54 protein-coding genes (2 of these 54 only partly in view) are annotated in these 55,888 nt (G+C 65.8%); 23 read left to right on the top strand and 31 right to left on the bottom strand.

All coding sequences use genetic code 11. The features are described 5' to 3' along the window. A protein-coding gene (budA, locus tag ACX9NE_RS18465; protein ID WP_459363968.1) for an acetolactate decarboxylase crosses the window boundary here: on the top strand, positions 1 to 541 show its 3' portion. 227 nt of this gene lie to the left of the window's left edge; the window shows 541 of its 768 coding nt (coding positions 228–768); its start codon lies beyond the left edge, outside the window; the stop codon is at positions 539 to 541. Here the strand turns inward: budA and ACX9NE_RS18460 are convergent. Continuing rightward, positions 538 to 1,800, bottom strand: a complete 1,263-nt coding sequence (locus tag ACX9NE_RS18460; RefSeq protein ID WP_459363967.1) for a cytochrome P450 — start codon at positions 1,798 to 1,800, stop codon at positions 538 to 540. The genes budA and ACX9NE_RS18460 overlap by 4 nt on opposite strands. Then, positions 1,797 to 2,339, bottom strand: coding sequence for a TetR/AcrR family transcriptional regulator (locus ACX9NE_RS18455; protein WP_459363966.1), 543 nt, complete (start codon positions 2,337 to 2,339; stop codon positions 1,797 to 1,799). Before ACX9NE_RS18455 ends, ACX9NE_RS18460 begins: the two co-directional genes overlap by 4 nt. Positions 2,340 to 2,385: 46 nt before the next feature. On the opposite strand from ACX9NE_RS18455, the gene ACX9NE_RS18450 reads away from it, so the two are divergent. Both ACX9NE_RS18450 and ACX9NE_RS18445 read left to right on the top strand, forming a co-directional pair. Then, complete coding sequence (locus tag ACX9NE_RS18450) at positions 2,386 to 3,276, top strand: LLM class F420-dependent oxidoreductase (RefSeq protein WP_459363965.1); 891 nt, start codon at positions 2,386 to 2,388, stop codon at positions 3,274 to 3,276. Beyond that, positions 3,273 to 3,995: a hypothetical protein gene (locus ACX9NE_RS18445; RefSeq protein WP_459363964.1), complete on the top strand. Its 723-nt coding sequence runs from the start codon at positions 3,273 to 3,275 to the stop codon at positions 3,993 to 3,995. Before ACX9NE_RS18450 ends, ACX9NE_RS18445 begins: the two co-directional genes overlap by 4 nt. Here ACX9NE_RS18445 and ACX9NE_RS18440 read toward each other — a convergent pair. Further along, positions 3,992 to 4,459 (bottom strand): hypothetical protein, encoded by a 468-nt coding sequence (locus ACX9NE_RS18440; protein WP_459363963.1) that lies wholly within the window; start codon positions 4,457 to 4,459, stop codon positions 3,992 to 3,994. The genes ACX9NE_RS18445 and ACX9NE_RS18440 overlap by 4 nt on opposite strands. 22 nt (positions 4,460 to 4,481) lie before the next feature. Between ACX9NE_RS18440 and ACX9NE_RS18435 the strand changes: the two genes are divergently transcribed. Then, positions 4,482 to 5,303: a sulfurtransferase gene (locus ACX9NE_RS18435; RefSeq protein ID WP_459363962.1), complete on the top strand. Its 822-nt coding sequence runs from the start codon at positions 4,482 to 4,484 to the stop codon at positions 5,301 to 5,303. Positions 5,304 to 5,312: 9 nt separating this feature from the next. Here the strand turns inward: ACX9NE_RS18435 and ACX9NE_RS18430 are convergent, their stop codons facing one another. The 3 genes from ACX9NE_RS18430 to ACX9NE_RS18420 form a co-directional block, all read right to left on the bottom strand. Further along, positions 5,313 to 6,326, bottom strand: coding sequence for a 5'-methylthioadenosine/S-adenosylhomocysteine nucleosidase family protein (locus tag ACX9NE_RS18430; protein ID WP_459363961.1), 1,014 nt, complete (start codon positions 6,324 to 6,326; stop codon positions 5,313 to 5,315). Between the two features lie 131 nt (positions 6,327 to 6,457). After that, positions 6,458 to 6,979, bottom strand: a complete 522-nt coding sequence (locus ACX9NE_RS18425) for a hypothetical protein (protein ID WP_459363960.1) — start codon at positions 6,977 to 6,979, stop codon at positions 6,458 to 6,460. A 14-nt stretch (positions 6,980 to 6,993) separates the two neighbouring features. Continuing rightward, a complete protein-coding gene (locus tag ACX9NE_RS18420) occupies positions 6,994 to 7,398 on the bottom strand; it encodes a hypothetical protein (protein WP_459363959.1) in 405 nt (134 codons plus the stop codon). 52 nt (positions 7,399 to 7,450) lie between these two features. On the opposite strand from ACX9NE_RS18420, the gene ACX9NE_RS18415 reads away from it, so the two are divergent. Both ACX9NE_RS18415 and ACX9NE_RS18410 read left to right on the top strand, forming a co-directional pair. Next, positions 7,451 to 8,749 (top strand): M23 family metallopeptidase, encoded by a 1,299-nt coding sequence (locus ACX9NE_RS18415; RefSeq protein WP_459363958.1) that lies wholly within the window; start codon positions 7,451 to 7,453, stop codon positions 8,747 to 8,749. Positions 8,750 to 8,765: 16 nt separating this feature from the next. After that, on the top strand, positions 8,766 to 9,749 hold the full coding sequence (locus tag ACX9NE_RS18410; protein WP_459363957.1) for an alpha/beta fold hydrolase: 984 nt from the start codon (positions 8,766 to 8,768) through the stop codon (positions 9,747 to 9,749). A 247-nt stretch (positions 9,750 to 9,996) separates the two neighbouring features. Here ACX9NE_RS18410 and efeO read toward each other — a convergent pair whose 3' ends face one another. The 3 genes from efeO to ACX9NE_RS18395 are packed head-to-tail and all read right to left on the bottom strand — an operon-like array spanning position 9,997 to position 13,468. After that, complete coding sequence (efeO, locus tag ACX9NE_RS18405) at positions 9,997 to 11,190, bottom strand: iron uptake system protein EfeO (protein ID WP_459363956.1); 1,194 nt, start codon at positions 11,188 to 11,190, stop codon at positions 9,997 to 9,999. 58 nt (positions 11,191 to 11,248) lie between these two features. Then, a complete protein-coding gene (locus ACX9NE_RS18400) occupies positions 11,249 to 12,445 on the bottom strand; it encodes a cytochrome P450 (RefSeq protein WP_459363955.1) in 1,197 nt (398 codons plus the stop codon). A 3-nt stretch (positions 12,446 to 12,448) separates the two neighbouring features. Beyond that, positions 12,449 to 13,468, bottom strand: a complete 1,020-nt coding sequence (locus ACX9NE_RS18395) for an LLM class flavin-dependent oxidoreductase (RefSeq protein ID WP_459363954.1) — start codon at positions 13,466 to 13,468, stop codon at positions 12,449 to 12,451. A 143-nt stretch (positions 13,469 to 13,611) separates the two neighbouring features. Here ACX9NE_RS18395 and ACX9NE_RS18390 point away from each other — a divergent pair, with 143 nt between their 5' ends. Next, the gene (locus tag ACX9NE_RS18390; protein ID WP_459363953.1) at positions 13,612 to 14,457 is read left to right on the top strand and encodes an SDR family oxidoreductase; all 846 of its coding nucleotides are present in this window, start codon (positions 13,612 to 13,614) and stop codon (positions 14,455 to 14,457) included. A 126-nt stretch (positions 14,458 to 14,583) separates the two neighbouring features. On the opposite strand, the gene ACX9NE_RS18385 is transcribed toward ACX9NE_RS18390, so the two are convergent. After that, positions 14,584 to 15,471, bottom strand: a complete 888-nt coding sequence (locus ACX9NE_RS18385; RefSeq protein WP_459363952.1) for a hypothetical protein — start codon at positions 15,469 to 15,471, stop codon at positions 14,584 to 14,586. Positions 15,472 to 15,650: 179 nt separating this feature from the next. On the opposite strand from ACX9NE_RS18385, the gene ACX9NE_RS18380 reads away from it, so the two are divergent. Both ACX9NE_RS18380 and ACX9NE_RS18375 read left to right on the top strand, forming a co-directional pair. Next, positions 15,651 to 16,859 (top strand): MalY/PatB family protein, encoded by a 1,209-nt coding sequence (locus ACX9NE_RS18380; protein ID WP_459363951.1) that lies wholly within the window; start codon positions 15,651 to 15,653, stop codon positions 16,857 to 16,859. A 134-nt stretch (positions 16,860 to 16,993) separates the two neighbouring features. Beyond that, on the top strand, positions 16,994 to 17,392 hold the full coding sequence (locus ACX9NE_RS18375; protein WP_459363975.1) for a DUF417 family protein: 399 nt from the start codon (positions 16,994 to 16,996) through the stop codon (positions 17,390 to 17,392). Between the two features lie 5 nt (positions 17,393 to 17,397). On the opposite strand, the gene ACX9NE_RS18370 is transcribed toward ACX9NE_RS18375, so the two are convergent. Next, positions 17,398 to 17,922: a PadR family transcriptional regulator gene (locus tag ACX9NE_RS18370; RefSeq protein ID WP_459363950.1), complete on the bottom strand. Its 525-nt coding sequence runs from the start codon at positions 17,920 to 17,922 to the stop codon at positions 17,398 to 17,400. 95 nt (positions 17,923 to 18,017) lie between these two features. Here ACX9NE_RS18370 and ACX9NE_RS18365 point away from each other — a divergent pair, with 95 nt between their 5' ends. Continuing rightward, the gene (locus tag ACX9NE_RS18365; protein WP_459363949.1) at positions 18,018 to 18,875 is read left to right on the top strand and encodes a DUF3159 domain-containing protein; all 858 of its coding nucleotides are present in this window, start codon (positions 18,018 to 18,020) and stop codon (positions 18,873 to 18,875) included. Here the strand turns inward: ACX9NE_RS18365 and ACX9NE_RS18360 are convergent. From ACX9NE_RS18360 to ACX9NE_RS18340, 5 genes are all read right to left on the bottom strand, one after another. Beyond that, positions 18,847 to 20,016: a pyridoxal phosphate-dependent aminotransferase gene (locus ACX9NE_RS18360; protein ID WP_459363948.1), complete on the bottom strand. Its 1,170-nt coding sequence runs from the start codon at positions 20,014 to 20,016 to the stop codon at positions 18,847 to 18,849. The two genes, ACX9NE_RS18365 and ACX9NE_RS18360, sit on opposite strands and share 29 nt — an antisense overlap. Further along, positions 19,958 to 21,379, bottom strand: coding sequence for an MFS transporter (locus ACX9NE_RS18355; RefSeq protein ID WP_459363947.1), 1,422 nt, complete (start codon positions 21,377 to 21,379; stop codon positions 19,958 to 19,960). The genes ACX9NE_RS18360 and ACX9NE_RS18355 overlap by 59 nt, the downstream gene beginning before the upstream one ends. Then, the gene (locus ACX9NE_RS18350; protein ID WP_459363946.1) at positions 21,376 to 22,620 is read right to left on the bottom strand and encodes a hypothetical protein; all 1,245 of its coding nucleotides are present in this window, start codon (positions 22,618 to 22,620) and stop codon (positions 21,376 to 21,378) included. The genes ACX9NE_RS18355 and ACX9NE_RS18350 overlap by 4 nt, the downstream gene beginning before the upstream one ends. Before the next feature lie 157 nt (positions 22,621 to 22,777). Beyond that, entirely contained in the window at positions 22,778 to 23,509 is a 732-nt protein-coding gene (locus tag ACX9NE_RS18345) for a 3'(2'),5'-bisphosphate nucleotidase CysQ (protein WP_459363945.1), read from the bottom strand. Between the two features lie 196 nt (positions 23,510 to 23,705). After that, positions 23,706 to 24,890, bottom strand: a complete 1,185-nt coding sequence (locus tag ACX9NE_RS18340; protein ID WP_459363944.1) for an acyl-CoA dehydrogenase family protein — start codon at positions 24,888 to 24,890, stop codon at positions 23,706 to 23,708. A 107-nt stretch (positions 24,891 to 24,997) separates the two neighbouring features. Here ACX9NE_RS18340 and ACX9NE_RS18335 point away from each other — a divergent pair, with 107 nt between their 5' ends. Continuing rightward, positions 24,998 to 26,146 (top strand): serine/threonine-protein kinase, encoded by a 1,149-nt coding sequence (locus ACX9NE_RS18335; protein ID WP_459363943.1) that lies wholly within the window; start codon positions 24,998 to 25,000, stop codon positions 26,144 to 26,146. Here ACX9NE_RS18335 and ACX9NE_RS18330 read toward each other — a convergent pair whose 3' ends face one another. Both ACX9NE_RS18330 and ACX9NE_RS18325 read right to left on the bottom strand, forming a co-directional pair. Then, positions 26,147 to 26,932: an SDR family NAD(P)-dependent oxidoreductase gene (locus tag ACX9NE_RS18330; RefSeq protein ID WP_459363942.1), complete on the bottom strand. Its 786-nt coding sequence runs from the start codon at positions 26,930 to 26,932 to the stop codon at positions 26,147 to 26,149. 121 nt (positions 26,933 to 27,053) lie between these two features. Further along, entirely contained in the window at positions 27,054 to 27,494 is a 441-nt protein-coding gene (locus ACX9NE_RS18325; RefSeq protein ID WP_459363941.1) for an SRPBCC family protein, read from the bottom strand. Between the two features lie 112 nt (positions 27,495 to 27,606). Between ACX9NE_RS18325 and ACX9NE_RS18320 the strand changes: the two genes are divergently transcribed. Next, entirely contained in the window at positions 27,607 to 27,999 is a 393-nt protein-coding gene (locus ACX9NE_RS18320) for a DoxX family protein (RefSeq protein WP_459363940.1), read from the top strand. A gap of 178 nt (positions 28,000 to 28,177) precedes the next feature. After that, positions 28,178 to 28,846 (top strand): YoaK family protein, encoded by a 669-nt coding sequence (locus ACX9NE_RS18315; RefSeq protein WP_459363939.1) that lies wholly within the window; start codon positions 28,178 to 28,180, stop codon positions 28,844 to 28,846. Here ACX9NE_RS18315 and ACX9NE_RS18310 read toward each other — a convergent pair. Continuing rightward, positions 28,843 to 29,208 (bottom strand): bleomycin resistance protein, encoded by a 366-nt coding sequence (locus tag ACX9NE_RS18310; RefSeq protein WP_459363938.1) that lies wholly within the window; start codon positions 29,206 to 29,208, stop codon positions 28,843 to 28,845. The two genes, ACX9NE_RS18315 and ACX9NE_RS18310, sit on opposite strands and share 4 nt — an antisense overlap. A 149-nt stretch (positions 29,209 to 29,357) precedes the next feature. Between ACX9NE_RS18310 and ACX9NE_RS18305 the strand changes: the two genes are divergently transcribed. The 3 genes from ACX9NE_RS18305 (at position 29,358) to ACX9NE_RS18295 (ending at position 33,245) form a co-directional block, all read left to right on the top strand. Further along, the gene (locus ACX9NE_RS18305; RefSeq protein ID WP_459363937.1) at positions 29,358 to 30,413 is read left to right on the top strand and encodes a cupin domain-containing protein; all 1,056 of its coding nucleotides are present in this window, start codon (positions 29,358 to 29,360) and stop codon (positions 30,411 to 30,413) included. A 115-nt stretch (positions 30,414 to 30,528) separates the two neighbouring features. After that, positions 30,529 to 32,454 carry a methyltransferase domain-containing protein gene (locus ACX9NE_RS18300; protein ID WP_459363936.1) on the top strand — a complete coding sequence of 642 codons (1,926 nt, stop codon included), beginning with the start codon at positions 30,529 to 30,531 and terminating at the stop codon, positions 32,452 to 32,454. Further along, a complete protein-coding gene (locus tag ACX9NE_RS18295; protein ID WP_459363935.1) occupies positions 32,454 to 33,245 on the top strand; it encodes a glutamate racemase in 792 nt (263 codons plus the stop codon). Before ACX9NE_RS18300 ends, ACX9NE_RS18295 begins: the two co-directional genes overlap by 1 nt. Here ACX9NE_RS18295 and ACX9NE_RS18290 read toward each other — a convergent pair. The 6 genes from ACX9NE_RS18290 to ACX9NE_RS18265 all read right to left on the bottom strand — a co-directional run bounded on the left by ACX9NE_RS18290 (position 33,242) and on the right by ACX9NE_RS18265 (position 38,876). Beyond that, entirely contained in the window at positions 33,242 to 34,117 is an 876-nt protein-coding gene (locus ACX9NE_RS18290; RefSeq protein WP_459363934.1) for a universal stress protein, read from the bottom strand. The two genes, ACX9NE_RS18295 and ACX9NE_RS18290, sit on opposite strands and share 4 nt — an antisense overlap. 110 nt (positions 34,118 to 34,227) lie before the next feature. Continuing rightward, entirely contained in the window at positions 34,228 to 35,118 is an 891-nt protein-coding gene (locus ACX9NE_RS18285; protein ID WP_459363933.1) for a 3-oxoacyl-[acyl-carrier-protein] synthase III C-terminal domain-containing protein, read from the bottom strand. Beyond that, positions 35,102 to 36,205, bottom strand: coding sequence for a 3-oxoacyl-ACP synthase III family protein (locus ACX9NE_RS18280; protein WP_459363932.1), 1,104 nt, complete (start codon positions 36,203 to 36,205; stop codon positions 35,102 to 35,104). Before ACX9NE_RS18280 ends, ACX9NE_RS18285 begins: the two co-directional genes overlap by 17 nt. Next, positions 36,202 to 36,417 carry a hypothetical protein gene (locus ACX9NE_RS18275; RefSeq protein WP_459363931.1) on the bottom strand — a complete coding sequence of 72 codons (216 nt, stop codon included), beginning with the start codon at positions 36,415 to 36,417 and terminating at the stop codon, positions 36,202 to 36,204. Before ACX9NE_RS18275 ends, ACX9NE_RS18280 begins: the two co-directional genes overlap by 4 nt. Further along, entirely contained in the window at positions 36,414 to 37,883 is a 1,470-nt protein-coding gene (locus tag ACX9NE_RS18270; protein WP_459363930.1) for a bifunctional aminoglycoside phosphotransferase/ATP-binding protein, read from the bottom strand. Before ACX9NE_RS18270 ends, ACX9NE_RS18275 begins: the two co-directional genes overlap by 4 nt. A gap of 96 nt (positions 37,884 to 37,979) precedes the next feature. Further along, positions 37,980 to 38,876, bottom strand: coding sequence for a universal stress protein (locus ACX9NE_RS18265; RefSeq protein ID WP_459363929.1), 897 nt, complete (start codon positions 38,874 to 38,876; stop codon positions 37,980 to 37,982). 142 nt (positions 38,877 to 39,018) lie between these two features. Here ACX9NE_RS18265 and otsB point away from each other — a divergent pair, with 142 nt between their 5' ends. Beyond that, on the top strand, positions 39,019 to 42,690 hold the full coding sequence (otsB, locus tag ACX9NE_RS18260) for a trehalose-phosphatase (protein ID WP_459363928.1): 3,672 nt from the start codon (positions 39,019 to 39,021) through the stop codon (positions 42,688 to 42,690). A gap of 27 nt (positions 42,691 to 42,717) precedes the next feature. On the opposite strand, the gene ACX9NE_RS18255 is transcribed toward otsB, so the two are convergent. The 4 genes from ACX9NE_RS18255 to ACX9NE_RS18240 all read right to left on the bottom strand — a co-directional run bounded on the left by ACX9NE_RS18255 (position 42,718) and on the right by ACX9NE_RS18240 (position 47,759). Continuing rightward, positions 42,718 to 43,500 (bottom strand): universal stress protein, encoded by a 783-nt coding sequence (locus ACX9NE_RS18255; RefSeq protein WP_459363927.1) that lies wholly within the window; start codon positions 43,498 to 43,500, stop codon positions 42,718 to 42,720. A 52-nt stretch (positions 43,501 to 43,552) separates the two neighbouring features. Next, a complete protein-coding gene (locus ACX9NE_RS18250) occupies positions 43,553 to 44,572 on the bottom strand; it encodes a 1-phosphofructokinase family hexose kinase (RefSeq protein ID WP_459363926.1) in 1,020 nt (339 codons plus the stop codon). 38 nt (positions 44,573 to 44,610) lie between these two features. Then, a complete protein-coding gene (locus ACX9NE_RS18245; RefSeq protein WP_459363925.1) occupies positions 44,611 to 46,641 on the bottom strand; it encodes an erythromycin esterase family protein in 2,031 nt (676 codons plus the stop codon). Positions 46,642 to 46,775: 134 nt separating this feature from the next. Next, positions 46,776 to 47,759 carry an Acg family FMN-binding oxidoreductase gene (locus tag ACX9NE_RS18240; protein WP_459363924.1) on the bottom strand — a complete coding sequence of 328 codons (984 nt, stop codon included), beginning with the start codon at positions 47,757 to 47,759 and terminating at the stop codon, positions 46,776 to 46,778. A gap of 236 nt (positions 47,760 to 47,995) precedes the next feature. Here ACX9NE_RS18240 and acsA point away from each other — a divergent pair, with 236 nt between their 5' ends. The 5 genes from acsA to ACX9NE_RS18215 are packed head-to-tail and all read left to right on the top strand — an operon-like array spanning position 47,996 to position 53,218. Further along, complete coding sequence (acsA, locus tag ACX9NE_RS18235) at positions 47,996 to 49,795, top strand: acetate--CoA ligase (protein WP_459363923.1); 1,800 nt, start codon at positions 47,996 to 47,998, stop codon at positions 49,793 to 49,795. After that, positions 49,792 to 50,766 carry a pyruvate dehydrogenase (acetyl-transferring) E1 component subunit alpha gene (pdhA, locus tag ACX9NE_RS18230; RefSeq protein ID WP_459363922.1) on the top strand — a complete coding sequence of 325 codons (975 nt, stop codon included), beginning with the start codon at positions 49,792 to 49,794 and terminating at the stop codon, positions 50,764 to 50,766. The genes acsA and pdhA overlap by 4 nt, the downstream gene beginning before the upstream one ends. Next, a complete protein-coding gene (locus ACX9NE_RS18225; RefSeq protein ID WP_459363921.1) occupies positions 50,763 to 51,740 on the top strand; it encodes an alpha-ketoacid dehydrogenase subunit beta in 978 nt (325 codons plus the stop codon). The genes pdhA and ACX9NE_RS18225 overlap by 4 nt, the downstream gene beginning before the upstream one ends. Next, positions 51,737 to 52,963, top strand: coding sequence for a dihydrolipoamide acetyltransferase family protein (locus tag ACX9NE_RS18220; RefSeq protein ID WP_459363920.1), 1,227 nt, complete (start codon positions 51,737 to 51,739; stop codon positions 52,961 to 52,963). The genes ACX9NE_RS18225 and ACX9NE_RS18220 overlap by 4 nt, the downstream gene beginning before the upstream one ends. Before the next feature lie 3 nt (positions 52,964 to 52,966). Further along, positions 52,967 to 53,218, top strand: a complete 252-nt coding sequence (locus ACX9NE_RS18215; RefSeq protein WP_459363919.1) for a phosphopantetheine-binding protein — start codon at positions 52,967 to 52,969, stop codon at positions 53,216 to 53,218. 3 nt (positions 53,219 to 53,221) lie between these two features. Here ACX9NE_RS18215 and ACX9NE_RS18210 read toward each other — a convergent pair whose 3' ends face one another. Next, positions 53,222 to 54,634, bottom strand: coding sequence for a bifunctional lysylphosphatidylglycerol flippase/synthetase MprF (locus tag ACX9NE_RS18210; protein ID WP_459363918.1), 1,413 nt, complete (start codon positions 54,632 to 54,634; stop codon positions 53,222 to 53,224). Between the two features lie 191 nt (positions 54,635 to 54,825). On the opposite strand from ACX9NE_RS18210, the gene ACX9NE_RS18205 reads away from it, so the two are divergent. After that, a complete protein-coding gene (locus ACX9NE_RS18205) occupies positions 54,826 to 55,290 on the top strand; it encodes a hypothetical protein (RefSeq protein ID WP_459363917.1) in 465 nt (154 codons plus the stop codon). A gap of 8 nt (positions 55,291 to 55,298) precedes the next feature. On the opposite strand, the gene ACX9NE_RS18200 is transcribed toward ACX9NE_RS18205, so the two are convergent. Next, positions 55,299 to 55,888, bottom strand: the 3' portion of a protein-coding gene (locus tag ACX9NE_RS18200; protein ID WP_459363916.1) for a heavy metal translocating P-type ATPase. 1,756 nt of this gene lie beyond the right edge of the window; the window shows 590 of its 2,346 coding nt (coding positions 1,757–2,346); its start codon lies off the right edge, out of view; it ends in the stop codon at positions 55,299 to 55,301.

The following is a 55,888-nucleotide window of genomic DNA, read 5'->3' as shown; positions in this document are numbered from 1 at the left end:
CTCCGACGGCACCGCAACGCGAGCAGCACCGACCGACCGCACCCCCTTCGCAGCGGTCACCCATTTCCGCCGCGACTTTCAGATCGCGATCGTGGAACGTACCGACCGCGCCGGGGTAATCGCTGCCATCGACCAGCGGATCGTCAGCAGCAATCTCATCTACGCCATCCGGGTCACCGGTGACTTCGCGGAGCTACACACCCGCACCGTAATGGAGCAGGAACAGCCCTATCCCCCGTTGACCCGGGCGACCGAAGGACAGGCCGAGACCCGGTTCAGCGACGTGTCGGGCACCTTGGTCGGGTTCCGCACACCCGACTTCGAACAAGGCATTTCCGTCGCGGGTTATCACCTGCACTTCCTCGACGACGAGCGCGCCGCCGGCGGTCACGTCCTGGACTTCACCCTGCGGCGCGGCGACGCCGCCGTCAGCGGGGCCTCGCAACTACACCTGAGCCTGCCCACTTCGGGGGCATTCCTGCAGGCGCGGTTGTCCGCCGATGATATGGGTGAACAGATCGCGAAGACCGAGGGAGACTAGTCCGTACTACACGGAAGTCGCTTGATCCCATGGAAAAACGACGACCGCAACCGGTCCGGTTCGCCGGTGACCGTCAAGCCGGGCACGTTCGGGTAAAGCTCTTCGAGCATCACCCGCAACTCCAGGCGGGCGAGTTGCGCGCCGAGGCAGAAATGCACGCCGCCGCCACCGAACGCCGCGTGCCCGGCCCCTGAACCGGAGACGACGCGGGTGACGTCGAATTCACCGGGCCGGTCGAACACGTCCTCGTCCCGGTTGGCCGACAGGTAATGCATCAGCACCCAGTCACCGGCGGGAATGCGCTGTCCGCGGATCTCGACGTCCCGGGTGACGGTACGCCGGAAGTGCATGACCGGTGTGGCCCAGCGCAGCAGTTCCTCCACCGCCGGTTTGACCGCGTCGGGGTTGCGCGCCAGCAGCGCCTGCTGTTCGGGGTGCTGGGACAGCGCCAAGATGCCGTGGCTCAGAGTGTTTCGGGTGGTCTCGTTTCCCGCGATGGCCAGCAGCAGGAAAAATTCGTTGAGCTGGTCGCGGTTGAGCTTTTCGCCGTCGACCTCGGCGGCCAGAAGAGCCGAGAGGATGTCGTCGGTGAGGCCTTGCGTGCGCCGGTGTTTGACGAGTTGGCCACAGTAGCGGAACATCTCCGCGGCTGCCTGCCCGAGCGCCTCCGGGGTGGGGGCGTAGTCGGGGTCTTCGATGCCGAGCGTGCCGATCGCGTTGCTCCACCGGAACACCTCCATGCGGTCCTCGGCGGGCACCCCGAGCACGTCAGCGATCACCTGCAGCGACATCTCCGCGGAGATGTCGGGCACCGCATCGAACTCGCCCTTGGCTTTGATGTCGTCGACGATGTTGCGGGCGACCTGCCGCATGTGCGGCTCCAAGCGCAGCACGTTGCGGGCTGTGAAGCCCTGGTTGATCAGCTTGCGGTAGTGCACGTGCCGCGGCGGGTCGATGCCCGGCAGCATCGCCGAGGTCGGCGCGGCCTCCACCTCGACCAGGGTGTTGCCCCTGCTGCTGGTGAACGTGTTGGTGTCGCGGCTGACCAGACGGATGTCCGCGTGCCTGGTCAGCAGCCACGCTTGGGGCAGTCCGGACATCTGCACCGGATGAACCGGCGCGTCCGCGCGCAAGCGGGCCATCGCGCCGAACGGGGCACCGGCGACGAAGGTGTCGGGGTTCAGCACTGCCGCGGCATCGCGGTCGGCTTGTGTGTCCTGGTTTTCGACCACCAGCGACCCCAGCTTCGGAACGGTCATGACTGCCCTCCGGAAGTCTTGACACCGGCGATGATCACGTCGAGGCCGGCACGGAATCGCTTGATGGACTGAGGCTTGCCCCGGACCTCGTCCAGACTGACCGACCCTAGTAGGTAGGTGTACAGCACGCTGTGCGCCGCGGCGACAACGGCTTTGGGCACGCCAGACTCGGCCAGCAGCGCTCGGCTGAGCCGGTCCAGCCGGCGGGCCCGCTCGCCGCCGCCGCGAGTCTGCAGGATGCCGGCCACTCCGGGTACCCCGAGCATCACCTCACGGGCGCCACAGTACAACTCGGCAAGCCGCACGTCCCACGGACCGGTCTGCGGGACCGGGATGTCGGCCAGCACCGACTCCGCGAGCAGATCCAGCGCGGCCTGTTTCCCGGGTACGTGGTAATAGACCGACGGCACCGCGGCGCCTAGCTCGGCGGCGAGTTCGCGCATCGTCACCTGTTGCACCCCGACACGGCGCGCCAGCGTGTGCAGGGACGTCACCACCTGCTCCCGGTCGAGCCCGCCGTAGGCGCGTCGCGCGGTCATTCGAGTCATGTTCGAATCGATTCGAGCACTGTTAGAATCTAGCGCGATGAGTGCCGCGGCCGCAAAGTTGTCTCCGAAGTTGTCTCCGAAGTTGTCAATAGCCACACCCGTGGTCACGATGCTTCCCGGGATGAGTGCCGAGTGGGAGATCGACGCGTCGATCGAGGACCTCGCGCAGGTCGCCGAAACGGCGGATCGCCTCGGTTACCACCATCTGACCTGCAGCGAACACATCGCGGTGTCCGCCAAGGAGCGGGCCCGACGCGGCACGCGGTACTGGGATCCGCTGGCCACTTTCGGCTATCTGGCGGCCCGCACCCAGCGAATCCGGTTGGCCACCAACGTCTTGGTGCTCGGCTATCACCACCCATTGGAGATCGCCAAGCGCTACGGCACGCTGGACAAGGTCAGCAACGGCCGGCTCATCCTGGGCGTGGGAGTCGGTTCTCTCAAAGAGGAGTTCGAGCTGATCGGTGCTCCATTCGAGGATCGCGGGGCGCGCGGCGACGATGCGTTGCGCGCGCTGCGCGCGGCATTGTCGGTCGCCGAGCCCGCCTACCACGGTGAGTTCTACACGTTCGGCGGTATGGTCGTGGACCCGTGCGCGGTGCAGCCGCGCGTACCACTGTGGATCGGGGGGCGCTCGCTGCGGTCGTTGCGACGGGCGGTCACCCTGGCCGACGGCTGGGCGCCGTTCAACGTGAGCCTCCCGCAGGCGCGAGAATGGCTGGGCCGCTTCGATATCGCCCCCGGATTCGAGGTGGTGCTGGGGCCGGCACACCGGCTGGATCCGCTCGGGGAACCCGATCAGACGCGGGAACTGATCGCCGAGACCGTCGCGCACGGCGCCACCATCGTCAGCGCCGGCTTCCGGCACCGCTCATTGCAGCACTACCTGGAGAACCTGCAGGCCCTCGCGGAGCTGAGCAACGGATGAACCGCGTGCGGGCAGGGGTTTTCAGCTTCACCGCCGCGGCGCCGGCCGACGACGGATACCTGCGCTGGCATCTGCTGGACCACATGCCCGAGCAGTACCAGCTGCCGGGCATCGTGCACGGGCTGCGCTGGATCGCCGACGGCGACTACCCCGCGCACCGCCTCGCGGCACACGGGCCGCTGGGCGACATCTGCAACGTCGTACACTATCTCGTCGGCGAACCGGTCGCGGACACGCTGCACGACTTCGTCGAACTCGGCCGCGTGCTGCGGGAGAACGGACGCATGCCGGCCATGCGGCCGCTGCTACAGATCTCCGGACTGTTCCTGCTGCAATGGGATTCGGCGCCTCAGGTGCTGGTGTCGGCCGACGTGGTGCCGTTCCGCCCACACCGCGGGGTGCTGCTGATCGTCGAGGAGCCCACCGGCGAGCGGCCCGACCGCTGGCTGCAGTGGCAGCGGGCCGAGCACTATCCGGCGCTGCTCGCCCGTCCCGGCACGGCCGGGGCGTGGACGTTCGGCTCAGTTGCCACGCCGGCGCCGCGTGGGTGGCGCACCGAGCCGCACTACGTCACCGTGGTCTATCTGGACGACGAGCCACTGGCCGTGAGCGCGGCGTTGGCGCCCGTGGTCGAGGAACGGTGGCGGTCGGGAGACGTGCGTCCGGTGTTCGCCGGGCCGCTGCGAAGCATGATCGGCTGGGAGGCCTGGCCGGACTAGAGGTCAGCGGCCTCCCAGGTACCTTGCGGGTAGGGCGGCACCCTGCCCGCGTAGACGCCGTCGGTGAACGTACACAGTGTGTCGGAAATCGTTCCCGCATCCGCCAATACGGTGGGCCGGCTACCGGAGACCACGCGGGCGACCACGGCCTGCCAGAAATAGCCGATGCCGCCGTGCTCATACCACACGAACCAGTCGCTGCCACGATTGCCGGCACGGATCAGTCGCCGGAACGGCAGTGTGGGGTCGTTGACCGAATCAGTGCTGTTGAAGGGTGCACCGGCGTCGGCGACGGGCGGCAACAGGTTGCGTAACTCGGGCGGCAGCTGGGAGAAGTGCTGCACTTCCTGAACCGGCGTGGCAAGCGCGCACCTCGTGTTGGGCACCGCCGCAGCACACGGTGCTGTCACCAGGGCGACGACCAGCGCACCCGCGGGGCAGTACGGGAGCAACCTTCGCGCCATCTGTCGAGGATAGGGTGAAGCGGTGACTGCGCGCGACCACGTTCTGATCACCGCCGCCCAGCTCGCCGACCTCCTCGGTTTCGGCGACCCGGTGGCCATCCTCGACGTGCGCTGGCAACTCGACACTCCCGACGGCCGCAGGGCCTACCTGGACGGCCACATCCCCGGCGCGGTGTATGTGTCGCTGGAGGACGACCTCAGCGATCACACGGTGACCGGGCGGGGCCGCCATCCGCTGCCCACGGGAGGCAGCCTGCGGGAAGCGTTGCAGCGCTGGGGAGTTCGCCGCGACGACCAGGTCGTGGTGTACGACGACTGGAATCGGGCCGGTTCGGCGCGGGCATGGTGGGTGTTGACCGCCGCAGGGTTGCCTAACGTGCGCATTCTGGACGGCGGGCTGGCGGCGTGGCGCGCCTCGGGCGGTGAGCTGCAGGCCGGCGCGGTGGATCCGCAGCCCGGGAATGTGACCGTGCGGCATGACGATTTGTATGCGGGCGCACAACCGACGCTGACCGCAGAGCAGACCGGCAGCCTGACGTTGTTCGATGCCCGTGCACCCGAGCGCTACCGCGGTGAGGTCGAGCCCCTCGACCCGGTCGCCGGGCACATTCCGGGCGCCAAGAACCTGCCGTTCGGGACACTGTTGAACGGCGACGGGACGTTCCTGGTGGATGATCACCGGTTGCCCCAGGGCGACGTCGGCACCTATTGCGGATCGGGTGTGACCGCCGCCGTGGTGGTCGCTGCGTTCGCGGCCGCGGGTCGGCCGGCGGCGTTGTACCCGGGCTCGTGGTCGGAGTGGTGTTCGGATCCGTCGCGACCGGTCGCCCGCGGCCAGGAGTAGTCGGCGGTCTCACGGACCCGCCCAACTCGCCATGAACGCCTCCACCACACGCGCCGCGTTCTCCGCCGCAATCTGCTTGTAGAAGAAGAACTGAAACGGAAAGCCGGGCAGGCCCAACGGGTCGCCCGGACCGTCTGAGATCCCACGGATACCCAGGAACGGCACCCCGTGCGCGGTCGCGACGGCCAGCGATGCGGCCGTCTCCTGGTCCACCGCGTCGTAGCCCGGGTTCTCGCCCGTCTGGATGTTGAGGTTGCTGAGCAGTCCCTTGGCGATAAACGGCCCGATCGCCTGAAAAAAGTTGCCGGTGTACAACAACGACCGCCCGGGTGGGCTGCAAGGTTGGCAGCCGAACACGTCGCCGGAGTTGGGGACACACGGGAAAGCCTGGCCGTTGTTGGAGTCGTGACTGTACCCGTTGCCGCCGACGAACAGTTGCGGCTGGCGCCCCAGATCGTTCAGCTTGACGGTAGGGACGTGGCGGCACAGGCAGATCGGGTTGCCCAGATTGTTGACGCTGCTGAGCTGGACGCTCAGCGTCTGTGCCACCGCCAGCATGCCGGAATCGACCGGCTGGAAGGTGGCCCCGTTGTCAAGCGTCCACTGGGCCGGCACCGCTACGTCGCCGATGCTGGTCCGGCCGGCTCCGCCGGCGACACCTGAAAATAGCACTGCGCCAATCGAAGTGCCTGAGGCGCAGCTGAAGCGATTCAACGCAGCCTCGGTGACCGCAGTCGCGTTTACCAAGCCGATACGGGTCATCGCCACCAACACCTTCTTGCCGGCGATCGAACCTCGGTAGTAGTACTGCCTGTCATATACCCCCACGGGGTTGGGCTCTAGCAAAGTGTGGGCCAGCACCGCGTCGGACTCGGCCGGAAACGCGGACAACACCAGCGTCCGTTGCTCACAACCAGGGGTCACCACGCTCGCAAACCCGCCGGGGTCTGCCGTCGCCAGACCGCCTCCCACACAGAAGGCAACCGCCACGACCAGAGCAGCGCGGAACCGTTTGACCACCATCCCCCTATCTCGCGGGCGCGACGAAAGCGATCAACGAATGATTTTCGCGCGACGCGGCCGAGAGTTGGAGATTCGTTACCGTTCTTTTTGAGTACCGATTTCAGGCCGTGACGCGATTGCGACTTCACTCGTCACAGCCGCTCGATCACCAGTTGCGCGAAAGGTTTATCCGCGGAAGCCGTTTCGAGGCTGATCCCATCGACCCTGTCGCCGTTCTGGTGCCCGAAGTAGTACCGCGTCGTCCGCTCCACCTTGAGGACACCGTCGATGATGCTCGGCGAGGAATACAGCGGATCCTGCACGGAAGCCAGGATCTCCACCGCGTTCTTGTCGACGTTGAACACGAATGCGTTGCCGGGCGCCGAGTACCCGGCCGGCTGCGGCGCCGGGCTGAACCCGAACGTTGTCAAGGACCAACCGTCGACGCGGTAGGTGCCCGGTTCGAGAGTGAAGTGACCGGTTGCCTTGTCGTACTTGATGTACCCGTGCGCGTCCAGATTCACGTCGGTGAACATCCGCACGTTCGGCCCGGGTTTCATCGGGATGTTGCTCAATCCCCGTTCGGTGAATGCGCCCCACAATCGCGGCGACGAGGCATTGCCGCAACCGGTCAGCACCAAGAGAAGAGCGACGAATGGCAGTACGCGTTTCACCTGCACCTCCTGATCTACAACAGCGGCCGAAGCTCGATCGCGGACGTCGGTTTCTCCGCCATCCAGTACGCGATGGCCATCGCGGTCTCACTGGTCAGAAAACCGATGCCTTCGTAGACCACCTCGCCGACTGCCACCGGAAGGCGCGGATTCTCCCGGCGGTGCCGCCACGTGAGTCGATACGGCTCTCCTGCGCGCTGGATCTGCAGATCCAGGTCGCCGGTCAATCTCCCTGCGGCGTCGAAGTATTGAACGCGGTAATGGCCGATGAAGGCGTCGGAGCCACCGGACGGCTTACCGCCGGCCCGTCCGGAGCCGATCGATCGGGAACCCGCCGTCAGGTAGCGGGCGGTGATCACGCCGGGTTCGTCGGCCCTGATCCGATACTCGGCAAGCCCGATGACCCGCGTGTTGAACATGCCCAGCATGGTAAGCAGCCGTTGTGCCGGGCGGGAATACTATGCTCACCCGATGGCGAAGCGACGCAGGGCGGCGGTCCTCGGATTCGTACTCGTCCTTGCGGCGTGCAACGCGGCGCCCAAGCAACCGGCCGCGACCAGCACCCCCGCCCCAGCAGATCCGCTCGCGGGCATCACCGTCCCCGACGCGTTCACGCCGTTGACGGTCGCCGCGATCAGCCGGCCGACCTTCCCCTTCCCTGGCGACGACGACAAATATCACCTGGCGTTCGACATGCAGGTCACCAACTCCAGCACAGAGCCCGCCACGCTGACTGTTGTCGACGTGGTCGACGGACAGGACCCCAAGAAGGTGCTGGCCTCGTTCTCCGGCAATCAGCTCGTCGATCCCGCGTGCAACTACGGCAACTGCAATCGGCTGCGGGTGCTTCCCGCCGCGCCTGCGCCGGACTTCACCATCGCCCCGGCGACCTCGCGCTCGTTGCTCATCGACTTCCGCCAAGACAGCCTTTCCGACCTCCCTAAAGCGGTCATGCTCCGTTTCCACGGCAACGGTGTGGCCAACCCGGCGTCGAAAGAGCCGGGTCCCTTCGACACCCTGGGCGCGCCGTTCAACATCTCGGCCGGCACGCCGCGCGTCATCGCGGCGCCGCTGCGCGGCAACAACTGGGTGGCCTTTAACGGCTGCTGCGACCCCGGGTGGGCGCACCGTGATGCGATCCTTCCGCTGAACATGAAGCTCAACAACAGCCAGCGCTTCGCGATCGACTGGATGCGCATGAACGACCAGGGCAACTTCTACGCCGGCGACCAGACCAAGAACGAGAGCTTCATCGACTACGGATCTGCGATCTACGCAGTGGCCGACGGCACCATCGTCTCCACCCTCGACAACGTCGAAGCCAACGTGCCGGGTGTCCTGCCGGCCTCCGACCCCGTCCTGGCCGCCAAGCTGACCGTGGACAACGTCGACGGCAACCACATCATCATGGACATCGGCGACGGCGCATACGCCATGTATGCGCACCTGATTCAAGGCTCGCTGCTGGTCAAACCCGGCGACCGGGTCAAGAAGGGCCAGCAGATAGCCAAGCTGGGCAACACCGGCAACTCCAACGCACCACACCTGCACTTCCAGCTGATGCGGGGGCCGTCGCTGTTCGAGGCCGACGGCCTGCCGTATGTGCTGGAAGGTTTCAGCTACCAGGGCCAGGTCAATGCCGCCCGGGTGTGGAACGCCGACAACTATCTCAGCGGCTCATACTTCGGCCCGGACATGCTCCCGGCCCCTCAACTCAAGAGCAGTCGGTTGCCGCTCCTGCTGGCCGTCGTGACTTTTCCGCAAACCTAACCGAAAGGCCGATGCCGTGGACATCTTCGCCGAGTGGAACAACGGTGGTACCGAATTGAGTTGGCGTTCAACCACCGAAGCCAACGGCGGGCAGCCGGTCTCGGTGTTCTTGCGGAGGTACGGCACACCCGGAAAGCCCGCTCTGGTCTGCGTCCACGGGTTCCCGACGTCCAGCATCGACTACTATCCCTTGGCGCGAGAACTCAAAGACGAGTTCGAGATCTTCGCACTGGACTTCCCCGGCTACGGCGTGTCGGACAAACCGCCGGAGCCCTACGTCTACTCGTTGTACGACGACGCTCGTCTGCTCGTGCACGCGATCACGCAGGTGTGGAGACTGACTGACTACCGGATGATCACTCACGACCGTGGCTGCAGCGTCGGCATGATCGCAATCGGTCTGCTTGCCGAAAAGTCTTCGTTACCTGCCGATCTCATCATCACCAACGGAAACATCTATCTTCCGTTGTCCAACCTCACCGCATTCCAGACCGCGCTGCTCAATGACGAGACCGGGCGGGCCACCGCCGCGGAGACGACACCGGAACTGCTGGCCGTTGGCCTCGGGTTCACCACTTTCATGCCGCGCCGCACCCTCGATAATCCTGAGATCGCAGCTCTGGCACAGTGTTTCGCATTCAATGACGGAATTCGGGTACTGCCGGACACGATTCAGTATCTGCACGAGCGCGCGGCTGATGAAAAGAGTTGGCTGGAAGGGATTTCCAAACTGAAGCTCGACACCACACTGGTCTGGGGCCTGCACGACACCGTCGCCCCGCTGCGGGTGGCAAACCATGTCTGGCAGACGTATCTGCGCCACATGCCGGGGCGCAGCCGATACTGGGTGGTCCCGGGCGCCGACCACTATCTGCAGTGTGACGCACCGGCGGAGCTGGCTCAGATCGTGCGCCTGACGGCCCAGGGCGACGGCCTTGCGTTGCAGCTGCAGACTCTGGGCGATCGGCCCGAGGGCGCAGTTCTGGTGGATCAGTCTTGAAAAGCCATTGGAGCGAGGCGCACCCGCTCCGTTCGATTTCGATGACGCGGTCAGAAAGGCCACGGCGTTGCATCTCGCGCAGGAAGTCAGACAGCGGTGACGCGAAGAAGGTGTAGTGGTCGGTTCGACCAGCCCGGCCACCGTGATGTCCCCGCTGCGGATCAGCGTGGTGGCGTTCCCGATGAAGGTGATGGTGATCTCCATCGGGTTGCCGTACCCGTTTACACGGGTTTGAACAGTCCGTCGATCAGTTCGCCGTCACAATTTTCTGGGCGACAGCGGACAGGCTCTGGTGCAGCGCCTGGACGACCGCGGTCAGCTTGGGAGTGTCACGCTCCCTCAACTCCGATGTATACCTGCGATAGCCTCCCGGCATCGCCGCATCACGATAGGTGTTCAAGGTGGCGACCACATCCTGGAATTGCTGATCGATCTGTCTAACCAGATTGCCGTCGATCTTGTCCAGCCCCGGCCGCAACGTTGCGTATATCTGTTGCGCGCCTTCCACTTCGGCGGCGAAGTCGGCGAAGTCGAGGTTGCTGAAGGCTTCCGCCTCGCCGGTGATCTTGGTGTTCTGGACATCCTCGATCAGGTCGGCGGCGTCGTTGGCCAGATCCTCCGGACGGTATTGCAGGTTGGTCACGGTGGTATTCAGTTTGCCGACGTTACTGACCAATTCGGCACTGAGCGCCTTGGTACCGGGGGTGATCGCGCCAGCCTGCCACAGGTCGCGCTCGACGGCGTGAAATCCTTTCCAGCCGACCTTTGGGTCGACGGGTGTGGCCTCCTGCATGTCGATCAGATAGTCGAGGTTTCCCGCGTTGTCACCGACGGTGAATCCCGGCAGCATGAAGCCGTCCACGCTGGACTCGATACGCTCGTAGAACGGCCGCGCCTTGGCATAGGCAGCTTTTGCCCCTTCGACATCGCCGGCCTGCACGGCGGCGTCGAGTGCGTTCACCGCGTCGGTGAGCTGACTCATCTGGTCGACGACGTAGGTCGCGTGGGTCTTGCAGCCCTGTTCGAACATCGTTGCCAGCGGTCCGGTGGGCGGCGCCGGTGCGCGTCCGGTCACCGTCAGGGTCTGGTATTCGATACCTGCTCCCGGGCAATAGACCTGGTAGGCGCCGCCGTCCAGCGTGACGGTGAACGACACCGGGTCCTCGCCGGGGTCCAGGCTTTCCTTCTCGCCGATGACGCGCTGGTCTTTGAGTAACTCCATGTGCGCGATGCCGAGCGCACCCACATTGGACACCGTGAAGGTGACCGGGCCGGCCGGGACGCTCGTGGTGTCCAGCACGCACCGATTGCTGCCACCGTCGTTGGTCATCGTCACCTTGACGGCGTTGCTGGTCCTGGGAGGCGCCTTGCCCCCATGACTGCAACCGACGGCCGCGACAGCGAGCGCCACCACGGCGGTAGGCAACCGATGGGCGGACACCGGCGAGACATTACCCGAGCGCCTGCCCGCACTCCGGCAATGACATCGGCCCGTGGACCTATCCGGTGATGACCGGCAGTTTCGCCCAGCCGCGCACACTGCTGGTGTGCGCCTTGACGGCGTTGGCGTAGTCGAGTTCCCACTCCGGCCAACGCTTGATGACCTCCTCGAGCGCGACGCGGGCCTGCATGCGAGCCAGTGCCGAGCCCAGGCAGAAGTGCAGGCCGTGCCCGAAACTCAGATGCGCGCCGCCGCGATGGATGTCGAAGCGCTCACCGTCGACGAACCTGCGCTCGTCGCGGTTGGCTGATCCGTTGAGCAACAACATGATCGAGCCCTCAGGGATGACGGTGCCGCGGCACTCGACGTCGTGGGCGACGTGGCGCGCCTGCACCGGCGAAGGCGCCTCGAAACGCAACACCTCTTCGATGGCCAGCGGGATCAGCGAGGGATTCTCCACGATCTCACGGCGCTGGTCGGGATGCTCGGCCAACAGCTGGCCGATGAAGCCGATCAGCCGCGTCGTCGTCTCGTTGCCGGCGCCAGCAATCATGCTGGTGTACATCAGCACCTCGGTGCGATCGAGGCGCCGGGTCACGCCGTCGTCGACGATCTCGGCGTTGAGTAGTTGCGTCATCAAGTCGTCAGAAGGATGTTCGGTCCGCCAGTCGATATAGTCAGAAAACACCTCGTAGCTCTTCTCGAACAGGTCGTGGTCGACCGCCCGGAACGTGCCTTCGGTCAGGTTGATGGCACGACCGCCGCGATCGCGGATGTGCGCCTGGTTTTCCTCCGGGATGCCCAGCAGGTAGCCGATGGTGCGCATCGGGATCATCGACCCGAGGTTCTCGATGAAGTCGAACCGTCCCGATCCGACCAGCGGGTCGAGAGCGCGGATGCAGAAATCCCGGGTCAGCGGTTCGATCGCTTCCATCCGCCGAGGCGTGAAAACCCTGGACAGCAACCTTCGATGCAGATCGTGCAACGGCGGGTCTTCGAAGAGAATCACCCCGGGCGGCACCTGGATGCCGCTCATGATGATGTCCATGGTGGTGCCGCGGCCCGATCGGTAGGTCTGCCAGTTCGTCAGTTCGGGAGCGACGTCTTCGTACCGGCTCAGGGCGTAGAAGTTGTATTTCTCGTTGTAGTACAGGGGGGCTTCGTCGCGCATCCGCTTCCAAATCGGGTACGGATTGTCGTCGATCTCGAAATCAAACGGGTCGTAGTAGATTTCGGCGGTGCTGGCCCCGGTCATCATTCACCCGTTCTTGTTGGACAACAACTCGTTGAGGGTGCTGTCGGCCGGACCCGACGCCTCGGGCAGCACGACCTCACCCACTCGTCTGAGATACGGCCACGCGATTTCCGGCGGCAGGCCGCCACACAACGGCGACAGGGCAAGCATCTTGCCGGCACGCACTCGTGAAATCGCTTCCGGCACTGAATAGATCACGTGTGACGCGGCAGCATCGCGCAGCTCGTCCACGGTATCGACGTGGGTGAATCCCGCGGAGACCTCGTTGCCGGGGTTCCAGGCGGCGTAGGTGCGCGCGTCGTGCAACAGATACTCGCCCAACTCGGCCCAGGCCCGGTCGACGTCGTCGGCGACGAAGCACACCGACGGAGTATTGCGGTCGGGAAAGAAAGTGGGCCCCGGCTCGAACCCGTGTCTGCGGCAGGAATCCTCGTAGGCCTGCCGCATACCGGGTACATTCGCATTGGCCAGCATGCCCAGCCCGTAACGGCCCGCCCGCCGGGCTGCGGCCAGACTGCCACCACCCCACATCAATGCGGGCCCTGCGTCGGTCAGCGGCCGTGGCGTTACGAAGATCTGTCGCCCGTCCTGCACCACCGTTTTCCCGGCCAGCAATCGACGAAGCAACCCCAGTTTCTCGTCGGCGAGCCGGCCGCGGTCGCCGAGGTCCAGTCCGAATATCTCGTATTCCTCCGGCCGGTAGCCCAGCGCCAGAACGTAGGCGGCCCGGCCGGCGCTCAGGATGTCCAGGACCGCCATGTCCTCGGCCAGTCGCACCGGGTCGTAGAACGGCAAAATCAAGATCAGGGTCAGCGCCAGCCGCTGCGTCCTTGCGGCCACCGCCGAGGCCAGGAGCAGCGGGGACGGCAGGTAACCGTCCTCGGACCCGTGGTGCTCGCACATGACCGCTGCCAGGCAGCCGTGGTTCTCGGCCCATGCGCACATCTCCGGCGCAGTGGCGTAGAGAGCCGCCGGATCGGCTCCGAACGCCGGAGCCCGCATGTCGAAGCGCAGCGTGAACACGGCGACTCCCAGCCGACCTAATTTTTGTCCCACGTAGGCTACGCGGGCCCGCGACAGGTGGTCAACCGTCGCGATTGAAACTTACATCTTGTCCGGATACTGTAACGTCGTTGCACGAACCACCAGGGAATAAGGGGCAGAAGATGACGACGGCGTCAGACTTATTGGGTTACGAGGGCAAGCGGGTCCTGGTGGTCGGTGGCGCGACCGGGATGGGCGCCGCGGCGGCGAAAATTGCGAAGTCCCTCGGAGCACATGTGACCGTGATGGACTTCGCGCCGGTGGACTTCGACGTTGATCGCGTGATCTCGCTGGACCTCAGCGACCAGGATTCGATTGACCGGGCGGTCGACGAGCTCGACGGTCCGGTGCACAAGTTGTTCTCCGCCGCCGGTGTAGCCGACGGGCCAAAGCTGATGCGGGTGAACTTCATCGGGCACCGCCACCTGATCGAGCGGCTGTTCGACAAGGACCTGCTCCCCCGGGGTGCTGCCATCTGCTTCATCTCGTCGGTCGCGGGAATGGGCTGGGAGAACGACCTCGAACTCGTTCTGGACTTCCTGTCCGCGCCGGACTACAAGTCCGCTCACGATTGGTGTCAGGAGCGCGAGCCGCAGGGCATCATCCACTACGGGTTCAGCAAGAAGGCGATCAACGGCTACGTCGCGTGGCAGGGTTACCCCTTGCAGAAGAAGGGCGTGCGGATCAACGCGGTGTGCCCGGGGCCCACCGACACTCCCCTGGCCCGCGCCAACGCCGATCTGTGGCTGACCTTCGCGCAGGACTACCGCGACGACACCGGCAGCGCCACGCTGACCCCCGATGACATCGGCAAGGCGATGATCATGCTCAACAGCGACGCGGCCGCGTCGGTCAACGGGATCACATTGAACGTCGACCAGGGACACGCGATGGCGTCGATCACCGGATCCTTCGCCCCGGGCAAGGCGATCATGGATCTGATCACCGGCCGCGTCCAGCTGGCCTAGCTTTCTTGGCGCCAGCAGACGCAAAGTCGCACTGGAACATATGTTCCAGCGCGATTTTGCGTCTGCTCGCGGGCCGGGGCGGGGCGGGGCCGCGGGCTGGCGGGGCGGGCGGGGCGGCGGCCGAGATCAGCCGGCCAACCTCCGGCGGTTGAGGTGGCTGCGAATCCGCTCGGCGAGGCGTGCCGGATATACCCTGACGTCATCGACCACTACGGGGATGATCGTCCAACCGACTTCCTGGATCTGGCCCCACTTCGCTTTGTCGCGGAGCATTGCCGTGCGTCCGGAATGCCAGTCGATGCTGTCGTACTCGGCGGCCAGTCGCAGTTCGGGCCAGGCGAAGTCGACCCTGAACAAGCCACCGTCGACTCCAAGAATCTCGTATTGAAGTTCGGGCAGCGGTAGCCCGAAGTCGATCATGACCAGGCGGGCTTCGGTTTCCATCGCCGACTCGGCACGTCCGTCAGCAAACGGCAGCAGGCCGCGGACCGAGACGATGCCGCGACGGCCCTTTTGTTCGGCAAGCGCGCACTCCAGATCGTTGCGGCTGCACTGCATCGAACGCAGGGCAGCGTCCAGCGTTGCCAATGCGCGCGGCCGGCGGAGCTGTCGGGCAACCTCGATCGCCGTCCACGCCGGCGCCGTGGCGAGACGATCGGAGATCCGCTGCAACCTCGCTCCAACACGCTGATGAACCATCAGGCCAACAGTCGGGCGCATGCGCACGCCGGGATCCAGCACGTGAATGACGGCGGTGTTCTCGGTGTCGAACCCGTACAAGCGAGCAGCGGTGCCCATACACGCGACCACATGCCGACCCGCGAACAAGTCCAGTGCGGTCAAGCGCTCCAACAAATTCAAGTCCCGTGCTGCATAGACCCCCTGCCACACCCGTTGGATGCGGCCTGCTTTCACCTGAACGTCGAGTTGCTGGCGAGTCATTTTCGTCAGCAACTGAGCTGTTGTGGCGAGTCCGCCGCCTTGCTCCATGAGCGCTATTGCTTCGGCCAGCATAGTGCGAGCATGTTCGCGGCATCTCGGGTCGACCAGTCACCCCTGTGGACACCGCTGCCGAGCAGTCGCAAAATCGCATGGTGGACGAGGAAATAGTGCGAGTTTGCGACTGCTCGCGCGAGAACTCGCGCGTGAAAGCGCGAGCGAACGCGCGAGCGAACGCGCGCGAGAACGCGCGCGTGAACGCCAACCCGCTCGAGGACTTGACGCTCGAGCAGTTGCGCCACCGCACCAGCATGAAATGGCGCGCATACCCGGCCGACGTGCTGCCGTTGTGGGTCGCCGAGATGGACGTCCACCTCGCCCCTGAAGTGGCCCGGGCCATCCACCACGCCGTCGACACCGGCGACACCGGATACCCGCACGGCAAGGGCTACGCTCACGCGATCAGCGAATTCGCCGGCCGGCGTTGGCTGTGGGACGGCCTGTCGGTGGCTCGCACCCGGGTGGTGCCGGATGTCATGCTGGGCGTTGTCGAGATGCTGCGCCTGGTCACCGATCGCGGCGACACCGTCATCGTGAATTCGCCTGTGTACGCCCCATTTTACGCCTTCGTCTCGCACGACGGCCGTACCGTCGCCGAAGCACCGCTGGGCAACGGCGGACGAATTGACCTGGACGCGTTGGAAGATGCGTTCACAACCGCCCGCAGGGCGGCCGGACCCAGCGGCAAGATCGCTTATCTACTGTGCAATCCGCACAACCCGACGGGCGCGGTGCACACCGCCGAAGAACTTCGAGCCACAGCCGAACTGGCCAGACAGTACGACATCAGAGTGGTCTCCGACGAGATTCACGCGCCGCTCGTTTTGCCCGGCGCCCGCTTCACCCCTTACCTCAGCGTCCCCGGAGCTGAGAACTCGCTCGCCTTGACGTCGGCATCCAAGGCGTGGAATCTTGCCGGACTCAAGGCAGCGCTGGCCATCGCCGGACCGGAATCGGCGGCCGACTTGCGGCGCATGCCCGAGGAAGTCGGCCATGGCGCCAGTCATCTCGGCCTCATCGCCCACACTGCCGCCTTCAGCAGTGGCGGCGGCTGGCTCGACGCACTGTTGCACGGCCTGCACCAAAACCGGACTCTGCTAACAGATCTAGTCGCTGAGCACCTGCCCGGGGTACGGCTGTTGCGTCCCGAGGGCACCTATCTGGCATGGCTGGACTGCCGCGAACTCGGGTTTCATGAGGAGCACACCGAGGGCATCAAGGCGGTATCGGACCTGTCCGGCCCGGCGCGCTGGTTCGTCAACCATGCCCGGGTAGCTCTCAGCTCGGGCCACGTCTTCGGCACCGGGGGCACCGGACATGTACGCCTGAACTTCGCTACTTCGCAAGCGATTCTGACCGAGGCGATTACGCGCATGGGCCGAGCGGTCCGCGAACTCACCTGACGCGTGGCCGCCCGATGAACCGGCAGGATCCGCAATCCGTATACGAGAGCGTGCCTCCCACCTACCGCGACTCCGCGCTGGAATTCGCCGGCATACAGTTAAGCCGTTACGAATTGGTCCTGGTGCTGGCCTAGATCGGATTCGGCAAGTACGTGAAGATGGAAGCCCGCGTGCTGATCGAGCACAGCCCTTTGATGAGCTGGATCTACGACTACGCCAGTGTGACGACCGTCGCGCGAACGCTGGGATCGCTGGGAATCATTGCCGCACTGCTCATTGCGGTCCGTCCATGCTGGCCGAAGGCCTCGGCGGTGGGTAGTGCTCTGGCCATTGGGTTGTTCCTGGGCACGTTGAGCTTCTTGTTCACCACGCCCGGGCTGGTCACCGCACACGCCGCCGGCGTTCCCGTCCTGACAGCCCAGCCGGGTCAGTTTCTGCTCAAAGATATTGTGCTGCTCGGTGTGGCCGTCTTTACGCTGGGCGATGCCCTGCGTGCCGGACACCCGGGCGTCCGAGCGAGGACGGATGCCTGAGGCACTCAACCCTTTCGCTTGTTCAGGCCGTCGATAACCCAATTGGCCCAGTCGATTTCGTGTTCAGTCCAGCGTAGCCCCTGCTCGAGGGCGGCTCGGGCGAAGAAGGCGTCGTCGTCGACCGTCCAGTCGTGCGACGCGAGGATCTGAGCGTAGTGAGCGTGCTCTTGCTCGGACATCGACAGCAACGACTGCAAGTATTCGCGTGCCTGATCCCGGGTCAGCTGCCCGAGCAGGAAAACGCGCAACAACGTGGCATTGCGGATCGGCGGATCCTCGTGCGGAGACCGCATCCACCGGTGCAACTCCGCACGACCCGCGTCGGTAATCGCGTACTCCTTGCGGCCGCGCGGGCCCATGTCGGACACCTTGATCAACCCCGCGTCGGCGAGTTTGTTGAGCTCGCCATACAGCTGACTCTGGGTGGCCGGCCACACGTTGTCCATCGATTCCTTGAACCGTTTCAGCAGGTCATAACCGCTTCCGGGTTCCTGGGAGAGTAGGCCTAACGCAGCATGTCGCAAACTCACCGGCCCATCATAACCTTCCATAGTTGACATGTCAGTCCATTATGCTTCACTATTGACATGTCTATATTGGAGTGTCAGGACGATCGGGAGTTCACATGACCCACCCAGTACCCACCGAGGGCAACAGGCAGCCATCGACAGACCCGACGAACACGCCACGTCGCAGCGTCACGAAGGCGCTGGACGGGTTCCTCAAGTCACCGTTCTCCGGGATCGCGCCGTGGGCGCTGCTATCCGTCCTCGCAACACAAGGCCGCTTCGAGATCGCTGTCGGTTCGGCGCTGGCGTTCTCGGTCGCGGTCATGGTGATCGGGTTGGCCCGCGGCATCAAGATTCACGCGCTGGAGGTCTTCGGTGCGATGTTCTTCGCCGCACTCGCCGTGGTCGGCCTGTTCGCCAACGGCAACCTGGTCCGCTTTCTCGAGGCCTGGTCCGGCGAGCTGACTAATCTCGCCCTGGCGGTATTCGCGTGGCTGACCCTGTCGATCCGCAGGCCGTTCACCATGGCCTACGCCAAAGACACTACACCGCAGGAACATTGGAACAGCCCGCTGTTCAAGCGTATCAACGACGTGATCACCGGCGTGTGGGCGGGCGCGTTCACCTTCGCGGCGGTCAGCGGTTTGGTGGGCAATCTGATCCTGCACGACCCGGAGAACTTCTGGACCGGCTGGATCCTGCAGCTGGCGGCCATCTTCTTCGCCGTCGCATTCACCGAGTACTACCCGGACTACGCCACCGCCATGTTCGACCTGGACAACGGTGATGAGGCGCAGGTGCCGTCGGCCCTGCAGGTCGTTGACTGGCTGCCCACCTTCGTCACCGTCACCGGGGTGGTGGGGCTGATTACCGGATCCGTCGATTTCGTTGTGGCCCTTGCGCTAATCGCCGGCGGCAGTATCGTGTCCCGGATGCTGGCGAAGCTCACAAACGCTCCCGACCCCACGTCTTGATTCGCTCGACGCCCGCACGGATCTGGTCCGCAGGCTCGGTGAACGACAGTCGCACCGCGTCACGGTGACCGAAGGCGGAGCCCGGCACCACGGCCACGTGCTGGTCGGCCAGCAGTGCGGCCGCTATAGCGTCGCCGTCCCAATCGCCCACGTAGGCACTCGCCAGTTCACACCAGACGAACAATCCGCCATCGGGCTTGCGCCAGCGCAGCCACGGCACGGACTCCAGCCCCGAACACAGGACGTCGCGCTGACGCTCGAGTTGCGCACAGCGGTCCGACAATTCGGCCCGAGGAGTCGACAACGCGCGAGCCACCAACGCCTGCGCGGGCGTGTTCACATTGCCGGCCATGTTCGAGGCGATGCCGGCACAGCGGCGGATCACGTCGGGGTGGGCAGTGATCCAACCGACCCGGTGACCCATCAAGGCGAATGTCTTTGACGCGCTGGAGATGTGCAGTACCTGCTCGGTCTGCTCGACCGGCAACTGCAGCACCGACGGCGCGGCGCCACCGGCGCGGAAATACTGAAACTGGTAGATCTCGTCGGCGATGATCCACCGGCCCGTGTCCCTGGCCCAGGCCGTCAGCGTCCGGATGTCGTCCAGTGTGAGAACCGAACCGGTCGGGTTGGCGGGACTGGAGTACATGACTACCTTGGTGCGATCGCTCACCCGGTCGATCCACGCGTTGACGTCGGGCGCGCCCGATTCATACGGAAGAAGTTCGACGGTCACGCCTGCGAGTTTGGCCATGTCCGGGTAGCTCGGCCAATAGGGATCGGAAATCGCGATCTGGTCACCGGCATCGCACAACGCCAGCAACGCGATCATGATCGCCTGCTTGGCACCATTGGTCACCAGATGATGCTCCGGTGTCGTCGAAGCTGCGAATGCCGTTCGGTACCAACCGCATAACGCTGCGAGCAGGGCACGCTCACCGCGGCTGCCACCGTAGCCCGAAGACGTCGCCACGTCGAAGTCGGCGAGCGCCCCGAACGTCACCTGCGGAGGCGGCACAGTGGGCGCTCCGGCGCCGAAGGAAATGATGTCGGCCCCCGACCTCCGCAGTTGGGCGACGGTCTCATTGAGCGCCAGCGTTGGCGACGGGTCGCCGGCCGATCGCGCTGACAACGACCTCATGATGGCCACCTCCTAACTGCGAAGACAGACAACGGGTTCCGATCAGCGTAACGGCCGCCGCAGCAAGGATGACGACTACCCACGGGAACAACGGGGGCAGATCGCCCAGCACTGTCAAAGCGTAGCCGGCGCCGCAGGCGGCGATTCCCATCGCCTGACCGACCTGCCTCGCGGTAGAGGCAAAGGCACCGCTGATACCCGCGTACTCCATGGGTAGTTCCAACATGGTCAGCGCCGTGGTCGGTGGATTGGCCATCCCCATACCCGCGCCAAGGAAGGCCGCGACGACACTTACCGACGCCACGCCGGCATTGAGGCCGACAAGCACCGGGATGGCCACACTCGATGCCAGCATCAGCAGTCCGGCCGCGACGACGGCGTGAAATGGTCCGAACCGACCCATGATCGTCGGCGAAGTGCGGGCGCCTACCGTGTATCCCAGCGCAAGAGGAACGAGGAGGGCGCCGGCGACAATCACCGAAAGATGTTGGCTCGCTTGAAAGTAACCGGTCGCCAGCAAGAAGATTGCTCCGCCCACACAGGTGTAGTTGCCGACCGCAACCCACATTGCCGCCCGGAAGGTGCCGGACTGACAAGCCTGTTGCGGAATAGGGAACGCGCCGACCCGCCGCCACCGGGTCATCAGCCACGCCACCACCAGCGTCACTACGACCAGCAGACTCGTCGCAACGATCAGACCGCGTTGGCCCACGGCGATGAACAATCCGATCAGGCCGAACATCACCATGCCCAGCGCAACGATGCCGCTCCAGTCGTGTCGCGGGGAATTGCGCACCGGCGTCGACGGTAGGAACGCGACCGAAAGCAACGCGAACATCCCCGCCAACACAGCAGTGGCAACCGGCAGCATGCGCCAGCCCCAGGTTCCGGAGATCACACCACCGGCCAGCGGTCCGGTGGCCATGCCCAGGCCCACCACCGCCCCCCAGGCACCGGTAAAGCCGTGCAGTTCCCTGGGCGAACGGGCTATCACCCGGACCATCGCCAATCCGATCGGCACCAGAATCGACGCGCCGGCACCCGAAACCACCCGGCCGGCAATGAGCGCAACGGCGTTGGGCGCCAACGCCGTGAGGATCGAACCGGCGATGTAGACGAGCAGTCCGGTCACCAGCAGGCTGCGTTTGTTGAACCGGTCGCCGAAGGCTCCGGCAACGATCTCGAGGGCGGCCAGCGTCAGGATGTAACCGTCGAGAATCCACTGTCCCTGGGCGAACGTGGCGGGCAGCGTGTCGCGAATCTGGGTCAGCGCCACTTGATACGCGGTGTTGTCGATGTTGACGATGAACGTCGACAGAGTGCAGACGGCTACCGCCACACCCCGGTGACGGGGCGTGATCATCGGGCGGCGACTGTGGCGGGCTCGACCTCGATCACCCGTGTCAACGCATCGAAGCCCATCCGCTGCCGCACTGCGCGGGGGTCGGTGAGCAGCTCCGATCCGCACCCCTCAACCATGCTCTTGACCTGGTGGGCCAAACCCAAGTTGTCGGTCAGCGTCACCTCGCCGTCAGGTGTGACGATGTAGGGGGTGTCTTCCATACCCGAGCGGATCACATCGACGCCGCTGTCCGGCTGGGCAGCATAGCAAGCCAGCCGTTCCATGGGTCCGGCACGTTGTCCCTTGCGCGCACCGAATTCGAGTTCCTTGACATGGTTCTGCGCATGCTGGGGCAGCACCGCCGCACCGGCGGAGATGGTCACACTGCGGACCCGCCGGCCGGACAAGTCGTATTCGAGCGACTTGGCCAGCGACACCGCGTGCCGGAACTCCTGATAACTACGCGGGAACGGGAAACGCGGCGAGAACCCGAACAGCAGCGTGATGTTGAGCTGGCCTTCCGATCCGAGACCGATCAGGGGATGTTCGGTGGCGAACCGCGTCATCGCGTAGCTGCGATCCAATTGAACCCACTCCACTTCGTGCAGCAGGTGCAGCCGCCGGCGCGCGTCCACGGCCTTGCAGTACACCTCGAACTGGGTATGCGGGGATGTGCTGCCGTAGCTGCTGCCGCCGCTGGTGGAGTGCACGTCCAGGGCGGTCTCGCCGTCGCGCTTCGATGCGACGTAGTGGCGCACCACCCGGGCGAACTCAGGGCTGGAGGCCGCCTCGATACCGATGTCTTGGCCCTGGCGCTCCATGTCGAGAATGACCTGCAGCTCCACCGCGGCCTGACTGGTGACGAAGTGTGCGCCGCCGAGGTGCAACGGTAGCGCCGCCTGACTGATGCGCTCCCATTCGCCATGACGCCGGATGGCTTCCTTGACTTCGACTCCATTGCGGCTGGCTCCGAAGCTGATCAACATTCCGGGTAGCCGGTCCTGAATCTCGTGGCTCACCGACGAGTAGAGCGAGTTGCAGGTGCTCTGCTCCTGGGTCAGCGGGTTACGCGCGTGGTAGTGGTAGTACCTGACTCCGATGTCGAAGAGGGCAGCGGCCTCGGCAACGAGTTGGGCGACGTCGGATTTGATGGTTTGGCCTCGCGACACGAGGTCAATGAAGGGATTGCCCGTCGTGGCGTGATTACGCGGAGTGAATTTGGCACCCGTTACCGCTGACCCGAGGATCAGTTCGCCCCGCATCGAGTCTCCCCTGGCTTATGAAAAGTTAAGAACTTGCCAGGGATTACATTGCCCTGAGTGCCTCCGGGTGTCTGTCACCTGAGCGGATACCGAACGGGATGAATCCACTGTCCCCCTGTTGGCGGAACAGCGTTCCCCCGACCGACGGGCGGCAACCTTATTGCCGGGTGACGGCCAAAACCTGGTCGGCCAGTTCGGGACGGCAAACCACAAGATCGGGCAGCTCGGGGTCGGCCTGGTTGTAGGCCAGCGCCGACCCGTCGATGCGCGAGGTGTACAGACCGGCGGACCGCGCGACCGCCACCGGCGCCGCCGAGTCCCATTCGTACTGACCGCCGGCGTGCACGTAGACGTCGGACACCCCCTGCACGATCGAGGCCACTTTGGCCCCGGCGGAGCCCATTTCGACCAGGACGCCGTCCAGGGCGTCGCGGACGGCCAACGCGATCGCCGGCGGGCGGGTGCGCGACACCACGATGCGAGGCTTGCCGGAAGCTTCCGGCGGCGGCAAAACCTCCGGTGTCGCCAGCGTTATCCCCTGCGCCGGCAGCGCCACCGCGCCGGCGACGAGTTCACCGGACTGCCAGAGCGCGACGTGCACCGCCCAGTCTTCGCGGTCGAGTTCGGAGAATTCCCGGGTACCGTCCAGGGGGTCGACGATCCACACCCGCTCGCTGCGCAACCGCACGGGGTCGTCGGCACCCTCCTCGGACAACACCGCGTCATGCCGCCGGGCTTGACTCAGGGCCGCCATCAGAAAGTCATGAGATCGCTTGTCTCCCGCTGCTTTCCGCTCACCGGCAGCGGCGTGGGCGAATTCCGAACGTACCCCGAGCAGTAACCGGCCGGCTTCGGAGGCCAACTGGGCGGCCAGTGCATGGTCATTCATGGCAAGCGGATTCCTCAACGATTCCCGGTAAATGTTGGCTATGTAAACCGACTTTACCCGGCTACGCACGGACGATATGACCACGGTGGACACCCGCGGTTGGTGCTTGCCGAACGTGAGCCCAGGGCGAAAAATCGGCGGACATTCAACCGAGGTTTCACGTTCGGTGCGGCGAGCGTACCGGCGCCGCGGGCGATCAGAGCCCGAACTGGTCCTCGATCACACCGAGCCAGATCTGCGCTGAGTCGATGGCCACCTTCTCACTGATGAACGCGTGCTGGGTGCCCGTGTAGATGTCGCGGAACGCCCGTTCCAGACGAGTGCCTTCGCGGATCGAACTGGTTCCCGCCACCAGGTGCGCCCATTCCGCACATTCGCGCGCGATGTCGGTGGCAAAGACTGCTGCCGCACGCATGTCCGCCCGCAACATCGGGGTCAACTCATCCCCCGCGGCAACTGCGGCCTCAGCGGTGCTGAATGCGTCCACGACCAACAGCCGCGCAGCCCGCCACGCCGACACGTGATGGGCCAGTCCCTTCTGGAAGGTCGGGCGGCTGGCCAGCGACGCCATGTCGCTCATGCGGAATTTCGTCGCGGCCAGTTCGGCCACGTCATCGAGCATGCTCTTGGCGACCCCCAGAGCCCACGACGCGTGACCGGCGGCGGTCACCGGCATGAGCCCCATGTGCGCTGCCGGGGACGTCCCCCGGTAGGGCCGGCGATCGAACAACCCGAAGGTCCTGCTGCCCGGTACGAACACGTCCTGGGCGCTGTAGTCGTATGAGCCGGTGCCCTTGAGGCCTTGCACATACCAGCCGTCGTTGAATTGGATCTCGTCCCGGGGCACCAGCGCCACCTGCATGTCGGGAATGCCTTCACTGATCCAGCGCATCTCGCCGTTGTCCATCGGGAAGAAACCCGCGGCAACGTACTGCGAATGACCGGTGCCCGAGCCGAAGCTCCACGATCCGCTCAACCGGTAGCCGCCGTCGACCACCGCGCCCTGGCCGTTGGGAAAGAACTGTCCGCCCATCGTGACGTGGTTGTCGTGAGCGGTGAACACCTCGGCGAAACCCTCGTCGTTCAGGTAGGTGGCGGCGGCGAACCGTGACGGCAGGTTGGCGATCCCGATCCATCCGAAAGAGCCGTCCTGCCATGCCATTTCGATCCAGGTATCGATCATCTCGGCCAGTGTGGGCTCGACGCCGCCGGCTTGGGCCGGGCTCAGCGCGGTCATCAACCCACTGCCCCACATTTCGTCGACGACGGCGTCGGTCAGGGTTCTTATCCGCTCGCATTCGGCCGCCTCGGCACGCACCAGGTCCCGCATCCCCCGGGCCAGCGAAACTGTCCGGCCGCTCACTTCGGTTGTCGACGTCATTGGCGTTCCTATCGCGTTTGCTGACCATGACACTGCCCCGAACAACGACACGTTGACGGTACGCCACAAGTTTCGGACCCGACATCTTTGGCTATGTCCCAGGGGAAATGACGACGGAATCTCGCAAAGCGCTGGTGGAGCCGCAGTGCGTACTCGACGGCCGCTACGAACTCGGCCGAGTGCTGGGGCGCGGCGGCATGTCGGAGGTCCGTGAGGGCTGGGATCGGAAGCTGGGCCGCCCAGTGGCGATCAAGCTGCTGCAGTCGGGCCCGGGCGATGGTGAAGGTCCGCAGAGCCGGCTGCGCTTCGAGACCGAGGCGCGCGCCACGGCCGCGCTCAGCAGCCAGAACATCGTTGTGGTCCACGATGTCGGTGAGCACCGGGGGCTGCCCTTCATCGTGATGGAGCGTCTGCCCGGCGTGTCACTGGCCGACCACATCGCACGAGGACCGCTGCCACAACCCTTGGTCCAGACGGTTCTCGATGCCGTTCTCGCCGCGCTCACCGCGGCTCATGACGCCGGCATTCTGCACCGCGACGTCAAGCCAGGCAACATCCTGTTCACCGCCACCGGTGAGGCCAAGCTCGCCGATTTCGGCATCGCCAAGACGGCCGGCGGCGCGCACACCATGACCGGCCAGGTCGTCGGCACCATGGCTTACCTGAGCCCGGACCGGCTGGCCGGCAAACCGGCCACGCCGGCAGACGATCTGTATGCCGTCGGTGTGGTGGGTTACGAGGCCCTGACCGGCCGCAGGCCGTTTCCCCAGCAAGCATTCGGTGCGCTCGCGAACGCCATCCTGCATGAGTCGCCGCCGCCGATCGCCACCCTGCGCCCGGATGTACGACCGGTGCTGGCCGCAGTGTTCGAGCGAGCGATGTCGCGCCACCCAGAACAGCGGTTTCACAGCGCCGGCGCCATGCGCCAGGCGCTGAACAGCCCTGGACCCAACCCCGTTCGCCCTGCCACCCTGGTCATGCCGGCGCCGCCGGATGCCGGCACGTCCGATGCAACGCCACGATGCAAATTGTGGGCTGCGGCGATCGCTGCGGTGCTGCTGTTGGCCATCATGATGACGGCGTTGAATTCCGCGCCCTCAGCGCCGCCGCCGTCGCCGACCGGCGCGCCGTCGCCGGCGCCTGAGACGACCCTGGCACCGACGGCGGCCACCTTCCCCGGCAGCGCCCCGGTACCACCGCCGGCGCCACCACCGAGGGGCCACGGCAAGAAACCCAAAGGCGGCCCCGGCGACTGATCAGTCCGGCAGTCCGAACAACGCGACTACTTCATGATCACGGCCAGCCAGATAACCACCGTCGACCGCGATCGCCTGACCGGAGACGAACGAAGCGTCGCTGGACAGCAGGAACGCCGCCATCGCCGCAACCTCCTCCGGTCGTCCGAGCCGTTGCAAGGCATGTTCTCTGGTGATCGCGGCGCGTGGGCCCTCCATCCCCGGTATGCCGAAAACGCTTTCGGCAAGTGGTGTTTCGATGAAACCGGGACAGATCGCATTCGCCCGGATGCCGCTCGGGCCGTAGTCCAGCGCAATGTTCTTCGTCAGCAGCACGACCCCGCCCTTGGCCGCATTGTATGAACTTCCGCCCGCGGTTCCCTCCAACCCTTCGACGCTGGCCAGAGTCACGATTGACCCGCGCTCGCCGTCCACTCGTGGCTGAGCGATCATCTTGGCCAGCGCCGCCTTCGCGACCAGAAACGTTGCGGTGAGATTGATCCTGATGACCCGGTCCCATTCGTACTGGGGAAGCAGGTGCACCGGTCCGCCTCCGGCCACCCCCGCGGAATGGACCACCCCGTCCAACCTGTGGGGCACCGCCGCAAAGACCGCGGCCACCGCGATTTCGTCGCTGATGTCGGCGATCACGCCGTGGAATCGCGGACCCAGATCGGGAGGCGACACCAGGTCGGCGCCGACGACGCTGCCGCCCTCGTCCAGCAGCCGGCGGGCTGTAGCCAGCCCGATGCCCGATGCAGCGCCAGTGACCACAAAGGTGCGCCCATCGGCACGGTCAGCGGTCACCGACGCCCCTCGGTTGACCTGCCCACACGGCAGACCCCTCGGCAACCGTGTCGGACAGGTATGGCTAGTCCTACACCGCGACGGCGTCGGGAAAAGCGTCTTGGAAAGCTGAAATGCAGGCTCACAGCGGACTCACAAGCGCCTTTTCGCAAGCTCCCAGGATTGCGAGAAAATTCCACCGCAGCAGGGGCCGGGTGACCGACTCCATCAGCTTTCCTCCCGCATAAACCGGATGGGTGTAGTTGGTCAGCCAGTCGACATGGGTGCCGTCGCCGGACGGCGTGAAGGTCAGGGTGCCGCCCTCGTGGTTGAACGCCGGGACCGAGCGCACGATCAGATACGTGTAACTGTGCGGACGGTCGTAGGCGGTGATGTCCTCACGAAACCACATGCCTGTGCCGACCACCTCGCGAACGGCTCCGACACCGGGACCGCGAGTGTCCTGTGCCCACCCGGACTTCAAGACCAGCGGCGCCGTGCCCAGATTGACCGGATCGGCCAGCCAGTCGAAGACTTGCTCCACGGGAGCCGCGATCGTTCGCTGCACGTGAATCTCGACCATGAGATCTCATGCTAAACAACCCGCCGGGCGCGCAACCGGCCGCGCTCGGCGTCAACCTCGTACCGTCGGGCAGGTAACCGACGGTAGCCGGTCGCGGTGCATGATGAGCGCTATGACCACCGAACCGCTCGTCCAGCGCGACCCTGCCCAGACGACGGCGTACCGGCTCGCGGCGATGTTGCTCGGCGTAGGCTCCCTGCACTTTGTCGCCCCGAAGCCGTTCGACGACATCATCCCGGCCGAATTGCCTTTCAGCGCAAGGTTCTACACCTACGCATCGGGAGTGGCCGAGCTCGTCATCGGGGCGCTGCTGCTGCCACGCGGTACCCGTCGGGCCGCGGCGGCCGCGGCAGCGGCACTGTTCATCGGCGTCTACCCCGGAAACCTCAACATGGTTCGGCTGTGGTGGGACAAGCCGTGGCCGATGCGCATTATTGCGCTCGCGCGGCTACCGCTGCAGTTTCCGATGATCACCGCGGCGATCAAGGTCTACCGCAACAGCTGAGACAACGACTTTCTGCGGCTCGATGTCCGGCTCATTCATCACGTCAGGCCGGTGACAAAATCGATTAACTGCGAATGCGCAGTATCTTTTGCGAATGGCTGGACGCAACGCCTGTGATTTCGTAGCTCATACATGCGCGAGCGGTCTGCGCATGAGACGCAGAGCCAAGGGATGACGCATGAGACACCCGAAAATCACGCTGGCGCCCGCGGTCCTGCTCACACTCGCGAACGGATTCATGGACGCCCACACCTACCTGGAACTCGGCGGGGTGTTCGTCAATGTGCAAACCGCGAACATCATTTTGCTAGCGATCGACCTTGTTCAGCAGCAATGGGTCCTGGCGCTCGGCAAGCTCTGGCCGATCTGCGCTTTCATGACAGCCGTAGCGGTGGCTGCACACATAAAATCTGGACGCCTGGAAAAGGCTGTCTCGTATCCGCTGAGGTGGACGATGGGAATTCAGGTCGCATTCTTTGTCTTCGTCGGATTCCTCCCCGTGCGGATGGTCGCGAACGTCGTCATAGTCGCATTCGCGTTTCTGGCAGGTTCACAAATGAGCTGGTTCCGCAACGTCGATGACGTCACCTACCTGCCCGTGGCCAGCACAGGCAATCTGATGCGGCTTGTCGAAGCCGCCCACATGGGCTTCGTCGACGGCGACCGCGCCGCACGTCGGGCGTTTGCCGTCTACGCCTCGGTGGTCGGCGCGTTTTCGGTGGGTGCCTGCATCGGCGCGGCGGCCACCAATACCTGGGGGCACCACTGCGTCTTCATACCGGCGGGCATCCTCGCAATCGCACTGGTACGGATCTGGATCGACGAACACCCCGGAAAGATCGGCTAAAGCGGGGATCCGATGCGGTGCAGCGTGCCGTCCGGGTCGACGTAGGCGAATTCCCTTAGCCCGTAGGGCGTGTCATGCGGCGGATGCAGTCGCCCGCCCAGATCGGGCAGTGCCTTCCACTCCGCATACAGGCTATCGGCGTCGCTGACGTAAAAATAGACACTCGACGAGGTGCTCAGCGGGTCGTGCTCGGCCCATTCGGTGAGGTGCATCTGAACAGAACCACGGTCGACGAAGCCGTAGCGTTCGGGACCTGCGTAGCCGCGAGCGTCGAATCCGAGCCGCCGATAGCGGTCGAGGGCAGCTTCGAGGTTCCGCACCGGCACGATCGGTGCCACCGAGGTGAATGCGACGTCAGACATAACGGGAGTCTGTCACGTGATGCCGGCGACGGTTTGATAACCGCCGCCGATCAGCACATCGAAGACCGGTGTTGGACGCGGCATCGCCCGCAGCGGGATCGTTGTGGCAGTAACCCGCAGCGATCGTCGAGTCCCTTGAGGAGAATAAAATGCTTACGCAGACAAGCACACACGTCGCATCCCTGACTGACGCTGACATCGTCGAAGAGTCCGACCTCGGTTCGATCCGCCGCCTGACGGCCGACAACTTTCCTATCCTTCGGGGACTCTCGATCAAGCGGTTGGTGATCAACGCCGGGGCGATGCGGACGCCGCACTGGCACGCCAACGCCAATGAACTCACCTACTGCGTGTCGGGTACCGCGCTGGTCTCGGTGCTCGACACCGGCAGCCAGTTCGCCTCCTTCGTGGTGCGCGCGGGTGAGATGTTCCACATCGACTCCGGTTCGCTGCACCACATCGAGAACATCGGCAGCGACGTCGCCGAATTCATCATCGCGTTCCGCAGCGAACGACCCGAGGACTTCGGCCTGGGGGCGGCGTTCGGCGCGATGACCAACGCGGTACTGGGCAACACCTATGACCTGCCGGCGTCGGACTTCGCGGCGATGCGCCGCAGCACCACTGACCGCGTGCTGGCAGCCCGCGTCGGCGCGCCTGATGTGCCCGCCACGGCGTTCTTCAACGACCCGCACAAATTCGCGGTCGAGGCGATGACGCCGCCCGTCAGCATTGCGGTCGGCTCGGCCAGGACCGCGCGGATGCAGTTCTGGCCCGCACTCAAAGACCTGTCCATGTACTCGTTGCGCATTCGCGAGGACGGGATGCGCGAACCGCACTGGCACCCGATCACCGCGGAGATGGGTTACGTCAACCGCGGCTCGGCGCGCATGACCATCATGGGACCGGACGGCCAGTTGGACACCTGGTACCTGCGCCAGGGCGACGTGTACTTCATCCCCCGCGCGTACCCGCACCACATCGAGGTCGTCGACGCACCCGACATGCACTTCTGCATCTTCTTCGACCAGCCCACTCCGTGTGACATCGGCTACCGCAGCTCGGTGAGCGCCTACTCGCGCGAAGTGCTCGCAGCCACCTTCAACACCCACATCGAGGACCTACCAGACTTCCCGTTCACCAGGGCCGACCCGCTGATCGTCAACCGGCGCAACCCGCTGGACTTGCACTCGGTCAGGGAGTGACTGCGCGCGGCTCCAAGAATCCTCCAAGAATCCTCCAAGCGCCCGGCGAGAGCGTGTGGTTATCAAACCGAAACCAGGCGGCTACCCCGGCCAGGCTCGTCAAAGGGGGAAGGACATGACCGACACCGCGCAACGACTGCCGGCTACCACACGCGAACACCTCGCCGAGCTGGCTCCCCTGCTGGACACACTGGCAGCCGTCGCGGTACGCGGTGAACTTCCGGACGCGGAGTTGACAGCCCGCGCCACCGCGGCCCGGCCGGCGCTGTCGGCCCTGGCGGGTGATCCCCGGGACGGTGAGCCGTATTCGCGTTCCATCCTGCGGGTCGACGACCAGGTGGAGATCATGCTGGCCCGCTGGCGTCCGGGACACGGCTGCGCCCCACACGACCACGGCGGCGCGGGCGGCTTCGTCATCGCAATCGAGAGCACGTTCGACGAACGCCGGTTCGGCTGGGAGCAAACGCGGTTGACCGTCACCGAACAGCTTGTGCGCCAACAAGGTACGGCTATTGAGATCTCGCCGGAGGTGATTCACGACATGTCCGCCCCGGGCGGCGGGCTGTCCCTGCATCTCTACAGTCCGCCGCCGGCCGGCATGCGGGTGTTCGACCTGGAGCGGGCCGAGGTACTCGAACTTGTCGGCAATTACGGCGCGTGGATCCCGGCAGGCGAGCACCCGCGCCTCCCGTTCGCCGCTGCCGCACCGGGCAAGCCGGTGATCTGGGTGGCCCACACCACCCACTACCGGGGCGGTTCGGCCGAGTTCGCGGTCGCCGCAGCCACGATGGGCCGTGAACTGGCCGCCACACATCCCGACGCGCAGGTCGTTGTCTCCGGTCTGCACCGCAAGGCGGATTTCGAAGCCGAACTCGCCCGGTTCGCGTCGTCCGGCCGGGTGATCAGCCAGTTGCACCTGATCAGCCACTCGGGCATGTACGGCCCGATGTTCGGTTCGACGGACTGGCCCGAACAGTTCTCGCCGCACGAGTGGCGGGGCATGACGATCCCGTTTGCCGCAGACGGGCAGGCCCATTTTCACGCATGCCGGACGGCGCGCTGGCTCACGCCGTTCTTCGCCGAGGTGTTCGGCGTCGCCACGTTCGGCAACCACAACTACACCACCGTGTCCGCGCGTAAGGACCGGTTTGCGTGGGCGGGCCGTCGACCGGCGGCTCGCCCGAATCTTTATCTGATTGCCGCTCCGGGCAAGAAGTCACACGGCTGGGCCGGCAGCGTACGCAAGTATCTGGGGTGCAGCGCCGAGCCCATGGTCGAAAGCCGGCCCGCCGCAATGCAACAGGAGCGCTCCTATGATCGCGTGGCCGAACTCTACGACCGGGCCTACGCCGACATCCGCGTCAGGCAGGCCGAGTGGCGTTGGGTGGCCGGGCGCCTTGCCGAGACCCACGCCGGTCTGGGCCGCCGGGTGCGGGTGCTGGAAATCGGTTGCGGCAATGGGGCTTTGCTGCGCGCACTGGACGACAACGGCGATGTCGACTTCGCCGTCGGGGTGGACAGTTCGGCCGGGATGCTGGCCCGGGCGCGCGAGCGCAACCGCGACCGGGCGCGCCTGCGCTTCGGCAAGGTGAACGGTCCGGCACTCGACGTACCGGACAACCACGTCGATGTGGTGATCTCATTTCTGTCGTTCCGTTACCTCGACTGGGACCCGGTGATGGCCGAGATCCGACGCGTCCTGGCTCCCGGCGGCCGGTTGTGGGTTGTCGACATGGTCGAGCGACCGGCGCGGATACGGGACCTGCCCGTGCTGGCCCGATCGGCGGCCGCACACCTGCGTACCCGGCGAGAGCGTCCCCAGTTCGCCCTCGACCTCGCCACCCTGACCCATCACGCCGAATGGCGGAATATGCTGCGACACAACCCTATCCGCGCCGAGCACGAGTACCGCTGGTATTTCGGCAGCCGCTTTCCCGGCAGCCGGCTGCAGATGTTGACGGCGACAACGAAAGCCCGCGTGGTGGCATTCGATTCCGGTCCATTGGCAAAGGGGCAGATCACCCCGCTCTCCTACCCCTGATGGCCGCCAACACCGATGCCTGCCTGGGCATCATCGACTGGGGCATCGGCGGCGTGGGTCTGGTCAACGCACTGGACAGATTGGTTCCCGGGCTGCCGGTGGTCTACTGGTCCGACGCCGGGGCAACCCCGTACGGCCGGATGGGTGCCGACAAACTGAGCCACCGCCTGATGCGAGTGGTCACCGCCCTCGCCCAGCGCGGCGCGACGGAGGTGGTGTTGGCCTGCAACGCGGCCAGCACGGTGGTGGCCGAGTTGCGCGGGGCACCGGTGGTCGTCGAGGGCATCATCGCCCACGGTCTGGCTTCCGTCCCGGAAGACGTCACCTCGGTCGGTGTAGTGGGGGGGCAGCTCACCATCGACGCCGGGCCCTATCAGCGCGGACTGGCCAGGCCGGGACGCGTGGTGTTGCCCCGGGTTGCGCAACCGTTGTCGGCTCACATCGAGGCGGGCCGTACCGGCTCCGCACAGTTCCACGCCGACCTGGCCGGCATCGTCGCGCCGCTGCGGCGGGTAGGCGCCCTGGTACTGGCCTGCACGCACTACCCGGCGGCGAGTCGATGGTTCGCGGCCGCCCTGCCGAACGCGCTGCTCATCGATCCGGCCGACCACCTGGCCACGGCGATCGCCTACCGCTATCCGAAAGCGGCGCGGGCCACAGGCCCCGCCGACAAGGTTTTCCTGACTATGGGCGACCCGGATGCGATGCGGCGCAACGCCGCTCGCGCTTGGGGCACCTTGTTTACCACCCGAGCGGTCGGGCGACGGGACCGCGAAGCTCTGGCGTCTTAGGTGGCCGCGCGGGCCACGATGATCGGCGTGTGCACCGAATGCACCACAGCGTTGCTCACCGACCCCAGCAGCATTCTCGCGATCCCACCGCGCCCCCGGCTGCCGACGACCACCAGCTGGGCTGATCTCGAACGATCGATCAGCTCCTTGGCCGGCCGGTCACGAACCACGAGCCGCTGCACGGCTACATCGGGATACCGTTCCTGCCAGCCGGCCAGGCGCTCGGCCAGAATCTGCTCGGACTGCACCTCCAGCGCGGGCCAGTCCAGGCCGCCGACGTCGAGCATCTCGACGTCACTCCACGCGTGTAACGCGACCAGGTCGACGCCGCGGCGCGAGGCTTCGTCGAAAGCGATGCCTGTGGCGAGCTCAGAGGCGGAGGACCCGTCGACGCCCACCAGCACAGGCGCATCTTCAGCGCTGTCGGCGGCCGGTTCCCCCGGGACGATGGCGACCGGGCACGCTGCGCCCCGCAGCACGCCCGAGCTGACCGAACCCAGCAATACCCGCCCGACGGCGCCGCGCCCGTGGCTACCCACCACCACCATCTGCGCGTCCTCGGACAACTCGATCAGTGTCGGTATCGGTGGCGAGGACTTCAGCTCGCTGGTGATCTCGATGGCGCGCCCGGCCGAGTCACGGGCGAGCTTGACCGCCTGCTGGAGAACCTGTCGGCCGTCGTCCTCCTGCCATACCGCGACCCCGCCTGGCAACGGAATCTGCGGAAAGGTCGGCACGTATGCGCTCAGCATGTGGACCAATGTCAGCGGGACATTGCGCAGGGCCGCATCCCGAGCCGCCCAGGCCACCGCGGCATTCGACGCCGACGACCCGTCGACTCCGGCGACCAGCCCCCGCTTCGATGACGTCATTACGTTTCTCCTTAAGTCGGATACACGAAAACGCTATTGCGCGAGTGCTGCTCCGTCATGGGCCGTAGGTCCTCAACTACATGAACATCGGGTCTGCTCAGGGTGAACGATTAGTGGGCGGGCGGCTTGCGGTACAGAGCCGCACCTGCCACGACGCCCGCCCCGGCGGCGACGAACAATATCCGCTCTCCCGGCTTCAGGCCGGCGGCATACTGCTGGTATGCCGCCGCCAGCGCCGCCGTGTGCATCCGGTGATCGTCTGCGACACAGACCTTTTCCGCGGGAACGCCGAGCAGACCGCTCAGTGCCTCCCGATAGTCCCGGCGGGCAGGGGCGGCAACGATGACGTCGACGTCGGACAAGGAGACCCCGTTCAGCGTCAGACACGCACGTACCGCCTCGGCGGCCACCGCCGCGAACTTGTCGTCCGCGTCGGCCGACTGCCGGAACCGCAGGACGTTTCGGCCGTCTGCGAATCCTACTGTGGCCGAGGATGTCTCGAGGTCATGCAGGGCATCGCCGGCGTTGGCCCACGACACGCCGCTCAGACCGTAGTTTTCGTCGGTCCATCCGCACAGCAACGCCGCTCCGGTCGCCGAATAAGGGAAGTGCTCGCTCATCCCGTGGCCGGGGCCGGCGTCACTTGTCACCACCAGTGCGCGCTGCACACTGCGCGTGCGCAAGAACCCGTCGACGATTTGCAGCGCGGTCAACACACCGCAGGCGCCGTTGGCGACGTCGAACGAAAAGGTGCCGTGTGCGTCGGCGTGGGGGTCCTCCGGGTTGGCCCCGATGTCGTCCTGGATCAACGCGGCCAGCGCCGGCTCGCCCAGGTTGCGGTCGCGGTAGATGCCGGCGTTGACCACCAGATCCAGCTCGGCCGGTTCACATCCGGCCTGCCGCAGACAGTCTTTGGCCGCGGTGACGGCCAGGTGCAGCGCGCTGTGGCGTCCGCGCAACCGGGGGTGCGCAACGTCGACTCGATCAATCACTGTGCCCATAACGGCTCACCACATCCTCATCAAGGGTCAACAAGACCACGCCGATCTCCAGGCCGGACGCCAACGCCAGCAACGCCACCCGTTCGCCGGCCGCGATCCGGCCGGCTTCCAGTTCCTCGACGAGTGCCACCGTGTGGGTGGTCGACGCGGTGTTTCCGTACCGGTCGACGGTGATCACGGCATCGTGCTGAGGGCTGTCCCCGAAGGATTCCTTCATGCGCGTCATGCCTTTGCGGATGGCGCGTGCGGAGGTCTGATGGGTGATGACGTGGTCGATGTCATGGATGGAAATGCCTACAGCGTCCAGCACTTCGTGCAGCAGCAGCGGCGTGTCGGCTATCGCGGCCTTCTGGATGGCGCGCGAGTTGGTGAACATCCGCGCGCCCGGGTCATGCCCCTGTGGATACGCCAGGCAAAGCCGGCTGTAGTCGGCGACGGTGGTGAATCCGGCGAGTTCGATACCCGCCGAGCCGGCTGGGGCCCGTTCCAGCAAGAGCGCCGCGCCGGCGTCACCGAGCGTCAGAGACGCCAATTCCTTGCTCATGATGTTGCGGATGTGCTTGGCCGCGTTCTGGCTGAGCTGCGAGATGTATTCACCGCTGACCACCAGTCCGCGCCGCACGATGCCCTGACGGATCCAGTTGTTCAGGATCGTGACCCCGGTGAGCATCCCGGCGCAGGCATTGGACACATCGAAGGTCATCGCCTGGTGTGCCCCGACGTTGCGGGCCAGCGCACCACTCATCGTCGGCTCCAGCCACTGGGTGAGGCCGCCGCGGAATTTCGTGATGCTGCAGCTGATCACCACATCGATGTCCGCGGGATCCTGTTGCGCGATGGTAAGGCAGTTGAGTGCCGCCGAGGTGGCAAGGGACAACGAATCCTCCTCGCCGGTGGAGACCCGGCGTTCCCGGATGCCGGTCAACTTCTCCAGATCGATGTGAGTGCGGTGCCGCGTGGTGGCCATCAGATCGTCGGTGGTCAGCCGTGTCTCGGGCAGGTGCCGACCGGCGCCGGCCAGGCGGGCGACATAGGGGGTGCGTGCGCCTTGTCCGTCGGTTTCCATCACTAGCCAGTGCCGTGTCATGGTGATACCTCCTTTAGGTGCCGGGCTGTCAGGACCCGCGCGCGGATTCGGGCACCCAGCTGGTCAACGATCCCAGCCTTGCCCACCAGCTTCTGCATCCGCTGACACAACTCGGACAGGCGGGCGCTGTTGTCGCCCTTGCCAACGGCCTCTTCGGCATCGGTCAAGCACGACGCCGAAAGCTCGGCGAGGCAAGGGTTCTCTATTGTCATGCCGTTCCCTTTGAGCTCGTGTTCCGCACTGCATCGCGCCAGGCGTCAAGTGCCTGTGCCACAGAGGCTTTCAGAGGCTGCGAGGTGTCCATCCGATACGCCGAGCTCCACGCGTCGCGGCGCGCAGCCAGCGCCGCGGCGATCTCCGGAGTCGCATCGGAGTTTCCGGCCGCACGGTGTTCGATCCGGTCGGCGGTGGTTTGCACCGTTACGGCGCACAGTATTTCCACGATGCTCGAATGGCTTGCGCCGGCCAATCGGTGCGCCTGCGCACGCAGGCCCGGGTCCTGCCAGGTTCCGTCGAGAATCACCGACTGCCCGTCATCCAGGAGGCGGCGGGCCCGGCGCAGCACCGTCTGGTAGACGGCAACCACATTGTCCCGGCTGTACAGACCGGAGTCCAGCACGCCCGGCCCCCCGCAGATGGCACCAGACTCGCGCAGCTCCCGGCGCACGTCGTCTGTCGAGATCACCTGCGCCCCGACCTCTTCAGCGAGGGTGCGGGCTACGGTCGACTTTCCGCTGCCCGGATTGCCTCCGATGAGTGCCAGCCGGACTGCCCCGCAGGACAGATGCTCGACCGCGATCGCGAGGTGCCGCGCGGCATCGTCGGCACACTCCGGCTTACCCTGCCCGAAGCGGACGCAATCCACCTTGGCCCGCACCACCGCGCGGTAGGCGAGGTAGAAGTGCCGCAGTGACGGTGGCGCGGAGTCACCAGTCAGTGCGGTGTAGCGCGCGAGGAAAGACTCGCCGAGGTCTTTGCGGCCCAGGAACTCCAGATCCATGGCCAGGAACGCGGCGTCGTCGATGCGGTCGAGGTAGCGTAGTTCGTCGTCGAACTCCAGGCAGTCCAGCAGGGCGGGTTTGCCGTCGACCAGGAAGATGTCGTCGGCGAGCAGGTCGCCATGGCCATCGACGATGCTGCCCTCCTCGATGCGGCGTGCGAACAGCCGCCCACGCCCCGCGAGATATTCGGCGACAAGGTGCTCGACTCGAGCGATGGAGTTCTCGGTCATGCCGGGGATAGTGCTGAACTTGTGCAGTTCGGCAAGATTCGCGCTCCAGCGTCGGTCGACGGCGACCGCCGTCCCCTGTGCACTGATCACCGCACTGCGTTCAGCCCGGCCGTGGAATTCGGCCAGCACGCCGGCGACGGCATCCAAGGCGGCCGCCAGCAGCCCCGGTGACGCCTCGTGGCGCACCCGGTACGCCAGCCGGTCGCTGTTGCGGTACCGGCGCATGACAACGATCGGTTCGGCGGCCTCTCCGGCGGGGTCGGAAAGATGCGCCACCCCGAGGTACGACTCGGGTGACAGGCGGCGGTTGAGCTCGACTTCGCGCCGGCACGCATGCTCCCGCTGCTCGACGGTACGAAAGTCGAGGAAGTCGGTCAGCACAGGCTTTTTGGCCTTGTACACCCGCTCGCCGGCCAACACCACCACACCGGTATGCGTCTCCCGCATCTCCACAAACGGAGCGGCTTGCGAGCTGCAATCGTCCGACTCAGAAGACCGTTCGGCGGTGGTGGCGAACTCCATGACTACAGGCCGTCGATCGCGCTAGCCGGCCTGCACCGGTCGCGCCACGATCACCGGCGTGCTGACGGCATGGACCACCGCGTTGCTGACCGACCCCAGCAGCAGGGCGCCGACCGCACCCCGACCGTGGCTTCCGACCACCACGAGCTGAGCGGTTTGCGCCTGCTTGATGAGCTGACGCGCCGGTCGGTCACACTCGACCACGCGGTGTACCGAAACATCGGGGTACTGCTCCTGCCAGCCGGCCAGGCGTTCGGCCAGAATACGGTCCGCGTCTTGTTTGAACAGCGTCCAGTCCAGGCCTGGCAATTCGACCGCTTCGATGTCGCTCCACGCGTGAACGGCCTTCAGCGCGGCCCCACGACGGGATGCTTCGTCGAAGGCGATGGCCGTCGCGAGCTCCGACGCCGGCGATCCGTCGATTCCCACGACGACCGGAGCGCCTCCGGACGACTGGACGGCGGGATGGTCGTCACGGATGACGGCGACCGGACATCTGGCCCGGCGCACCACGCCCGAACTTACCGAGCCGAGCAGTCCCCGGCCCAGGGCCGAGCGTCCGTGACTTCCCACCACCACCATTTCGGCGTCCTCGGACAGCTGTATCAGGGCTGGGGCGGGGGGTGACCATTTCAGTTCACTCGCGATGGTGATGGGCCGGCCGGTACCGACGACGTCTTCGGCGACTTTGACCGCGTGCTGCAACACCCGGCGGCCTTCTTCATCGCGAGAGGTACCCATGCTCATCGACAATGGCATTTCCGGATACATAGGAACATTCGCGTTGACCATATAGGCCAGAGTCAGGGAAACATGGCGCATCGCGGCCTCGCGCGCCGCCCAGACGACGGCGGCGTTGGACGGATCCGATCCGTCGACCCCGGCAACGATGCCGCGACGGTTTTCCAGCGCATCCATTGCGTTCTCCCTCCGCTAGCGAAAACGCTACTGCGCGAACCGACCTGGGTCGTGGGGCTTTTGTCACCAAGTGCAGGGACGTGGGACCTTGATCGGGTATGCGACGGCTTCATCGCACTCAGCCTGTGGCATCGTCACACACGTGACCGAATGGCCCGCCACCATCGACCGGCGCTACCACGACGCGGTGATCCTGAATCTCGACGGAGTAGTTTCCGCCGCGGCGTCGGGCGGCTTCCGCGCCTCAGATTCCACCGGCCCGCTGCTGCGCCGCCTGCGCGACGCGGGCATCGCCACAGCCGCCTACTCGGCAAGCCCCGCCGGCGCTCAGTTGTCGTGCGGACCCATCGACGAACTCGTCGACGCGGCCGAGTTCCCCGATGAACACGACTCGGAGGTACTGACCCGCACGGCGGCACGACTGAAGGTCCGACCCGACCGATGCGCCGTCATCGAGCACGATCCAGCCGGAGTCCACGACGCCTGCGCGGCCGGTTTCAGCCTGGTCATCGGCCTCGACCACGGGAGTGAAGAACTCACGTCACACGGAGCCGACGCGGTGATCGCCGACCTCGCCGAGATCTCAGTGCGCAACGGGGACGCGCCGGTATCGACCATCACCGACGCCCTGACCGTCTACAGCCAGCTCAAAGAGCTGGTCACGGCCCGGCAACCCGTAATTTTTCTCGACTTCGACGGCACCCTGTCCGAGATCGTCGGACAGCCGGAATCGGCGACGCTGGCGCCCGGGGCCGCCGAAGCGTTGCGGGCGCTGACCCGGCAATGCCCTGTGGCGGTGATCAGCGGCCGCGACCTGGCCGACATCCGCGCCAAGATCGATGTCGAGGGCCTGTGGTTCGCGGGAAGCCACGGTTTTGAGCTCGTAGCGCCCGACGGCACACTGCACCAGACCGCTGACGCCGCCGCGTCGATCCGCACATTGGTCAGTGCCGCAACGCGTCTGGCGGACGAGCTGACAAACGTCCGCGGCACGATAGTAGAGCGCAAGCGGTTCGCGGTAGCCGTGCACTACCGCAACGCCGACCCCCAGGAGGTCGACACCGTGATCGCAGCGGTGCGCCGGCTCGGGCGTTCGAAAGGCTTGCATGTCTCGACTGGGCGCAAACTTGTCGAACTGCGTCCGAACATCCCCTGGGACAAAGGCAATACGCTGCACTGGATTCTGCGACACCTCGCCGGCGACCCGGATTCACGGTCAGCCACCACCCTTCCGATCTTCATCGGCGATGACATCACCGACGAGGACGCGTTCGATGCGATCCGCTTCGACGGCGTCGGGATCGCGGTCCGTCAAACCGAAGGCGGTGACCGCCTTTCGGCTGCCACCTTCAGCCTGGAAAATCCCTGTGCCGTCACCGAATTCCTGCAAAGACTGGCCGGGGACCTGAAGGAGGAGGCTGCGGCTCCCCCAGACGCCTGGGAACTGGTCTACGACCATTACGACCCGGACACCGAGCGTCTGCGTGAAACGCTGTGCACCGTCGGCAACGGCTATGTCGCCACCCGCGGCTGTGCCGCCGAGGCCCCGGCAGGCCGGCACCACTACCCCGGTACCTACGCCACCGGCGTCTACAACATCCTGGCCGACCAGATCGCCGGCCGGACCATCGAGAACGAGAGTCTGGTCAATCTGCCCAACTGGCTGCCGTTGACCCTGCGCATCAATGGCGGGCCGTGGTTCGACGTGGACAATGCCGAGTTGCTGTTCTACCGGCAGACTTTCGACCTGCGTCACGCGACGCTGACGCGACGGCTTTGTTTTACCGACGGCGCCGGCCGCATAACGACCCTCGATCAGCAGCGGTTCGCGTCGATGCACGATCCGCACATCCTGGCGATGCGGACCACCGTGCATGCCGAAAACTGGTCGGGCACGGTCGAGTTCAGGTCACTGCTGGACGGCACCGTGCGCAACACCATGGTGGACCGCTATCAATCGCTGTCCGGCACACACCTCACCGCTGCGGTAATCGAGGAGGTCGCGTCCAATGCGGTGGTGTTATGCACCGAGACGTCGCAGTCCCGCATCGCGATCGCGGTCGCGGCACGCAACACCGTCTGGCGCGGCGACACGCCGGCCGAGGCGAACTATACGGCGATTCACGACCACGGCCGCGGGGGTCATGACATCGAAGTCCCATTGTCCGCCGGTCAGCCGGTCACCCTGGAAAAGGTCGTGACCATCTTCACCGGCCGCGACGCCGCGATCGCCGAACCCGCAAGCGCCTCGCGGCAGACCCTCGAGTCAGCCGGCCGCTACGCCGACCTGCACCGTCCGCATGCCAGGGCGTGGGCCAGACTTTGGGAGCAGTGCAACGTCGGCCTCAGTGACGGCGAGGATGAACTGCGAATCCTGCGGCTGCATCTGGTGCACGTGCTGCAGACAATCTCGCCCCACAGCGCCGAGCTCGACGCCGGAGTCCCGGCTCGGGGATTGCACGGCGAGGCCTACCGCGGGCATGTGTTCTGGGATGCGTTGTTCATCTCACCAGTGCTGAGCCTGCGAATGCCGAATGTGTCGCGTTCCCTGTTGCTCTACCGCTATCGGCGCCTGCCGCAAGCTCGCCGGGCGGCCCACCGGGCGGGCCATCTCGGCGCCATGTTCCCGTGGCAGTCGGGCAGCGATGGGCGTGAGGTGAGCCAGGAAGTCCACCTCAACCCGCAGTCCGGCCGCTGGGTTCCCGACGCCAGCGCGCGCGCCCACCACGTGGGTCTCGCGGTCGCCTACAACACCTGGCAGAACTACCAGGTGAGCGGGGACCGCCAGTTCCTGGTGGACTACGGGGCCGAGATGTTGGTCGAGATCGCGCGATTCTGGGTGGGGCTGGCCCACTTTGACGCCGGCCTCGGCCGGTACACCATCCGTGGCATCATCGGTCCGGACGAGTTCCACTCCGGTTATCCGGGCCGGGAGTACGACGGGATCGACAACAACGCCTACACCAACGTCATGGCGGTCTGGGTCATCCTGCGCGCGATGGAAGCGCTGGATCTGTTGCCGCTGCGGGACCGCCTCGAACTCGTCGCGAAGCTTGGCCTGACCACCCAGGAGCGAGAACGCTGGGATCACGTGAGCCGTCGCATGTTCGTGCCGTTCCACGATGGTGTGATCAGTCAGTTCGAAGGGTATTCCGAACTGGCCGAGCTGGATTGGGAGGGTTACCGGCAGCGGTACGACAACATCCAGCGACTCGACCGGATCCTGGAAGCCGAGAACGACACCATCAACAACTACAAGGCCTCCAAGCAGGCGGACGCGCTGATGTTGTTCTACCTGCTTTCGTCGGAGGAGTTGCTCGGTCTGTTCGGCCGACTCGGCTACCACTTCGCTCCCGAGCAGATTCCCAGGACCGTCGACTATTACCTGGCGCGGACCTCCGACGGGTCGACGTTGAGCGCGGTCGTACACTCCTGGGTGTTGGCGCGCGCCAACCGCGCCAACGCGCTCGAGTACTTCCAGAAGGTGCTCGATTCCGACGTCACCGATATTCAGGGCGGTACCACCTCGGAAGGAATCCACCTCGCGGCCATGGCGGGCAGCATCGATCTGCTGCAGCGGTGTTTCACCGGCCTGGAGACTCGCGACGACCGGCTGATCCTGAGCCCGCAGTGGCCAGAAAGCCTTGGCCCGATTGAGTTTCCGTTCATGTACCGGGGCCACCGGCTGCATCTGCAGATCAGCGGGCGAAGTGCGGCCCTGACCGCCGAATCCGGCGGCACCGGTCCCATCGAGGTCGAATGCCGGGGCCGCGTCCATCAATTGCGGCCGGGCAGCACGATCGAAGTCGGATAGCTTCGCTCGGTGCCTGGATACCTTCGCTCAGTGCCGGACCAGCAGCACTGAGCAGTCCGGATACCCCAGGATCGGGTGGCAGTTCGGGGTGGCCAATCCGGGCAGCGCCGAGGCCTCGGACTCGCCGACGATGGCGAGATCGATCGCGCTGCCGTGTTTCTCACCGGCTCGGGTGCCGGTGCCTGAGGCAACGATCTGCACGGGCACGTCAGGGTAGCGGCGCACCCAGCTGTCCAGGCGGCGGTCGATCTGACGCACGATCGCGTGCCGGCGTCGCCCCTCCTCCATGGCCAGTCGCACCACTTCGTCGTTGCCGGGTTCGTCGTTGAGGACGACGGCGATCACCCCGACCTGGGTGGGTGAGCCGTCAGGATTGGTGCGGATCACCGCAACCGGGCAGTGCGCGTGCGTGACCAGCGCGGCGGCCGTGGGGCCCAGCAAGCCGTCAGTGGCCCAGCCCCGCCGCGAGGTGCCCACGCACACCAGGGCCGCGTCCTGCGATGCGTTGATCAAGGCTTGTCCCGGGTCTCCGGAGAGCACCGCGGTTTCGATTTCCACCGGCTTGTCCTGCGCCTTGGCCTCGCTGAGGACAGCGCTCTCGGCCTGTGCCAGCACCATCTCGGCGCGCTCGAGTTCCCACTCGGACGCCTCCGCCGACCCCGCATGCTCGTTCTTGCGTGTGATGACATAGACGAGCCGAAGCGGCATCTGCCTGCTCAAAGCCTCATCGATCGCCCATTTGGCGGCGTTGACGGCGGCTTGCGAGCCGTTGACACCCACTACCACCGACTTCGCGTCCAGCTCGCTCATGCCGGGCTCCTGACTTCGTCGTTCACTATCAATCTATTGCGCACCCGGTCATTTACGCAGGGGCCGTTCGGCCTGAGTTTGCAATGCCCTTCGTCCCCCCGGCAGGCCCGCCAACGTCCACGGGCTCGCCGGTCAGCTCGAAAAGACGTTCCGCGTCGGCCCGCTGGCACACCGCGGTGCCGGGCGTCAGCAACATCGCCGCGCCCGCCGCGATTCCCAACCGCACGGATTTGGCGATCGGCCATCCGCGGGTCAAGCCGACGGCGATGGCGGCCACCATCGCGTCACCGGCGCCCACGCCACTGCCACGCTCCATCGGAACCGCTGCAAATCGCTGGCAGGTGTGCGCGGTGGCCAGCAGTGCACCCGCCGAACCCAACGACACCACCACGATCTCGGCGCGACCGCTGTCCACGAGTTCTCGCGCGGCCGCGACTTGGTCTGCCTCGGTTGCCAATTCGCGTCCCACGCATTCGCGCAGTTCTCGCGCGCTCGCCTTGAGCAGGAAGACCCCCGACGAGACGCCGTGCAGGCCGCCACCGGAGGTGTCCAGGATGAGGTGGGCGCCAACATCGCGCGCGACGTCGGCCACGCGCTGGTAGAAGTCAGCAGGGACCCCGGGCGGCAGGCTACCACTGGCCACCACGAATTCAGCCGAGCGTGCCGCCATCCGCAGCTCCTGCAGGCACCGGTCCTGTTCGGCGCGGCTCAGCACCGGTCCGGGCAGCACGAACCGGTACTGGCGGCCGGTGCTGGTCTCGTTGACGGTGAAGCTCTCCCGGGTGCAGCCGACGATCGGGATTTCGCCGAACGGCACGCCCGCATCGCTGAGCAGTTTGGTCAGCAGTCCGCCGTGTGACCCTCCCGCCGGCAACACCGCGAACGCCGACCCGCCGAGTACGTGGGCTATCCGTGCGACATTCACCCCCCCGCCGCCCGGGTCGTAACGCGTTGCGCTGCAACGTATCTTACTGGTGGGTTGCACCACGTCCACGCTGGTGGTGATATCGAGCGCGGGATTCATCGTCAACGTGACGATCCGCGGTAGCCCCGGTGCGAAACCGGCGTGCATGGTGAACTCCGCTCGTCAGTGTGGACTCTGGGTGGGCACTAGAGACCGCTGGGATAGGTCTCGGGCGTCTCGCCCGCGATCCACACGCTCGTCGTCTCGAGGGGCTCCAGCGCACGGGTCGTGTCGATATGGATCATCGCGTCGAACTGATCGCCGGGCCGGACGTGGAAGTAGTGACTCTGCCGCTCGGTCGTGGGCTGATAGATCACTCCGATGGCGCGGCCCAACCGAACGGCCGACAACGGCTCGGCCGCCTTTTCGTTGATCCGCGACGACACCAGGAACGCGTCCTTGCCGGTCTGATGGAACAGGTCTTCGACGCTGCCGGGAAGCGCCGGCCTGACCACTTTGCGTTCGGCGATGCCGCCCCATTCGCTGGCCGCCGTCACCGTACCCGAGTAGGTGCTCAGGCCGATCAGGCGCGCGTCGCCGTGGTAGCGCTGCCGGGCGAGTTGCCCGAGCGTGAGCTGGCCGTCGGCCCACACCTCGGTCGCGGTGGCGTCGCCGACATGGGAATTGTGGGCCCACACCACAATTCGTGCAGGCGGGCCGCCACCGCGGCGATCCAGGTGCTTCAACAGTGCTTCGAGGGACTGCGCCATATGCTTGTCCCGCAGATTCCACGAGGAGACCCGGCCGCTGAACATCGAACGGTAGTAGACCTCGGCGTCGCGGACGGTTTGCGCGTTCTGCTGGGCATAGAACAACTCGTCTTCGGCGAGCATGCCGTCGGCGCGCAGATAGTCGAGCGCGTTGCGCTGCAACTCGACCAACTGCTCGATCGCCTGGCGTTCGCACTTCGGTCCGGCGCCGAACGCCGCCTTGTAACCGTATGCCTGCCCGTCGTCGCCCGCGGGGTGGTCGAAGCATGCGTACCGGATCCGGGCCCGAACCGCCGCCGCGGGATCCACTGTCTCGAGGTAGGCGATCACCTCGTGCATCGACCTGTGCAGGCTGTAGAGATCGAGCCCGTAGAACCCGGCCTGCCGCTTCCCGCGCTGGTTGTGCTCGCGCAGCCAGTCGGTAAAGTCGCGAAGGACGGTGTTGCGCCACATCCACGCCGGGAAGCGCTCGAAACCGCTGAGCGCCTGCTCGGCCGTGGTGTCCTTGCCCAGGCCGCGAACATAGCGGTTGACCCGGTAGGCGTCGGGCCAATCCGCCTCCGCCGCAACGGCGCAGAAGCCCTTCTCCTCGATCAGCCACTTCGTGATGGCCGAACGCGCCTCGTAGAACTCGTGAGTGCCGTGGGAGCTCTCTCCGATCAGGACGATCCGTGCGTCGCCGATGATCTCTTCGAGAGCTTCGCGCGGCGGAATCCCTTGTGGCGCATCGATGGCCACGTCGGCGATCATCTCGGCCGCCGTCGGTACCGCGGTTTTGATCAGGGTGAGCCCCGTGGTGGGCTTGGCCAGCAGTTCGCGCACCTCTTCGTCACTGACCTGACGGAAGTCCCAGAATGACTCTCCCACAGCGAGAAACGGTGTGGGCATCGACGCGCAGACCACCTCGTCGACCAGGCCGGCGAATTCCCGGCAGGTCGATTCCGGAGCGGCGGGCACAGCGATCACGATGTGCTCCGGCTCGGCGTCGCGCAACGCCTGTACGGCCGCGAACATGCTTGCGCCGGTGGCCAATCCATCGTCGACGAGGATCACCGTCCGGCCGGCCACCTCCACCGGCGGGCGACCCCCCCGATAGGCGGCCTCGCGCCGGACCAGTTCGCGGCCCTCCCGTTCGACGATGTCGCGAAGTTGCGCGGACGTGATCCGCAGACCGCGCAGCACGTCGTCGTTCACCACGACACGACCACCGCTGGCCAGTGCGCCGACGGCGAATTCCTCATGACCCGGGGCACCCAACTTGCGCACGATGAACGCGTCCAGCGGGGCGTGCAGCGCGGCCGCCACCTCCCACGCCACGGGCAAGCCGCCGCGTGCCAGACCGAGCACGATGACGTTCGGGTTGTCGCGGTAGGCGCCCAACAGGTTTGCCAGCACCTGGCCGGCTTCGCGGCGGTCGCGGAATACCCGCCGTGGTGCGGGCCCGGCGGCCTCGGCTGCACTGGTCATGACTTACTCCTCATCCTCATATCGCCCCGGCGACTTACATTCCGCTGCGGCAATGCTTCATTCGACCAATCCCCCGGCACCGGCGGTAGGGACCGAAGTCCCAGCTGAGGTGTAAAGAGGCGCATTTGTCCGGCTCAGCCGACGACCTCGAGCACCTCACCCAGCGGCCGCCGCGGCGTCGCCGCCGGTATCGGACCCGACGGTGAGATGCCGACCCGGATCAGAACCTGCGGAACGGCCGCGCGACCCTCGGTGAGCTCCCGCAGGATGTCACGACCTGGCTCCAGTTCCGTTGCGTGCGTGATCGGGCAGGTGGCCAGTCCGGCCGCCGTGCACTCCAGCAGCACGGCCGAGAGCGCCTCCCCGCAGTTCAACGCATCTGCTCGGGTGTCCTCGGCCGTCGACAACAAAACGATCTTCGCCTGATCGTGTCTGCTTCCGCCGCCGTGCTCCGTTTCTGCGGCGGTGGGGAACTCGCGATCGATGCCGACAGCCCGGGCCTCCGCCTCGGACACGATTGCATCCTGGGGAATCCCTTCGTGTTCCCGGGAAAATGCTGTCCACCAACTTAATTCGTGATGGTAACTGTCGTCGTAACGGCGCAGGGCCTCGCTGAGCCGAGTGGCATCCGCCAGCCGTGGCCGCGCCTCGTCATCCAGGACTTCGAGACCGACCAGCTCCTGGTCGACGCAGTTGCGTAGCAGCGGCTGCAGTGACGGCCAGTCGTTGGGTGCGCGGAACGGGCGTCGGTCGGTGCGCCGGACCTTGATCGCGTTGGCACGATCGCGCCGCGCCCTGCCGACGTATGCCATCGGGGTGAAGTCCACCGCGGCAAGATGGTCGAGGTTGTTCGGGTTGGGGAATCGGTCGACGTGGCTGTCCCAACCGGCGGCGGCCATCGCGACACGCAGGTGGTCGAGTGCGGCGCCGCAGCTCAGGATCGCCTCACGGCCCGAGCTGTCGGTCGCGGTCACGATCCGGGACGGGTCGACGAACAGGTCAATGGTCGCGCCTTTGACCACCCAGCGCCATGGCTGGGTGTTGTGCAGCGAAGGAGCGTGACACGCCAGCTCCACCGCGCTTGTGATCACCGCAGGCTCGACCAACGTTCGGGTCATCGCACTCACCTCTCTCGGGATAAGTACGACGCTCCGTCAGCGGAACACCGGATGCCAGAGTCCTTGGTCACCATCGTCGCGTCGTAGGACCTCGCCGCAGCATCCGGCCGGTGAACGACGTCCGGCCGGGTGATCGATGACTTTTTTCCCTATTGCGCACGGTTTACCGGGCACACGCTGGATAAGCCGTCAATTCCGGCGCCAGCCGCCGGAACTCTGGGGACGAGGACCCGCACATGGATGTGATTCACAAGACCCCCCGCGACTGCCGCGTGCAGCCCAATCTCGCCGACTACGACCAGGCCCTGGCGCAGTTTCACTGGTCCGATGTGCCGAAGCTGTGCGAGGGCATGGGCGAAGGGAAATGCAACATCGCCTATGCCGCCGTCGACCGGCACGCGAGCGGGCCGGAGAGTACCCACACCGCACTTCGTTTCCTCACCGAGGACGGGGCGCACGAACTGACCTATGCCGAGTTGAGTAACCGGGTGACCCGATTCACCGGCGTGCTGCGCGCCCTGGGCATCGGCAAAGGCGACCGGGTCTTCGCCATCATGGGCCGTATTCCCGAGCTGTACATCACGATGCTGGGTGCCCTGCGGAACGGCAGCGTCGTCTCACCCCTGTTCTCCGCCTTCGGTCCGGAGCCGATCGCCACCCGGGTTGATATCGGACAGGCCGACGTGCTGGTCACCACCAGGGCGCTCTATCTGCGCAAGATCGCCAAGATCCGCGAGCGGCTGACTTCGGTGCGGCACGTGATCGTGGTGGACGACGGCGCCCACGGCGAGCCGCCCGAAGGGACAGTCGATTTCTGGCAGTGCATGAACGCAGCCGACGAGCACGCGCCGGTCGAGCCGACGACTGCCGACGACCCCGCGCTGCTGCACTTCACCAGCGGGACCACCGGCACACCCAAAGGCGCCATCCACGTTCATGGTGCCGTCGCCATGCACTACGTCACGGGCTTGTACGCGCTCGACCTTCACGCCGACGACATCTATTGGTGCACTGCGGATCCGGGCTGGGTCACCGGAACGTCCTACGGGATCATCAGTCCGCTGCTGCACGGCGTGACGTCCATCATCGACCAGGCCGAATTCGACGCCGAGCGCTGGTACCGGATTCTGCAGGATGAACACGTATCGGTCTGGTATACCGCACCCACCGGCATCAGGATGCTGATCAAGGCCGGTCCAGAATTGCCGGCCCGCTTCAGTTTTCCGCACCTGCGGTTCATCGCCAGCGTGGGTGAACCGTTAAACCCGGAAGCGGTGTGGTGGGGGAAAAAGGTTCTGGGTCTGCCGATTCACGACAACTGGTGGCAGACCGAGACGGGCGGCATCATGATCGCCAACACGCCGGCGTTCGACATCAAGCCGGGTTCGATGGGCCGGCCGCTGCCTGGCGTCGAGGCCTGCATCGTGCACAACAACGACGACGGCACCAACACCGTCGTCCAGGAACCCGACGTCGAGGGCGAGCTTGCCCTCAAACCGGGCTGGCCGTCGATGTTCCGCGGCTATCTGCACGCCGACGAGAGGTACCGAAAGTGCTTCAGCGACGGGCTTTACCTCTCCGGCGACCTGGCCAAGCGCGATGCCGACGGCTACTTCTGGTTCGTCGGCCGCAAAGACGACGTGATCAAGTCCGCCGGGCACCTGATCGGACCGTTTGAGGTGGAAAGCGCCCTGACCGACCACCCGGCGGTGGCCGAGGCGGCCGTCATCGGTAAACCGGACCCCACCGTCGGTTCTGTCATCAAAGCCTTCGTCACCCTCAAGGACGGCTTTGCGGCCACCGAAGAGCTCCGGTTGCAGCTGCTCGGCCACGCCCGCAAACGTCTCGGTCCTGCCGTGGCACCCAAAGAGATCGAGTTCGCCGACTCGCTGCCGCACACCAGCAGCGGCAAGATCATGCGACGCCTGCTGAAGGCCCGCGAACTCGGGTTGCCCGAAGGGGACACCTCCACCATCGAACGACCCCACCCGGTCGAACAATCGCACGACCATCAACCTCAAGGAGCGTCGCTGTGACCGAGAAGGACCTGACGCACGAACTGTTGTCGGACATGATTCGGGTACGCCGCATGGAAGAGAAATGCGCGGAACTGTACAGCGCGGCCAAGATTCGCGGCTTTCTGCACCTCTACGTCGGTGAGGAGGCCGTGGCGGCGGGGTCGCTGCGCGCGTTGACCGACGAGGACGCGGTGGTGGCGACCTACCGCGAGCATGCGCACGCGCTGCTGCGCGGCATCCCGATGACCAGGATCATGGCCGAGATGTTCGGCAAGCAGGAAGGCTGCTCCCGCGGTCGTGGCGGGTCCATGCACCTGTTCGACGCATCCCGGCACTTCTACGGCGGCAACGCGATCGTTGCCGGCGGGCTGCCGCTGGCGGTCGGCATCGCGCTCGCCGACGGCATGCTGAAGCGGAACCGCGTGACCGCGTGTTACTTCGGCGACGGGGCGGTGGCCGAAGGCGCTTTCCACGAGTCGTTGAACATGGCAGTGTTGTGGAACCTGCCGGTGCTGTTCCTGTGCGAGAACAACCTTTACGCGATGGGCACCGCATTGGATCGGGCGCAGTCACAGACCGACCTCACCGCAAAGGCAGCCGCCTACCGCGTCGACGCGCTGGCCGTCGACGGGATGGACGTCGAGGCATGCTACGAGGTCACCCGCAAAGGCGTGGACCACGTGCGCAGCACCGGCGGGCCGTTCTTCATCGAGTTCCGCACCTACCGGTTCCGCGCTCATTCGATGTTCGACCCGGAGTTGTACCGGGACAAGGCCGAAGTCGAACGATGGCGCGAGAAAGACCCCATCGACCTGTTCATCCAGCGCCGGCAACGTGACGGCCTGATCACCGACGCCGACGTGCGTGACATCGAAGCCGCGGCCGCCGCGGAAATCGCCGACGCGGTGGCCTACGCCGAAGCCGGAACCCGGGAAGACGTGGCCGACCTGGCCCGTGACGTGCTCACCCCGCTGGAGGCGGCGCGATGAAAACGACCTATCGCACTGCCGTGCACGACGCGATCCGCGACGCATTGCGCGACGACTCGCGCGTGGTGCTGATGGGCGAGGACGTCGGGCGCTACGGCGGAACCTACGCGGCGTCCAAAGGGCTGCTGGAGGAGTTCGGACCGGACCGGGTGCGTGACACGCCGCTCTCGGAGCTCGGCTTCGTCGGCATCGGTATCGGGGCCGCCCTCAACGGTTTACGCCCGATCGTCGAAGTCATGACGGTGAACTTCAGCCTGTTGGCGCTCGACCAGATCGTCAATACCGCCGCCGCACTTCGTCACATGTCCGGCGGGCAGTTCTCGGTACCGATCGTCGTGCGAATGGCGACCGGGGCCGGACGGCAACTCGCCGCGCAGCATTCGCACAGCCTGGAACCGTGGTATGCCCACATCCCGGGGATCAAGGTGCTGGCGCCGGCCACGGTCGAGGACGCCTACGGCATGCTCGGACCGGCACTGGCCGATCCGGATCCGGTGATCATCTTCGAACATGTGCAGCTGTACAACAGCTCCACCGATATCGACGTGTTGCAGCAGACCGACATCACCCGCGCGGCAATTCGGCGCGAAGGCACCGACGTGACCCTGATCGCCTACGGCGGCTGCGTAGCCAAGGCGCTGGACGCGGCGAACGAATTGTCCCTGGCGGGAATCGACTGCGAGGTGGTGGATCTGCGGGTGCTGCGGCCCCTGGACACCGAAACGATTCTGGATTCGGTCCGAAAGACCCACCGCGCCGTAGCAATCGACGAGGCCTGGCGCAGCGGCAGTTTGGCGGCCGAGATCTCGGCGCAGATCATGGAGGGCGCTTTCTACGATCTGGACGCCCCGGTCGGCCGGGTATGCAGCGAAGAGGTGCCGATTCCGTACGCGAAACACCTTGAGGAAGCGGCACTTCCGCAGCCGCACAAAATCGTCGCCGCCGTGCACGAACTGTTCGGGGACCGATCGTGATCGAGTTCAGAATGCCCGCGCTGGGCTCCGATATGGACGAAGGCACGCTCAACGAGTGGCTGGTCAAGCCCGGTGACAAGGTGACCCGCGGCCAAGTCGTCGCCGTCATCGAAACCACCAAGGCCGCGGTCGAGATCGAGTGCTGGCAGGAGGGCACCATCGACCAGCTGGTGGTCCCGGTCGGCGACACCGTGGAAGTGGGGGCCGTGCTGGCCACCCTGCGGGAGGTGGGTGAGACGGCCGAAGCACCCGTCAAGAAACCACAGAAGAAGGCTTCGCCCAAACGCGCCCCGAAAGCGCCGCGCACAGCGCCCCAACCGGCTGCCACGGCGCCGGCACCGGCGAGGCCGACCGGGCCGCAACACCGCCGTTGGGTCTCCCCCGCCGCGCGGCGGCTGGCCGCGAACCTCAGCGTCGATCTCGACGCGGTCAGCGGCACCGGGCCGGGGGGTGCGGTGACGATCGTCGACGTCGAGCACGCCGCCGCCACCCGGCAGCCGGTCAAGAAGCCGGCCCCCAAACCCACGGGCGAACGCATGTCGATGGCCGAGCGGGGCGCCGCGATGCGCCAGTCGATCGCGGCCGCCATGAGCCGGTCCAAGCGCGAGATACCGCACTACTACCTGGCCGATGAGATCCTCATGGACACCGCGTTGACCTGGCTCACCGCCCGAAACGCACAGCGACCGATCACCGAACGCGTGCTTCCGGCAGTTCTGCAACTCAAGGCGGTTGCCCTGGCCGCGCAACGCTTCAAAGAGTTCAGCGGCTTCTGGCGCGATGCCGGCTACGAACCGGCTCCCGCCGTGCATGTCGGTGTCGCCATCTCGTTGCGCGGCGGCGGTCTGGTGGCCCCCGCCATTCATGACGTGGCCGAGAAGAAGCTCGACGAGCTGATGACCGACCTCACCGACCTGGTGGCGCGGGCTCGTGCCGGCTCCCTGCGCAGCTCGGAGATGTCCGATCCCACGATCACCGTCACCAACCTCGGAGACCAGGGCGTCGACACCGTGTTCGGCGTCATCTACCCGCCACAGGTTGCCCTGGTCGGCTTCGGCAAGACCACCCAGCGGGTCTGCGTCATCGACGGCGGAATCCGGGTCGTCAACGCGATCCAGGGCACCCTGGCCGCCGATCACCGGGCCAGCGACGGCCACCGCGGCGCCCTGTTCCTGGCCGCGATCAACGACCTACTGCAGCAACCCGACGTCCTGGAGAAGTGAAGAATGCCTACGAAAGAAGACACCCGCGGAGTGGTCCTGTCCGTACTGACGACCATCGCCCCGGAAGTGGATGCCGACGACATCACCGATGACGACCTGCTGCGCGATCAGGTCGACTTGGACTCGATGGACTGGCTGAACTTTCTGCTCGGCATCCACAGGCGATTCAACGTCGACATCCCGGAGTCCGACTACGCGTCTCTGCGCACCCTGTCAGATGTGGTCGGCTACGTCGAAGCTCACGCGCCGGCCTGACGCTCAGTGATGCGCAGGCCGTAGCCGGCGGCGCCGAGGCAGAAATTCCAACGACAACAACACCACCAGCGCACTCGGAATATGGTGCGTGCACAGCACCACGTACCGACGCTCGTTCAGCGCGTGAAACTTTCGTAGGTAACGGTAGAGCGATTCCAACCGGATCAACGGGTCCAGCAAATGGATCAACCGGTAGGCAAGGCGCTGCAGCTGGCCGGGGTCGGTCGCGTCGAAGACTTCCGGAAAGGCCGCGAACGCCAACGAAAGGCGCTGTGCGCGCATGCATTTCGCTCCGTTGATCATGTCGACGCTGAGTCGCTCGTCGATCCCGTTCGGCGCGTCGGGTCGGCGGTAAGGCGCGTCCAGGGTGATTTCCGACCCGCCGCCGGCGCTCGCGTAACGGTGAAAAGCCACCACCCGCCCACCGCTGTCGCGGGCGATGGCCAACCGCACACCGGGGCAACGGCCCTGCAGCGCACCGTCGAGGTTCATGCAGAACCCACGCTCGGTGCGCACCCCGCCGTGCGAGGCGTAGAGCACCTCAGTCAATTCGGTGACCAGACCGGCGTCCAGATCTCGCTCGTCGATGATCTGGGTGGTGACACCGTGATTGCGGGTGCGCTGCACAGCCTGACGCACATTGCGGAACCGGCGCCCGGCCAGGCTGAAGTGCGGGACATCGACCACCACGTCGCGCCCGATCGGGACCGCGAGCATGGCCTGCCCGATCAGCTCCTTGGTCCATAGACCGAGATTTCGCTGCGCACCCGCCAATACCACGATCCGCCAGCCACGCGATCGACACATGATGGCGAAATCGATTGCCAGTCGCTCGAATTGGGTGCTGTCGCCGATCGGGTCGCCGCTGACGACGGCGAACCCGAGACGGGTGCGGTAGGCGATCGCGGCGGTGCCGGCGCAATTGAAGTAGTAGCTCTTGAGCGAATGCATTGCGAAGGGCGCCAGCGGGTCGGCGGGTGTGGCATCGACCAGCGCCCACACCCGCTGCAGCAACTCCGGTTGCGGCTCAGCCGAAGTGGGCCACATCAACGCCAGCCCACTGGCGGCGACCAGCAGGTTGCCCCAGCCGCCGAAGTCCAGGAAATGGGCGAAAAGCCCGGCCGACAACAGCGCCGCGGCGCTGGCGGCGTGCCTCGGGGTGACCGGCCTTCCCAAGAACACGCCGCGCGCGATGAGCATCACGGCCGCCAACAGGGCGACCGACCACCCGAACCGGCCCACCGCATACCAATCCGCGGCCGGGCGTTCGTGCGCAATCGACACCGTGAGCCAACCCAGAGCGCACATCAGCAGAAGCGAACTTGCCAGCCTGGTCGCGCGGCGGTCGGTCCGCAGGATGATGCGTTCGGACGCGAGCGCGGCGGTGGCACGACGGCCGCGCTGACTGACTTTCATGCCGAACTCCCTCAACCGGTCAAAACGCTATCCGCCCGGGCAGTCCCGGTCGTGAGGCTTTAGTCCCCAAAGCGATGGTCCGGGAACTAATGTCCCGCCCGGTTCGGGACTTCGGCCCCTCCCGTCGGGCCGGCCACGGTGCTCAGATGGTGGTATGGGAGGCAGACGTCTCCCCTTGGGAGGTTATGGCAATGAGCACTACACAATTGCAACCACGCACGCGTGAGTTCGCCCGCGTACTTGGCCCTTACTTCGCCATCATCGGCATCACGACCGTCTTGCGCGGATCCGAGATGCGGGATTTACTCTCCGGTTTCGAGTCCAGCCCGGTGTGGTTCTGGGTCACGGGTGCGCTGGTGCTGCTCGTTGGCCTGGCCATCGTGGGGCTGCACCCTTACTGGCGGGGTGCGGCGGCGATCACGGTTTCGGTGATGGGTTGGGCCATCACGCTGCGCGGACTGATGCTGCTGGCGTTTCCCAAGGCGTTCATGACCGCGGCCAACGCCACGATCGGTATGGGCAACATGTGGATGGCGGCGAGCGTCCTGCTTGCAGCGGCCGGGTTGTACCTCACCTACGTGGGCTGGCGCCCCGCACCGGCGTCCCCGGCACCGAAAACCGGGGCGGCACCCCGAGATCTGCCGCGGGCGGCGTAACCCCGCACTCAGTCGTGTTGCGGCGCTTCGTCTTCGGCAAGGGTGAAGTAATTCTCCTCCTCTTGGACGAAGTGCAGCCGCAGTAGTGTGTAGAGGCCGTAGAGGCAGGCCAGCAGATCGTCGACCTGATCGGGCTCTATCGCCCCACCCGACCTCGCCTGGGCGAGGTGGGTGCCGATGCGGTCGGCGAGCCGCCTGATCTCGGCGTGCGTCCGGCTCATGGTGGCGGTGGCTTCACTGCTGCCGAGCGGACGCGCCAGCGCGGGGTACAGCTGCGTCTCCTCGGCCTGCTCATGTGGCAGTATCCGGTCGACCAACAATGTGTGCACCTCGGTCAACGATTCCAGTGCCGAGTCATCCGTGCGGGTCGCCACGCGATTGGCGGTGTCGCGCAGCAGCCCGATGGTGTCCCGCAAGGCATCGTGTTCGGCGGCGAAGCGCAACAACATCTGCTCGGTGTCGGCGTCCAGTTGGACATCGACCGCCGGGTTCCCACGCCGGGCCCGCAGCGCATTGAGAATCACCGCGACATCGATGCCTTCCTGCAGAAGCGCACCCGCTGCGGGCGGCAACCAACCCAGCGCGGCAATCACCATCG

This window comes from Mycobacterium sp. ML4 (genome assembly GCF_054515735.1).
The sequence above is the reverse complement of the archived record's forward strand: the minus strand, read 5'-3'. Positions and strand labels throughout refer to the sequence as shown.

Bases quoted from the DNA above. Each gene is read 5' to 3' on its own strand.
- ACX9NE_RS18460 (WP_459363967.1), bottom strand. From the start codon at position 1,800: ATGACCGTTCCGAAGCTGGGGTCGCTGGTGGTCGAAAACCAGGACACA.
- ACX9NE_RS18455 (WP_459363966.1), bottom strand. From the start codon at position 2,339: ATGACCGCGCGACGCGCCTACGGCGGGCTCGACCGGGAGCAGGTGGTG.
- ACX9NE_RS18450 (WP_459363965.1), top strand. From the start codon at position 2,386: ATGAGTGCCGCGGCCGCAAAGTTGTCTCCGAAGTTGTCTCCGAAGTTG.
- ACX9NE_RS18445 (WP_459363964.1), top strand. From the start codon at position 3,273: ATGAACCGCGTGCGGGCAGGGGTTTTCAGCTTCACCGCCGCGGCGCCG.
- ACX9NE_RS18440 (WP_459363963.1), bottom strand. From the start codon at position 4,459: ATGGCGCGAAGGTTGCTCCCGTACTGCCCCGCGGGTGCGCTGGTCGTC.
- ACX9NE_RS18430 (WP_459363961.1), bottom strand. From the start codon at position 6,326: ATGGTGGTCAAACGGTTCCGCGCTGCTCTGGTCGTGGCGGTTGCCTTC.
- ACX9NE_RS18420 (WP_459363959.1), bottom strand. From the start codon at position 7,398: ATGTTCAACACGCGGGTCATCGGGCTTGCCGAGTATCGGATCAGGGCC.
- ACX9NE_RS18415 (WP_459363958.1), top strand. From the start codon at position 7,451: ATGGCGAAGCGACGCAGGGCGGCGGTCCTCGGATTCGTACTCGTCCTT.
- ACX9NE_RS18400 (WP_459363955.1), bottom strand. From the start codon at position 12,445: ATGACCGGGGCCAGCACCGCCGAAATCTACTACGACCCGTTTGATTTC.
- ACX9NE_RS18390 (WP_459363953.1), top strand. From the start codon at position 13,612: ATGACGACGGCGTCAGACTTATTGGGTTACGAGGGCAAGCGGGTCCTG.
- ACX9NE_RS18385 (WP_459363952.1), bottom strand. From the start codon at position 15,471: ATGCTGGCCGAAGCAATAGCGCTCATGGAGCAAGGCGGCGGACTCGCC.
- ACX9NE_RS18365 (WP_459363949.1), top strand. From the start codon at position 18,018: ATGACCCACCCAGTACCCACCGAGGGCAACAGGCAGCCATCGACAGAC.
- ACX9NE_RS18360 (WP_459363948.1), bottom strand. From the start codon at position 20,016: ATGAGGTCGTTGTCAGCGCGATCGGCCGGCGACCCGTCGCCAACGCTG.
- ACX9NE_RS18355 (WP_459363947.1), bottom strand. From the start codon at position 21,379: ATGATCACGCCCCGTCACCGGGGTGTGGCGGTAGCCGTCTGCACTCTG.
- ACX9NE_RS18350 (WP_459363946.1), bottom strand. From the start codon at position 22,620: ATGCGGGGCGAACTGATCCTCGGGTCAGCGGTAACGGGTGCCAAATTC.
- ACX9NE_RS18345 (WP_459363945.1), bottom strand. From the start codon at position 23,509: ATGAATGACCATGCACTGGCCGCCCAGTTGGCCTCCGAAGCCGGCCGG.
- ACX9NE_RS18340 (WP_459363944.1), bottom strand. From the start codon at position 24,890: ATGACGTCGACAACCGAAGTGAGCGGCCGGACAGTTTCGCTGGCCCGG.
- ACX9NE_RS18335 (WP_459363943.1), top strand. From the start codon at position 24,998: ATGACGACGGAATCTCGCAAAGCGCTGGTGGAGCCGCAGTGCGTACTC.
- ACX9NE_RS18325 (WP_459363941.1), bottom strand. From the start codon at position 27,494: ATGGTCGAGATTCACGTGCAGCGAACGATCGCGGCTCCCGTGGAGCAA.
- ACX9NE_RS18320 (WP_459363940.1), top strand. From the start codon at position 27,607: ATGACCACCGAACCGCTCGTCCAGCGCGACCCTGCCCAGACGACGGCG.
- ACX9NE_RS18315 (WP_459363939.1), top strand. From the start codon at position 28,178: ATGAGACACCCGAAAATCACGCTGGCGCCCGCGGTCCTGCTCACACTC.
- ACX9NE_RS18310 (WP_459363938.1), bottom strand. From the start codon at position 29,208: ATGTCTGACGTCGCATTCACCTCGGTGGCACCGATCGTGCCGGTGCGG.
- ACX9NE_RS18305 (WP_459363937.1), top strand. From the start codon at position 29,358: ATGCTTACGCAGACAAGCACACACGTCGCATCCCTGACTGACGCTGAC.
- ACX9NE_RS18300 (WP_459363936.1), top strand. From the start codon at position 30,529: ATGACCGACACCGCGCAACGACTGCCGGCTACCACACGCGAACACCTC.
- ACX9NE_RS18295 (WP_459363935.1), top strand. From the start codon at position 32,454: ATGGCCGCCAACACCGATGCCTGCCTGGGCATCATCGACTGGGGCATC.
- ACX9NE_RS18290 (WP_459363934.1), bottom strand. From the start codon at position 34,117: ATGACGTCATCGAAGCGGGGGCTGGTCGCCGGAGTCGACGGGTCGTCG.
- ACX9NE_RS18285 (WP_459363933.1), bottom strand. From the start codon at position 35,118: ATGGGCACAGTGATTGATCGAGTCGACGTTGCGCACCCCCGGTTGCGC.
- ACX9NE_RS18280 (WP_459363932.1), bottom strand. From the start codon at position 36,205: ATGACACGGCACTGGCTAGTGATGGAAACCGACGGACAAGGCGCACGC.
- ACX9NE_RS18275 (WP_459363931.1), bottom strand. From the start codon at position 36,417: ATGACAATAGAGAACCCTTGCCTCGCCGAGCTTTCGGCGTCGTGCTTG.
- ACX9NE_RS18270 (WP_459363930.1), bottom strand. From the start codon at position 37,883: ATGCGGGAGACGCATACCGGTGTGGTGGTGTTGGCCGGCGAGCGGGTG.
- ACX9NE_RS18265 (WP_459363929.1), bottom strand. From the start codon at position 38,876: ATGGATGCGCTGGAAAACCGTCGCGGCATCGTTGCCGGGGTCGACGGA.
- ACX9NE_RS18255 (WP_459363927.1), bottom strand. From the start codon at position 43,500: ATGAGCGAGCTGGACGCGAAGTCGGTGGTAGTGGGTGTCAACGGCTCG.
- ACX9NE_RS18250 (WP_459363926.1), bottom strand. From the start codon at position 44,572: ATGCACGCCGGTTTCGCACCGGGGCTACCGCGGATCGTCACGTTGACG.
- ACX9NE_RS18245 (WP_459363925.1), bottom strand. From the start codon at position 46,641: ATGACCAGTGCAGCCGAGGCCGCCGGGCCCGCACCACGGCGGGTATTC.
- ACX9NE_RS18240 (WP_459363924.1), bottom strand. From the start codon at position 47,759: ATGACCCGAACGTTGGTCGAGCCTGCGGTGATCACAAGCGCGGTGGAG.
- acsA (WP_459363923.1), top strand. From the start codon at position 47,996: ATGGATGTGATTCACAAGACCCCCCGCGACTGCCGCGTGCAGCCCAAT.
- ACX9NE_RS18225 (WP_459363921.1), top strand. From the start codon at position 50,763: ATGAAAACGACCTATCGCACTGCCGTGCACGACGCGATCCGCGACGCA.
- ACX9NE_RS18215 (WP_459363919.1), top strand. From the start codon at position 52,967: ATGCCTACGAAAGAAGACACCCGCGGAGTGGTCCTGTCCGTACTGACG.
- ACX9NE_RS18210 (WP_459363918.1), bottom strand. From the start codon at position 54,634: ATGAAAGTCAGTCAGCGCGGCCGTCGTGCCACCGCCGCGCTCGCGTCC.
- ACX9NE_RS18205 (WP_459363917.1), top strand. From the start codon at position 54,826: ATGAGCACTACACAATTGCAACCACGCACGCGTGAGTTCGCCCGCGTA.